This is a genomic window from Microbacterium sp. (genome assembly GCF_026393345.1).
Classification (GTDB): domain Bacteria; phylum Actinomycetota; class Actinomycetes; order Actinomycetales; family Microbacteriaceae; genus Microbacterium.
The window spans coordinates 56112-100310 of sequence record NZ_JAPLAI010000036.1 but is presented as its reverse complement, the minus strand read 5'-3'; the positions used below and the strand labels follow the sequence as shown (position 1 = coordinate 100310).

Below are 44199 nucleotides of genomic sequence, written 5' to 3'. Positions count from 1 at the left end.
CGTCTGGTCGTCCCAGTAGATGAAGAAGCGCGGGTCCGGCAGGCCGATCTGCTGCACGATGTCGCGGTGGATGAACATGCCCTCGAAGCAGCCCGAGTTCATCTCCTTGAAGCCGGACGCATCGAATCCGGAGGGGGCGAACGGGATCGGGATGCCCATGCGGTCGGCGATCCGGTACTGCCAGTAAAACTCGCTGCCGTCGAAGTCGTATCTGCGGCCCTGGATGCTCTTGAACCGCGGCGCCCACGCGCCCATGCGGGCGAGACCGTCGGGGAGCACCTCGACGTCGTCGTCCATGAGCCAGATCCATGTGGAGCCGAGCTCGTACGCCGTGCGCATACCCTCGCTGAATCCGCCGGATCCGCCGGTGTTCGTCTCGAGCCGCCGGTAGACCAGCTCGGTGCCGAGCCGCTCCCGATAGGACTCGACGAGGTCGGTGGTGTCGTCGGTGGAGGCGTTGTCGATGATGACGACGTGGCCCGGCTTCGGATCCATTCGCTCGATCGACGCCAGCAACCGGGTCAGCAGCGCCGAGCGGTTGTAGGTGACGACGGCGATCGTCGCCGAAGCGGGATCGAATTCGGTCTGAGTCGGCACGTCGAGACGTTCGGATGCGGCGGCCATAGCGCCCCGATCCTACCCTGCGGACCCAGGACCTCCCTGAACGCCACTGGCCGGCAGCTCCGGCACGACCGGTCCGCGCTCGTACACCCGTTCCCGCCAGGAGCGGGAGAGGCCCGCCCGCGTGGCACACAGCACGAGCATGAACCAGCCGAAGGAATGCAGCGTGAAGCTCTCGAACATCGAGTCCACGAGGAGGGTGATGAGCACCAGCGGCGTCCAGGTGTAGACGACGGCCCGGCGCTCGCTCGCATCCAGCCAGGAGCGCACCAGGGCGAACCCGCAGAGGAAGACGAACAGCAGGAGTCCCAGCCATCCCAGCTGCAACAGCACGTCGAAGTACGCGTTCAGCGCAGAGGCGTGGTCCTGACGCAGCGCCACATCGATTCCGAGGAACGGGAACTCGGTGGTCGCCCAGGGGCCGTACCACCCCCACCCCTGCACGGGGTAGGCGCGCACGTAGTCGAGGATCGTGCTCCACAGCGTCGCCCGGCTGGAGAAGTCCGAGCCGGCGCCGAGGAAGGCGATGACCGCACCGCGGGACACATAGAGCACGGCGAGCGCGAGGAGGAGCGCGGCGCCCAGCGTCCACTGCAGGACGGCACGCCCTGCGGGTTCCGCCCGCCGGACGAGCGTGAGGGCGGATGCGGCGACGGCGACGACCACGCCGATCACCAGCACCGTCGGGGAGTCGGACAGCACGGCGAGGACGCCGGCGAGCACGACCGAGAACACCGACAGTCCCGGGCGCACGGAGGTGGTGCGCCATTCGACGAGGAAGGTGACGAGGGCGATCACCGCGACAAAGCCCAGCGCGTTGCGCGTGCCGAAGATGCCCTGCACCGGTCCCAAGTCGGCGATCGCGCCTTGGACGCCGAGGAGCGGGAGCGGCGTGTCCCACAGGATGCCCGAGAGGATCTCCAGGCCGAGCGAGATCGACAGCAGCCACCGCATGACGTCGCCGAGGGTGCGGGCGGTCTGCAGCGTGTCGCGGACGTGCGCGACCGCGACAGCGAGGAGGGCGAACGCGGCCGTTCCGATCCAGCCGATCAGGGTCTTCGGCTGGTCCCGCGTCCAGAACACGCTGACGAGCGCCCACGCGAGGAAGATCAGGAGCGACGTCGGGGCGAGCCGCAGCACCGACAGCTCCCGTCGCCGGGCGACGAGCATCGCCACCGCGGCGAGACACAGGCCGGCGATGATCGTGACGTAGGTCACGTGGCTCGACAGTCGCTCGATCGCGAAGCCCGCGAAGGCCGCTCCGATCGCGGTCAGCGAGAACGCCCGGGCGAACGCGGCGGACCGCAGCAGATCGAGGACCGCCGGTTGCCAGCCACGCGGACGCCCGGCGTCTGTCATGGCGTGGTCACCGCGTCGCCGCGCTCGAGCGCCGCGGAGTGCTCGGCCGGCCCGACCCCGACCAGGGGTGCCTGGGTGACTTTCGTTCCCAGCGCCACCACGAGCATCCACCCCCACAGCAGGAGCGGGCCCGATTCGGAAAGGCCCTGCACGAGCAGCAGGGTCGCGACGAGCGTCGGCAGCAGCGTCAACGGCGAGTACGGCCGATCGGCGCGCAGGTCCCAGCGGGGCCGGTCGATGGCGAAGAACCAGGAGCGCCAGATGAAGGAGATGTAGATCCCGATGATGAGCGCCAGTCCGATGGCGCCGAGCTGCAGGAACACGTCGAGCCACATGTTGTGCGCCTGCTGCACCGTCTGCCCGTGGTCGATGATCCAGCCGTCGAAGGCGGGATCGGACGCCAGCCAGGGCGTCGAGAAGCCCCATCCGATGATCGGGTGCTCGCTCGCCCGCTCCAGCACCGCCGCCCAGATGCGTTCGCGCCCGGTGAGGTCGGCACTGCGTCCCAGCGCAGTGAAGATGGCGCCGCGACCGAACCAGATGACCGCGGCGGCGCCGAGGCCGACGACGGCGTAGAGGGCGTAGTACTTCGTGCGCCCGCCGGCATGTCGGACGGTGCGCATCAGCAGCACCGTGCCGAGGACGACGGCCACCGCGACCGCGGAGAGGTAGGCGGTCGCTGACCCGGCTCGGACGAGTAGGAACACGGCCAGCAGCATCCAGACGCCGAGGAGGACGCGGCGAGGTGCGCCGGCGGCGAGGCGGATGGCGAAGACGACCAGCGCCAGCACCGCGACCGCGGCCAGCAGGTTCGCGTTGCCGTAGATCCCCTGGATGCGCCCCCCGTCGAAGAGGTTGTTGCGCGACCAGTACACGATGGGGTCCATCGGGCCGTCCGGCAACTGGAAGCCGGGCAGCAGAGGCCCCCGCACGAACACCGAGACGATCACCTCGAACAGCAGCGACAGGCCGAGCGCCCATTTCAGCGCCGACGCGATCGCGCTGACGAGCTCGCGCCAGGTCAGCACCGCCGCCACGAACAGGCCCTGCAGGGTCGAGACCGCCAGCAGCACCCACGTCTGCGCGGTGGCCGTCGGCCATGCGGACCAGAGGAAGGACAGCGCCGCCCACAGCACATAGGCCAGCACGAACCAGGGGAGCCGTCGTGCGTTGAGTGGCGGGCGTACCGAGATCCAGACCGCGGTCGACACGAGTCCGCCCGCGATGAGTACGACACCGGCGCCGGTCGCACCGAGGGCGTTCACCCAGGCGACGCCGGTCAAGGCGAGGAACACCACGAATACGCACCAAGCGCGGAGCAACAGGTGCCGTGTCCGCTCCCGTTCCGGGGCGACCGGCACCGGCCATGCCGGATGTTTCGTGTGCACTGCCATGATGCCCACAGCGTATCCCGCGCGCACTTTAGGCTGGAGGTGTGCTGGCCCCGCTCGAGAACGACCCCCGCGACTACGCCTGGGGTTCGACCGCGCTCATCGCCGATCTGCAGGGTCGCCCGGCATCCGGGTCTCCCGAAGCCGAGGTCTGGTTCGGTGATCATCCCGGTTCCCCGGCCCGGCTCGGCGACGGCACCCGACTGGACGTGTGGCTCGGCGCGCAGGGGGCCGGCGCGCTCAGTTACCTGCTGAAACTCCTGGCCGCCGCATCCCCGCTGTCGATCCAGGTGCACCCGTCGAAAGAGCGTGCCGAGGCGGGCTTCGCTGCGGAGGACGCCGCCGGCGTGCCGCGCGACGCGCCGGAGCGTAACTACCGCGATGCCAACCACAAGCCCGAGATCATCGTCGCCGTCAGTGAGCGATTCGAGGCACTCGCCGGGCTCCGCGACGTCGCGGCCACGCGGCGGATGCTCGACCTGCTGCCGCAGACTCCCGGAGTTCGGGAACTCGACCGGATGCTGTCGGGCGCGGATGCCACGGCCGCCCTCCGCGACACGCTCGCCTGGCTGCTGTCCGGTCATGCGCAGGCCGTGGTCGCCGATGTCATCGCCGCGCTGGACGCGGTGACGGACCCGGACGGGTTCGCCGCCGAACTCGCCGCGGTTCGCCGCATCGCGACCGCGTATCCCGGGGACCCCGGTGTCGTGGTCGCCCTGCTGATGAACCTCGTCGTGCTCGCCCGCGGGGAGGCGCTCTACGCGCCCGCGGGGGTGCTGCACGCGTACCTCGATGGACTCGGCGTGGAACTCATGGCCGCCAGCGACAATGTCCTCCGCGGCGGTCTCACCCCGAAGCACATCGACGTCGACGAGCTCCTGCGCGTGGTCGACACCCGTCCGAGCGACCCGCCTCGCATCGCCCCGGAGGCCGTCGCGGACGGAATCGACGTCTTCCGTCCGGATGTTCCGGACTTCGAACTGTGGCGCGTGCGTGTCGCGGACGGCGTCGCCCGCACTCTGCCCCTCCACGGACCCGCCATCGCGCTCGCCGTTTCGGGTGCGCTCCACGTGACCGGAGCCTCGGGTCAGGCGGTCGACCTGACGCCCGGACGTGCGGCGTTCGCGTCGGCCGACGAGGCCGAGCTGACCGTCACGGGGACCGGCGACCTGTTCGTCGCGCTGCCCGGACACTGACCCGCATCCTTCGCCCGAAAGGCGACACGCCGTCGACACGCCGTGAAAGTTAAACGCTCGGTTGAGGCTTTACGATGTGCGACTTGACCCGAGCGAATGACACCTGTGTAATTTACCCAGCGCGCATCAGCGAGCGGCGAGCAGGTGGGAGAGCGAAATGACGGGAGCAGGCTACCGTGCGGGCGTTCCCGACAATTGGTTCGTCGATCCCGTCTTCCTTGGCGTCCCGGGTGTTCGACGTCCCGAGCCGGTCGACGAGGCGAACCCCCCCGCGTGGCAGAGCGACGCGCTGCGTGCCCAGACCGACCCGGAGGCCTTCTTCCCCGAAAAGGGCGGCTCCACCCGCGATGCCAAGCGCATCTGCACCACCTGCGACGTCCGCGGCGAGTGCCTTGACTACGCGCTGCAGAACGATGAGCGGTTCGGCATCTGGGGCGGCCTGAGCGAGCGCGAGCGCCGCAAGCTCAAGCGCCGCGCCAGCTGATCCGCGGCCGACGCGTGTATCGGCGTTTGCGGCGCGTTCGCCCGAGGCGCGGCATCCGCTCCGCCTAGGCTGACTGCGCCATGCCCGCCCGTGTTCATGCCCTCCTCGTCGTGCGTCCCGACGGTCGCAAAACCGCCGCCGCGCACCTGGAGCGAACCCTCGCTGCCCTCACGGCGCAGAGCCGCCCGGTCGATTCGCTGACCCTGGTGCTGTGCGGCGCCGACCGCGCCGTGACGGAGCTCGCCGCCGCATCCGGCGCCGAAGGCGTCGTCACCGCTTCCGCCGGCACGTCCGCCGCCGCCGCGCTGCGACTGGCCTCGTCGCGACTGAACGGCGACCTGGTGTGGTTGCTCGCCCAGGACACCGCTCCCGAACCCACCGCGCTGGCCGCACTGACCGATGCCCTCGAACTCGCGCCCTCGGTCGCGGTGGCAGCTCCCAAACTCGTCGAGTGGGACGACCGCTCCCAGATCGTCTCGATGGGCGTGACGATGACCCGGCTCGGCCGCACCGTAGGTCTCTCCGACGGCGAGTTCGACCAGGGCCAGCACGACGTCGACACGGATGTGCTGGGCGCCGATGTGCGCGGCCTCCTCGTGCGGGCAGCGCTCTGGCAGCAACTCGACGGCATCGACCCCGCGCTGCAGGGCGCCGACGAGGGCCTCGACCTCGGCGTCCGCGCACACCTGGCCGGCCACCGGATGAGCGTGGTGCCCGCGGCCGTCATCGCGACGGCGGGCGACGGCGTTGCCGCCCTCCCCGCACCGACCACCCGCCGCCGCCGCCGTCGCATCGCCTATGCGAGCCGTCTCGCGCAGCTGCACCGGCGCTTCGCCTATGCCCCCGCGGCCGCGGTGCCGCTACACTGGCTGTCGCTCATCGTGCTGGCCCTGTGGCGTGCGGCCGCACTGCTGGTTGCGAAGCAGCCCGCCCGCGTCCTCCCCGAATGGGGGGCCTCCATCGTCGCGTTCTGGCGCTGGGGGGCGATCGCTCGGTCGCGACGCCTGATCCGCCGCACCCGCACCGTCACCTGGGCGCAGGTCGCACCGCTCCGCATCAGCCGGGTGCAGCTGCGGCAGCGACTCGACAGCGATGGAGACGTGGATGCTGCATCCCGCCCCGTCCGTGAGGAGCTCCGGTTCTTCACCGGGGGCGCCGCCTGGATCGTGCTGGCGGCCATCGTCCTCTCCCTCGGCGCGTTCCCGCTCCTCCTGGCCTGGCCCGTGGTCGGCGGGGGAGCCCTCGCCCCGCTGTCGGCGACCCTCGGTCAGCTCTGGGCGCAGGCCGGATTCGGAGCCCGCGCGGTCGGGCTCGCAGAGGTCGGCCCCGCCGATCCGTTCGCCGCCCTCGTCGCGGTCATCGGCAGTCTCTCGCCCCTCGAGCCGTCCCGCGCGCTCGTCTACCTCTGGCTCGCCGCCACGCCGCTCGCCGTCATCGGCGGCTGGTTCGCCGCGACCCGGGTCACCAGCCGCTCCCTGCTGCGCAACACCGCCGCCGTGTTGTGGGCGCTCGCCCCGACCTTCTGGGCCTCGCTCATCGACGGGCGCCCCACCGCTGTCATCGCCCACCTTCTGCTGCCGTGGTTGTTCTACGCCGGCGCGGTCGCGCACCGGTCCTGGGCGGCGGCGGGTGCCGCATCCCTGCTTCTCGTCGGCGTGCTCGCCTGCTCACCCTCGCTCGCGCCCGCGCTCATCGTGCTGTGGGCACTCGCGGTGATGCTCACCGTCGTCGCACGCGGCGGCGCGGGTTCCGGACACATCGTCTGGACCGGCGTCCCCGCGATTGCGCTGTTCGCCCCGCTCGTCTGGGCGCAGCTCCACAACGGCACCGTGTGGGGACTGCTCGCCGACCCCGGCCCGAGCGTCGCGACCGGTACGACCGCGGACGCGGCGGGGCGCCTCGCGCTCACCGCCGGGTTCCCGACGACCTCTTACGGCGGCTGGGATGCGGTGCTGGCTGACCTCGGTGCGCAGTGGCAGCTCGCCCTGCCGGGCTGGACCGCGGCGGTGCTAATCGTCCCGGTGCTGCTGGCAGCGCTGCTGTCCCTGCTCACGCCGCGCTGGATGGTTGCGGCCATCCTCCTCGTGGTCACCCTCCTCGGGCTCGGCACGGCGTTCGCGGTGGTCGGGATCGAGGTCGCGCACTCCGTCTCGGCCGACCCCGTCGCCATCTGGCCCGGTGCGGCATTGAGTCTCGCGTGGCTCGGCGTCGTCGCCGCCGCGACCATCGCTCTCGACGCGGGGTTCCTGCCGCGGCAGCGGCGCCTGCGCGGTATGGCGGTGGTCGTCCTGGTGCTGTGCACCACCGCGGCCGTCGCCCCGGCCGTCACGGCGACCCTGCGCGACCAGTCCGTGTTGCAGAACGGCCCGACCTCCACGCTGCCCGCCTATGTCGCCGCGCAGGGTCGCGGGGACAGCTCGGTGGGCACGCTCGTCATCACCCCGCGCAGTGACGGTTCCGTCGCCGCACGAGTGGTGTGGGGTGGGAGCGACACGCTCAGCGGGCCGTCGACCCTGCTGTCGACCCGGACCACGCCCTCGGCAGCGGATGCGGATCTGGCCCAGCTCGTCGCCGACCTGGTGAACCCGACGTCGCAGGACGCCGTCGACCGCCTCGCCGCCGACGGCGTGCGGTTCGTGGTCGTCGCCGGCTCCGAGGCGGAGAGCGACCAGGCGCGTGCCCTCCGGCTCCTCGCCGAGACGTCGCTCGACGCGCGCGACGACCTCGAGGGCGTCGGTGAGACCCCGAAGGGCGCGCTGTGGCGCGTTGCCGCCGAGGTCTCCGAACGCGCCTCGGTCTCCGCCGCGATGCAGAGCCTGGGTCACCTGGTCGTCATCGTCCAACTCGTCATCATCGCGATGGCGCTGCTGCTGTCGGTCCCGACTGCCATGTCGCGGCGTCAGGCGCGCCGCACATCGCGAATCGTGGGCCCGCGCCCCCGTGAGGAGGAGCGATGATCCTGAGCTGGGCGGCCACCAGCACGCGCCTCGTCGTCGGGGCGGCCGTGGCCGCTGCGGTGGTGCTCGCCGTGGCCCTCGGCGTCGCGGCCCCGTGGCCGACCCTCGTCACCCGACCCGGCGCCGTCGAGGCCACCCCCGCTGCGGCGGACACCGTCGCCGCCTGCGCCGGGGGCCTCCTGGCCCTCGGCCGTAACCCGGCGAACGCATCCGAGCTCGCCCTCGCCGCCCCCCAGGCCGTCGTACAGGTCTCCGACGACGAGGTGAGCACGTCGACCCTGTCGACCTCTCCGGCGGTCGTCGGCGACACCGGTGCGGCGGTGTTCGACGCCGAGCCGGTCGACGGCCGCCGTGCCGATATCGCCGCCTCCGGGTCGGCCACGGTCGACGCCGCCGACCTGCGCGGGTTCGCGGCGTCCGCGTGCCGCGCCCCGCTGCTGGAGTCGTGGCTCGTGGGCGGCGCCACCACCACCGGCAGCAGCGACGTGATCCTGCTCGCCAACCCCGGTGAAGTCCCGGCCACGGTCGACCTCACGGTGTACGGCGTGGGCGGCCCCGCGACGCCGCCCGGCGCCGACGGGATCGTCGTGGCACCCGGTACGCAGAAGGTCGTGCCGCTGGCTGCGGTCGGTGTCGGCGAGGAGGCGCCCGTCGTCCGGGTCACCGCCTCCGGCGCGCCGGTGTCCGCCGTACTCCAGTCGAGCCTCACCCGCACCCTGCTGGCGGGGGGAGTCGACCAGACCGGCGCCATCGCGGCCGCCTCCGACCGGGTCGTCATCCCCGGCATCACCGTCACCGACACGGCGGTCGCCGCCGCCGAAGCGGGCGCCACCACGCGGGTGCGGTTGCTGTCCGCGCAGGCCGACACGACGGCGACCGTGGCGGTCACCGCCGTGGGGGGCGCACGGGTGTCCACCCAGGAGGTGCCGCTCGTCGCCGGCGTTCCGTCCGAGGCTGGGCTCAGTGGGCTCCCGGCGGGCGCCTACGTCGTCACCGTCACGGCGGACGCCCCGGTCGTGGCCGCTGCCTGGCAGACGACGGGGTTCGGCGAGGGCGCGGACTTCGCCTGGTATGCGGCGACGCCCGAAGTCTCCGGCGATGCGACCTTCGCCGTGCCGGAGGGCCCGTCGCCGACGCTCGTGATCACGGCGGGCGAGGATGCGACGGACGTGGAGCTCACCCCCCTGGGCGGGGGCGACACGGTCCGTCTCACGGTGGGAGCGGACTCCTCCACGACGGTGACGGTGACCCCGGGTGAGGGGTACCGGTTGTCGGCCGGCGCGGTCGTCCACGCCGTCGTCACCTACGCCGGCGCGGGCGCGCTCGCCGGTGTACCGGTGTGGCCGACGGATGCAGCCGCATCCGTCGTCACCGTGTACCCCTGAGCCGCGCCGGTCAGAAGAACCGGAATCGCTCCGGTCCGAGATCCCACGGATCGCGGTCGAGGTACTCCGCCGCCGCGCGGAACACGCAGCTCTCGATCATCATGCGGCGGTGCATCTCGTCGTTACGGTGCAGATGGCTGAGCCGCTCGATCGGCAGCCGGTACAGCACGATCCGCTTCTCCTCCGAGAACACCGTCCAGCGCGGGATGCCGTCCGCGTCGGCGGCGGGAGGCATGTCGGCGATCTCGAAGCGCACCTCGCGCAGGTCCGCCCATGCGCCCCGCAAGAACTCTGCGGCGCTGCTCACGGCCAGGTCGAACCGGTCGACGCGGGTCTCCAGCGGCGGCAGCGGCGGACGCACCACGGCACTGCGGCCCTCGCGGCCGTGGCGGCCATGACGGGACGGACGCGCCGGGGGCGTGCTCGTCCTGCTCCTGCGCCGCATCATGTGCCCATCCTAGGCGCGCACGCGTCCCGGCCGGCGGGGTGCGGCGCGGCGCCGCGGCGGGCGGGTCGGGCCCGGTTAGGGTCGGGGAGATGGCTGAGAGACTGTGCTCGAAGGTGGCGTGTGCGCGCGAAGCCGTGGCCACCCTGACCTACGACTATGGCGACCAGATGGCCGCCATCGGTCCCCTCGGCCGCGCCGCCGACCCCCACGCGCACGACCTCTGCGCGATCCACACCGACCGGCTGTCGGTGCCGAAGGGCTGGGTCATCGTGCGGCACGAGACCCTCCGCGTCTGAGACGCACCGGGTCTGAGACGCACCGGGTCAGCGCACCAGAGCCGCCGCCCGGGCATCGCGCGCCTGTACCGCGGCGTATTCGCGGGCGAACCGCACCGCGGCCACACCGCGGATGAACAGCTCGGGGTCGGTCGTCGGCAGCGGGGACACGAACGGCGCCGCCTCCACGGCCAGGGATGCGGCGAGTCGCTGCCGCGCCGCCGGTTCCAGCTGCTCACCCTGCCGGACGAACACACCGAGGCGCCGGGCGAGCGGGTCTGGGAGCGCGGCGACATCGGCCACCTCCGCCCAGCCCATGAGCGAGGGCGGCACCTGCGGCATCACCGCCGGGAGCCGAGCCGCACGGGTGCGTTCGGCGTACGTCCCGGCGACGAGGTCGCCCAGCCGCTGCCCGCGCACCGTGAAGACTCCCACGAGGGCGGCGACCACGCCGGCGGTGAGCCAGATCTCCAGCACCCCCACGAGGGCACGGATGAAGGCGTGGCGGAACCCCGCTGCGCCACCGTCGATCCGGACCACACGGCCGCCGACTGCGAGCTTGCCGAGGCTCCGCCCCCGCGTCGTCGTCTCCACCAGGGTGGGCACGACGACGGTGACCACCACGATCATCGCGATCACGAGGATCGGGAGCACGGCCTCATCCACACTCCCGTTGCCGGCGAGCCAGAGCATGGCGAGCGCGAAGAGGACGAGGATCGCCGTCGACACCGCGACATCGATGACGGCGCCCACGGCGCGCAGCAGGAACCCGACCGGCTGCACGTCCAGCGCGACGGCCTCACCGGTGAGGATCTCATCCTGCGCGATGACCGTCGTCTCGGCGCCGTCCAGAGCCATGGCTAGAGTCAAGCACATGGACGTCGACGCCCTCACGGCCGCCCACCGCGGAGAGTGGGAGCGGTTGGACGAGCTCACCCGGATGCGACGGCGCACCGGCCCCGAGGCGGATGAGCTCGTGCGCCGCTATCGAGCGGCAGCCGCCGACCTCGCCGACATCAAGACCACCGCCGGGCGCAGCATCCCCGGCGATCAGCTGTCGCTGCTGCTCTCGCGTGCCCGTCTCGTGTTGACCGGTGCCTCGCGCGACCCACTGCGCGGTGTGCCGCGCTTCTTCGTGCGTCAGCTGCCTGCAGCCCTTTACCGGCTGCGGTGGACCACCCTCGCGATCGCCCTGGTCTTCACCGGGATCGCGACGCTGGTGGGCGTGTGGATCGCGGGGGATCCGGCGACGGTCGCGGCGCTCGGGTCCGAGGCGGACCTTCGCGCCTACGCCGAAGACAGCTTCACGTCGTACTACAGCGAGAATCCCGCCGCGGTGTTCGCGGGGACGGTGTGGACGAACAACGCATGGATCGCCGCGCAGTGCATCATGTTCGGGATCACCGGGGTGTGGCCGGTCTACGTCATCGTGCAGAACGCGGTGGGACTCGGCACCGCCGCGGCCGTCATGGCGAGCTTCGATCGGCTGGACGTGTTCTTCGCCTTCATCCTGCCGCACGGACTGCTGGAGCTCGCCTGCGTCTTCGTCGCGGCGGCCGCGGGACTCCACATTTTCTGGGCCTGGGTGGCTCCGGGCCGCCGGCCGCGGACCGAGGCACTCGCCGCCGCCGGCCGGTCGCTCGCCACCGTCGTCATCGGGCTGGCGGTCGCGCTCGCCCTCTCCGGCATCGTGGAGGGGTTCGTGACGCCGCAGCCCTGGCCCTGGCCGGTCAAGCTCGCCCTCGGTGCGGCCGCCCTCGGCGTCTTCCTCACCTACATGCTGGCACTCGGCCGACGGGCCGCGCGCGCGGGGGAGACCGGCGATCTCGACGAGGACGAGACCGGAACCCCCCTGCTCGTCGCCGGCTGAGGTCTCTCCCCATCCGCCGAGACTTCACGTATGTCCCGCTTCGCGGTCGAATACGGGACATACGAGAAGTCTCGCGCGGGACTAGTTTTGATTAGATCAAAATAAGGAGTAGGCTCGGGGGCATGACGGAGACGATCGGGGCGAGCGAGGCGGATGCCGCCATCCGCGGCGCGGGCCTGCGTGTCACCGCCACGCGACGTGCCGTCTACGACTCCCTCCGGCAGAGCCCCCACTCGCGTGCGGACCAGGTCTTCGACCGTGTCCGCGACGACCTCGAGGCGCCCAGCATGCAGTCCGTGTACAACGCACTCGGCGACTTCGTCGACGCGGGTCTGGTGCGACGCATCGAACCCGCAGGTCACCCCGGCCTGTACGAGATGCGGGTCGACGACAACCATCACCACCTCGTGTGCAGCGAATGCGGGCGGGTGCAGGACGTGGACTGCGTCGTCGGCGAGGCGCCCTGCCTGCAGCCGTCCGACACGCACGGCTACCGCATCCATACCGCCGAGGTGACGTTCTGGGGCGTTTGCGCCGACTGCGCGGGCGCCGCCTGACTTTTCCGCTTCTCCGACCCGAACCACTCATGAATGGAAGGACCCCATGACTGACAAAGAGAACGTCGTCCCCGAGATCGGCGAGGACCCGACGGGAATCGACCAGGCGGTCACCCCGATCGACACCCCGTTCGACGAGCGGGCCGATGGTGAGGACCGTCCGCGGTCCAATGAGGATGCGGCCGGCACCTGCCCCGTGATCCACGGCGGCGCCGAGCGCCCCGCCGCCCCCACCTGGACCGGTGCACAGCCGCACCCGACGGTGGGCTCGGCCAACCGCGTGTGGTGGCCCAACCAGCTGAACCTCAAGGTCCTCGCGAAGAACCCGGCCGTCGCCAACCCGCTCGGTGACGACTTCGATTACCGCGCTGCGTTCGAGGCGCTCGACCTCGCCGCGGTGAAGAAGGACATCGAAGAGGTGATGACCACCTCGCAGGACTGGTGGCCCGCTGACTTCGGGCACTACGGCCCGTTCATGATCCGCATGGCCTGGCACAGCGCCGGCACCTACCGCGCGACCGACGGTCGCGGCGGCGGTGGCGCGGGCATGCAGCGCTTCGCCCCGCTGAACAGCTGGCCCGACAACGTGAACCTGGACAAGGCCCGCCGCCTGCTCTGGCCGGTCAAGAAGAAGTACGGCCAGAACCTGTCCTGGGCCGACCTCATGATCCTCGCCGGCAACGTCGCGCTCGAGTCGATGGGGTTCAACACCTTCGGCTTCGGCGGCGGCCGCCCCGACGTCTGGGAGCCGGACGACGACGTGTACTGGGGTCCCGAGACCACCTGGCTCGGCGACGAGCGCTACTCCGGCGACCGCAAGCTCGAGCGTCCCCTCGCCGCCGTGCAGATGGGCCTCATCTACGTCAACCCGGAGGGCCCCAACGGCAACCCGGACCCGCTGGCCTCGGCCCGCGACATCCGCGAGACCTTCGGCCGTATGGGCATGAACGACGAGGAGACCGTCGCGCTGATCGCCGGTGGCCACACCTTCGGCAAGACCCACGGCGCCGCCCCCGACACCAACCTCGAGGACAACCCCGAGGCGGCGGGCCTGGAGCGTCAGGGCCTCGGCTGGAAGAATAACTTCGGCACCGGCCACGGGGATGACACCATCACCTCGGGCCTCGAGGTCACCTGGACCTACCACCCCACGCGGTGGGACAACGAGTTCTTCCACATCCTGTACGCGTACGAGTGGGAGCTCATGCGGAGCCCCGGCGGCGGACACCAGTGGCGTCCGATCAACGGCATGGGCGCGGACATGGTGCCCCTCGCGCACTCCGACGGCCGCCGCGAGCCTCGGATGCTCACGAGCGACGTCGCGCTGCGCATGGACCCGGAGTACGACAAGATCTCGCGTCGCTTCAAGGACGACCCGATCGCTTTCGGTGACGCGTTCGCCCGCGCCTGGTTCAAGCTGACCCACCGCGACATGGGCCCCATCGCCCGGTACCTCGGCCCCGAGGTCCCCACCGAGGAGCTCATCTGGCAGGATCCGGTGCCCGCCGTCGAGCACGTGCTCATCGACGAGGCCGACGCCGAGACCCTGAAGGCCGCCGTCCTCGAGACCGGTCTCACGGTGTCGCAGCTGGTCGGCACGACGTGGGCCGCCGCCTCCACCTTCCGTGGCAGCGACAAGCGCGGTGGCATCAACGGTGCCCGCATCCGTCTCGCCCCGCAGAAGGACTGGGAGGCGAACAACCCGGCCCAGCTGGGCACGGTCCTCGCCGCTCTGGAGGGAGTGCAGGCCGCGTTCAACGAAGGTCGCACCGACGGCAAGCGGGTCTCCCTGGCAGACCTCCTCGTCCTCGCGGGCAACGCGGCGGTCGAGAAGGCGGCGAAGGATGCCGGCGTGGAGATCGTGCTGCCGTTCCGTCCGGGCCGCACCGACGCCTCGCAGGAGCAGACCGATGTCGAGTCGTTCTCGTACCTGGAGCCGGTGGCCGACGGGTTCCGCAACTACTATTCGCGCAACGCCGTGCTGCCGCAGGAGCACTCGATCATCGACAAGGCGAACCTGCTGACCCTCAGCGCGCCGGAGATGACCGTGCTCGTCGGTGGCCTCCGCGTCCTCGGTGCGAACTGGGACGACTCGGACTACGGCGTGTTCACCGACCGCAAGGGCGTGCTGACGAACGACTTCTTCGTCAACCTGCTCGAGCTCGGCAACACCTGGAAGCCGCTCGACCCGGGCTCGCAGGCGTTCTCCGGCACGAAGGACGGCTCCGGCGAGCCGGTGGGCGTGGGAACGCGCGTCGACCTGCTGTTCGCGTCCAACTCGGAGCTGCGCGCCCTCGCCGAGGTGTATGCCAGCGATGACGCCGCGGAGAAGTTCGTGCGCGACTTCGCCCGTGCCTGGGTGAAGGTCACCGAGCTCGACCGCTTCGACCTGAAGTAACCGGATGCGGCGACGCGCCGCATCCGCCGCACGACGGCCCGTCCCTCTCGCGAGGGGCGGGCCGTCGTCGTGGTGTGTCCTCGCCGACCCACGATGATCGCGAGGCTGCCCCGGCCGCGGCCTTCGGGTGGCACGTGGGGCGGCTTCGCGTGGTGGGATGCCGCCGGAACTGCCACCCAAACGCCCGCGCGCAGCCGGGATGCCGATGGAATTGCCACCCGAAGACGCGAACCGGGACGCGGGTCAGAGCAGGCCGCGGGCCTTCAGCGCCAGATAGTGGTCGGCCACGCGCGGCGGGAGGGCCTCCACATCGTCGGTGACGGCGACCGCGCCGGCGCGGCCGATCGCGGCGGCAACGGCCTCCGCATCCTGCCGGCTGCGTTCCGCCGCCGCGGCAGCGTACGCGTCCTCGGTCGAGCGGCGGTCCGCCCGCCGAGGGCCGGAGCGGGCGCGGGCGGATGCGGTGTCGTCCGCCGTCGCGCTCGCCACGAGCACGCGGGTGCGCGCGGTCAGCGGGGCGAGCGCGGCGAGGAAGCTGCGGGACGAGTCCGGGTCATCCTGCGCGGTGAGGAGCACCACGAGCGCGGGCCGGGTGGTGAGCCGTCGCACCTGTGACACCACGGCGTCCCACCCGGTGTCGATCAGCTGCGGTTCCACGGGTGCCAGGGCCTCCACCATCGCCGGGAGCAGCGCCGTGCCGTCGATGCCGCTGACCCGCCCGCGGACCACCCGGTCCATCAGCAGCAGATGCACGTGGTCGCCCGCCGCCGAGGCGACGGCGCCGAGGAGAAGTGCCGCCTCCATGGCCGCATCCAGTCGCACGCCGTCGCCGACCCGCGCGGCGCTCGTCCGCCCGGTGTCGACGACGATCACCACCTGCCGGTCGCGCTCGGGCCGCCAGGTGCGCAGCATCGTCGTTCCGGCGCGGGCGGTGGCGCGCCAGTCGATCGCGCGCACATCGTCACCGCGGACATACTCCCGCAGACTGTCGAACTCCGTCCCCGGACCCCGCATCTGCACGCTCGTCGACCCGTCGAGCTCCCGGAGGCGAGCGAGCCGCGACGGCAGATGCCGCCGCGAGGTGAACGGCGGAAGCACCCGGATGCTGCCCGGAGCGGCCCGCACGGATTGCCGTCCGGCGACGCCGAGCGGGCCCAGGGAGCGTACGACGATGAACCCGCTTCGCAGCTCGCCGCGCCGGCGGGGCCGCAGCGGCACGACGACCTCGCGGCGCTCGCCGGATGGAACCGTCACCGGCAGCCGCCGGGTCGGCGCCCCGGCGGTGGGCTGCCAGGCGTCGCGCACGAGACCGCGGAGGAGGCGCGGGCCGTCGTTGCGAAGGAGCAGCGACGTCGTCACGTCCTCGTCCCGCCTGGCGCGCGCCGGACCCCGCCGTTCGACGTGCAGCCGTCGCGGATCGGCGGCCGCCGCGGCATCGCCGATCGTCAGCGCCAGGCACAGCACCGCCCACCCGGCCGCGGTCAGCCATGGGTCGACCCCCGCCGCGGTGAGCAGCACCACGGGCACGACGCCGAGGGCGACGAGGAGGGGGAGCCGGCCGGTGACGTACATCGTCAGCGGGGGACGGGGGTCTGGCGCACCACGGCGGTGAGGATGCCGTCGCCGCTCACGCCCTCGATGAGTCCCTCCGGGCGCACCCGGATGCGGTGGCGCCAGGTCGGCACGAGCATCGTCTGCACGTGATCGGGGGTGATGGCGGGGTAGCCGCCCAACCAGGCCCAGGCCTTCGCCGCCGCGAGCAGCGCGGTCGCCGCGCGGGGACTCGCCCCGAGCTGCACGGACGGCGCCTCCCGGGTCGCGCGGGCGAGATCGACGACGTACGCGAGCACGTCGTCGGTGACCGCGACGGATGCGGCGGCGGCCTGGGCGGCGCGAATGGTCTCCGCATCCGCGACCGGCTGCAGGGCGTCCAGCACCCGCGGGTCGAAGCCGTCGGCGTGACGGCGCAGCACCGCGATCTCCGCGTCGCGGCCGGGCACGTCGACCGTGAGCTTCAGCAGGAACCGGTCCAGCTGCGCTTCGGGCAGGTCGTACGTGCCCTCGTGCTCGATCGGGTTCTGCGTCGCCGCGACGAGGAACGGCGTCGGGAGCGGCCGGGTGACCCCGTCGGCGGAGACCTGACGCTCCTCCATCGCCTCCAGCAGCGCGGACTGCGTCTTCGGCGGCGTGCGGTTGATCTCGTCGGCCAGGAGCACCTGGGTGAACACGGGGCCCTCACGGAACTCGAACCCGGCCGCGGAGGCGTCGTACACCAGCGACCCGGTCACATCGCCCGGCATGAGGTCGGGGGTGAACTGCAGTCGACGGGTCTCCAGGCCCAGGGTGCGGCTGAACGCGCGCACGAGCAGCGTCTTCGCCACCCCGGGCACGCCCTCCAGCAGCACATGGCCGCGGGCGAGGAGTGCCACCAGCAGCCCGGTCACGACGCCGTCCTGACCGATCACGGCCTTACCGATCTCGAGGCGCACCCGGTGCATCACCTCGCGCAGCTCGTCGGGGGATTCGGTCATGACTCTCCTTCCAGGGCGGCGGCCAGCGCCGCTTCCAGTTCGTCCAGGGCTGCGGCAAGCTGCGCGAGCTCGCGGTCTCCGCCGGGCGGGGGGCCCGCCAGGGCGGCGAGCACCGACATTTCGTCGCGCTGCAGGCGGGTCGCCAGGCGCGCGGCGACGAGGTCGACCGGCGCCCCCACGAGAGCGAGCCGGCGAGCCAGCCGGCGGTGCGCGCCCGAGCGCAGCAGTACCCCGGCATGCGCGGCGTCCCGCGAGCGGGCGTACAGCAGCGCCCGGCCCCGGGTGGTCTCGCCCGCCCGGACGCTGACCGGCAGCCGCTCGGTCACGAGCGGGCCGAACCGCCGCCCCCGCCAGAGAGCCGCGGCCGCCGCGGCCGAGACGAGCAGCAGGATGGCGGGCGTCACCCACGCCGGTGTGAGTTCACCGAGGCTGGCCGCGTCACCCGGCTCGGCATCCGCGAGGGAGGGGACGAACCACACCACGTGATCGTTCCGACCCAGCAGGTTCAGGCCGAGGGCGGCGTTGCCGTCCGCCGTGAGCTGCGCGTTCGGGAACAGGAGGGTGCCGTCCAGGAGCGCGACGCGACCCCCGTCGCGCTCGCGGAGCAGGAGCCCGAACCCGTCATCGACCGGGTAGCAGGCGGTGCTCGCCGTTCCTGCCGTGAACAGGGCGCCCACCGCAACGGCGCCGGCGCGCTCCGCCGCCGCCAGCGCGCAGTCCGCGGGGACGGGCTCGGTGGAGCCGAATCCCGCGGTCTCGGCACCGAAGAGCACCCGGGCGTCGCGGGCTCCGGGCTCGACGAAGACCACGTCGTCGCCACGATCCGCGAGCCGGTCCACCTGATCATCCGACAGGGGCGCGGTATCGCCGACGACGAGGGTGCCGCCGACGGCCTCCGCGTCGGTGAGCGAGCGCACCACGGACACCTCGACGCCGTGGGCTGTCAGCGTCCGCGCGAGCGCCCGCGCCCCATCCGGGCCCGCGGAGTCCTGATCGAGCGGCGCGCGTTGCGTCCATTCCCCGAACCCGGCGAGGACGCCGCCCACGGTCCCCACGCCGAGGAGGACGACGATCACGAGCATCCACGCTCCTGCGCGCCGCAGTCGTGGTCGTGGTCGTGTGCCGACGGTGGTCATCGTGGTTCCGCGGTGGCGACCGTCGCGAGCGCGAGGTCCTCGTCGAGCGTGCGCACCAGCCGGTACGCCGCCGCCGTGCCGGGTCGGCGGAGATAGCGCACGTCGTCGAACGCGGATGCGGCCTCTTCCAGGCGGACGGCCGCGACGGGGAACACCTCACCCGCGCGGCGGGCGAATCCGTGCACGGTGGCTCCCGGCGGTGTCTCGACGGCGCCGCGGTCGGCGAGGGAGCGCGCGAGCGCCCGCATCCGGTCGGCGATGGCCGCCTCCCACCGCCCGGCGTCCGCGTGTGCCTCGGCGTCCCGGCGCAAGGCTGCGGCGTCAGGGCCTTCCGTCGCGCCGAACAGAGTGTCCGGCCCCTCCGCGTACCGGTGGGGAAGGCGGGGCCTACCCCACACGAGGAGGGCGACGACGATGACCGCCACCAGGACGACGACGGCGACGATCGCGAGCGTGGATCCCCAGCCGTCCCCGGATCCGCCCTGGAACAGGCGCCCGATCGCCTCGCCGATGGCGCGGGCGATCCGGTCGACGGGCGTCGGCTCGGCCTGCGCGTACGCGGGATCGGACAGCTCCTGCTCGACCCAGCGGCGGGCCTGGTCAGCGTCCGGGGTGAGCGGATCGACGTCGGTCACACGGACCCGCCCGGGGGAGCCCAACGGGTCGGCTCCGGCGGAGCGACATCTCCGGCCGGCGGCGCGGGAGCGGGCGGGGCGGGCGGCGTGGGCACGACCGCCGTGGGCGCCGGGGGTGCCGGCCAGGAGGGCGCGGCGGTCGGCGCGCGGTCGTGGCCGATGTGCCAGGAGTACGGGTCCGCAGCCCCCGCGCCGGCCTGGCGCTGCTCGACGTACGACGAGAGATCGAGGTCCAGCCCTTCCTTCCGCATCCGGGCATCCACGTACAGCAGGGTGGTCGCCGTGGCGAGCACGATGACGGCGACCGCTTGCACCAGCAGGGTCACGGCCTGCGCCAGCACCGAGCCGCCGAGCGCCGCGATCACGGTGGCGACATCGGGGTCGCCGGTCGGGGCGAGCACCGCGGGAAGGATGCTGCTCAGCAGCGAGAACGGCACCGAGACGACCTGCGCGATGACCGAGAACGCCGCCTGCACGATGACGATGACACCCAGCGCGGCCCAGAACCGCCCCCGCACCAGGCGCCAGGATCGTGCGATCGCCCCGAACACGGTCGCGTGCTCGAGCACGAGAACGGCGGGCACGAGGCACAGTTTGGTCGACAGCCACAGCGAGAGCGGGATCAGCGCCAGCGCGGCCAGGAGCGTGAGGACAACGGCGACGCCGATGCCGAGCGGGCCGCTCAGCGAGAAGCCGATGAGGGCGATCCCGCCACCCACGACGCCCAGCACCACCAGCACCGCGAGGGTCGTCAGCAGGGTGTAACCCAGCAGCCGCCAGATGGCGGGCCGCACCCGCTGCCACAGCGCGCGAAGGCCCAGCTTCTCGGCGACCACGCCGTGCGCCACATCGGCGACGACCACGCCCTGCACCACCACGGTCAGCGCGGTCGCGGCGATCGTGAACACGAGTCCGACGATGATCGTGATCGCCACCGACCCGGCGAGCACGGTCTCATAGTCGTCGCTGCCGACGGGGACGGTCGCAAGACGGGAGAACGCCGCCCACGACACCCCGCCGGTCGCGAGGATCAGGATGAGGAAGGCCACGGCCTGCACGGTCACCCCGAATCCGAGGAGCACCCGCGGATTCCGTCGCAGCGACGCGAACGAGCGGCCGAGAATCGTGCCGAACGGCAGCGGATGCAGCGGGACGATGCCCGGCCGCGGCGCCGGGGTCCAGGACGGGTACGCGGTCACGGCTGCCTCCTCGAGGACTCGTCGGCTCGCGTCTATCGTGGCACACCGCCCCCGCGGGACCCGTGGTCTACGCTGTGTCAGGGGTGCCGCCGGTGTTCCTCACCCGGGGACGCGGCGCACGGACGCAAAGGAAGACGCGTTACATGACATCACGAATCCTCGTGGTCGACGACGACACAGCGCTCGCCGAGATGATCGGCATCGTGCTGGAAGCCGAAGGGTTCGAGGCGGTGTTCTGCGCCGACGGCGACGCCGCCCTGGAGGCGTTCCGCACCGGCCGTCCCGACCTCATCCTGCTCGACCTCATGCTCCCCGGCATGGACGGCATCGAGATCTGCACCCGCATCCGCGCGGAATCCGGTATCCCGATCATCATGCTCACCGCGCGCACCGACACGGCCGACGTCGTCCGGGGGCTCGAATCCGGTGCCGACGACTACATCGTGAAGCCCTTCAATCCGAAGGAGCTCGTCGCCCGCATCCGCACCCGGCTGCGTCCGGCGCCGACCGATCCGGGCGAGAACCTGCGCATCGGAGACCTCACCGTCGACGTGCTGGCCCATGAGGTGCGTCGGGGCGACCAGCCGATCGCGCTGACCCCGCTCGAGTTCGAGCTGCTGGTCGCTCTCGCCTCCAAGCCGCAGCAGGTGTTCTCGCGGGAGATGCTGCTGGAACAGGTGTGGGGCTATCACTACAAGGCCGACACGCGGCTCGTCAACGTGCACGTGCAGCGACTGCGCGCCAAGGTCGAGCCCGACCCGGACAACCCGCGGATCGTGACGACGGTGCGGGGCGTGGGCTACCGCGCCGGCGCCGTGGTGTGACCGATGACGTCGGCCCTGCGCCGTCGTGCCGCCTTCATCCGGTGGCTGCGCTCCTGGCGGCGGTGGCCGGAACAGGTCGCCCGGCTGTGGCTGCGCTCGCTCCGCTTCCGCACCGTCGTGGTGACGGTGGTCTGCTCGAGCCTCGCGATCCTCGTCGCGTGGGTCTGGATGGCGCTCGCCATCCAGAACGACCTGTTCCAGTCGCGGCGGACGGAAGCGCTCGATGACGCCGCGCGCGCCACGGCCGCCGCGCAGGAGACCCTCGACTCGTCGGTGCAGACCGACACCGCGCAGGTGCGCAACGTCTTCACGAGCGTCGCCTCGACCCTCAACCGACTCTCCAGCTCCGACCGCATCGCCATGCTCCGGGTGGATTCGAGCCCGTCCGCGAACGCTCCCGTGCCGTTCGCGCTCGGCGGCGACTGGGACCGTGAGGTCTCCGACGAGCTCCGCACCAAGGTAGCGAGCGCGGCCGACCTGCAGTGGTGGCAGTCGATCGAGCTGACCGACGACCGGGGGGCGCGCGTCCCCGGCATCGTGGTCGGCCAGCAGGTGACCGTGCCCGGCGTCGGCGCCTACGAGCTGTACATCGCCTACGACCTGGGCGCGGCGGCGCAGACGCTCGGCTTCGTGCAGGGGACGCTCTGGTTCGTGGGGATCGCGCTGATCCTCATCATCGGGGCGATCTCCTGGATCGTGGTGCGCTCCATCACCGCGCCCATCGGGCAGGCCGCGCTCACCAGCGCCCAGCTCGCCGCCGGGCGGCTCGACGTGCGCGTCGACATCCACGGTGACGACGAGCTCGCGATCCTCGGGCGATCGTTCAACGCGATGGCCGACAGCATCCAGACCCAGATCAAGGAACTGGCGGACCTGTCGCTCGTGCAGCAGCGATTCGTCTCCGACGTCTCGCACGAGTTGCGCACCCCGCTGACCACGATCCGGCTGGCTGCGGACGTCATCAACGACCACCGCGCGGAGCTCAACCCGGTCGCCGGCCGCGCCGCGGAACTGCTGTACGCCCAGGTGCAGCGGTTCGAGGTGCTGCTGACCGACCTGCTCGAGATCAGCCGCTACGACGCCGGCTCCGTGCAGCTGGAGATCGAACCGACCAGCCTCGCCCATCTCGCCGAGGACGTCGTCGCGTCCATGCAGGAGCTGGCCGCGCAGCACGGCATCGAGGTGCGGGTCGTCGCGCCCGGGGGATATTCCCCGGTCGACATGGACCCGCGTCGCGTGCGCCGGGTGGTGCGCAACCTGCTCGGCAACGCCATCGAACATGGGGAGGGACGGCCCGTGGTCGTCACGGTCGACAGCGATCAGGATGCGGTCGCCCTGGGCGTGCGGGACTTCGGCCTCGGCATGCGTGAGGAGGACACCGAGCGGGTGTTCGACCGGTTCTGGCGGGCCGACCCGTCCCGGAAGCGCACGATCGGTGGCACCGGGCTCGGCCTCTCGATCGCGCTCGGCGATGCCCGGCTGCACGGCGGCACGCTGAGCGTGTGGTCGGCCCCGGGTCGCGGCAGCAACTTCGTGCTCACCCTGCCGCGCCGTGCCGGCTCGACGACCCTGGTCCCGCCCGTGCCGGTAGACCCGGGGGACGCGGCGACCGAAGACCTGGGCATGACCCAGCCCATCGGCGTGCCCGATCGTGACGGCGCGCGCACCGACACCGGGGGGCGCGCATGAAGCGGCTGATGCGAGTCATCGCCCTGAGTGCGGTGCTGTGCGCGCTCGCAGGCTGCGCGGGGCTTCCCACCAGCGGGCCGGTGCAGGCCGGCCGCACCGCGGCGGCAGACGCCGATCAGCCCTCACTCGACTTCCGCCCGGACGGTCCGCAACCGGGAGCGTCGCCACAGCAGATCGTCGACGGCTTCATCACGGCCGCATCCAGCCCCGAGGACGGGTGGGCGATCGCCCAGATGTTCCTCTCGCCGGACTTCCGCTCGGACTGGGCGCCGCAGGCGGGCGTCATCGTGGACGCCTTCGCGGAGCGGGAGTACGCCGCCAGCGACGACGGGACCTCGGTGGTGCTGACGACCACCCCGGTCGGCACGGTCGACGCGGCCGGCACCTACAGCCTCACCGAGGGTGGCGAGACCCCGCTGGGGTACCGCCTCGCCCAGCAGGACGACGGTCAGTGGCGCATCACGGAAGCCCCCGCCGGCCTCGTCATGGACGAGGACCTCTTCAACAGCGTGTTCCACTCGTACCGCCTGATGTACTTCGACCCGACGTGGAACTACCTCGTCCCCGACGTGCGCTGGTTCCCGACCCTGAACGCGGCGGGCCGGATCGCCTCCGCGCTCGTGAACGGCGCGCCGGTCGAGTGGCTCGCCGACTCGGTCGTCACCGCGTTCCCAGAGACCGTGGACCTCATCCCGGCCGTGCCGGTCAGCGGCGCCGGGGTCGCGCAGGCCGAGCTGAGCGAACAAGCACTGGCGGTGGACGACCTCACACTCGATCGGATGCAGACGCAGCTGTCGGCGAGCCTCAGCACCGCCGGGGTGACCACGGTGGAGCTGCTGGTGGACGGCACCATGTTGGAGGCGCAGCGCCTCACGACCGTGTCCACCAAGGTGGATGCGCGCGCGCTCGTGCTCACGCCCGACGGGTTCGGTTTCCTGGTTTCCGGGGAGCTCACCGAGATCCCCGGACTGTCGGAGGCGATCGAGCAGCTCGCCCCGGTGGCGGTTCAGACCGCGCCAGACCTGGCCTCCGCCGCGGTCCGGCTCCCCGACGGGACCGTCGCCCGCGTGCTGTCCGACGGCACGGTCACCGTGGTCGATCGCCGTGCCGGCCTGCTCGATCCGACGATCGATCCCACCGGGGCGGTCTGGAGCGTTCCGTCGGGCGCTCCCGGCGACGTGCAGGTCGCCACGGCCGACGGGGATGTGCTCACACTCGGCGGGGCTTGGTCGGGGGCCGCGCGCATCTCGTCGATGCAGATCTCCCGTGACGGCACGCGCATGGCGGCCGTTCTCGCGTTCGGGGGTCGCTCCGTCCTCGCGGTCGCGGGGGTCGCCCGTGACGCGCGCGGCACCCCCAGCGGGTTGAGCGACCCGCAGGTGCTGGCGGTCCTCCCCGGCGACGGGGACGACGTGGGCTGGCTCGACGACGCCGTGCTCGGCGCGGTCGTCTCCGGCCCCGACCCGGTGTACACGGAGGTGCCCATCGGTGGCGCGGCCGACGTGCTCAGCGCGCCGGCCGGCGCGGCGTGGCTCGCGGGGTCGAACGTGGTCGGCAGCGCTCGCGTGCTCGCCACCGACGGGTCGCTGTACGTGCGCCGATCGTCCACCTGGGTGCAGGTCTCGTCCGAGGTGTCGGTGCTGGCGGTGCAGCAGGGCAGTACGGACTGATCTCTCCTCCCCAGCATCCGGTCTCCCCACCCTCGTCCCCGGAGGCATCGCCCCCCGCCGCGTCGCCATCCTGGGGTGCCACGATCCGAGGATGGCGAGGGGGTACGAGGCGTTGCAGGAGGTGCTGGCACTCCTGCTCCCGGTCGAGTGCGCCGGATGCGGGGAGCCGGGGCCGCCGCTCTGCCGCCGCTGCGAGACCCAGCTGCAGCCGCACCCCGTGACGCGGACGCTCCCGTGCGGGATGCGGGTGACGAGCGCGTTGTGGTTTGAGCAGGTGCCCGCCCGGGTGCTGCGCGAGCTGAAACAGGACGGTCGCACGGGCCTCGCGCGGGCGCTGGGGGAGGCGCTCGCCGCGGCCGTCGTCGCGGCCGGCATCGTCGGGCCCGTCCACTTCGTCCCGGTGCCCAGCTCGCGTGCCGCGTTCCGCCGGCGCGGCTACCACGTCGGGGAACTGCTGATGCGCCGCGCGCGCCTGCCGGTGACACGGCTGCTGCGGCCCGTCCGCGCCACGGTCGACCAGCGTGGGCTCGGCCGCGTGGCGCGTGCCGGGAACGTCCGCGACAGCCTTGCCGCGCCCCCCGTACCCGGGGTCAGGGTCGTCCTCGTCGACGACGTGGTCACCACCGGCGCCACCCTGTCCGAGGCCTACCGGGCCCTGCGCGCGGCGGGCGCGGAGGTCGTGTGCGCCGTCACGGTCGCCGCCACCCCGCGCCGGGCCGACACCGGTGGTGCGCGCGCGTCATAGCCTGTTCCGTCACGAAACGCATCCCCCCGTGACAGTTCGATCGGCGCGGGTTACGGTGGGGTCACCAAGGCGACATGGTCCGCCCTTGACCGGGTGGACCGGAACAAGGAGGTCAAGGATGGAAACCAGCATCGTCGGCGTGGGCGTCGGTATCACCGAACGTTTCCGCACCGTGGTCGAGGAGAAGTCCACCCGCATCGAGAACATCGCGCCACGCGCGGAACGGCTCGATGTGAAGGTCACCCACCGCGCCTATCACAACGGGCACCAGGAGGATTCCACGGTCGAGCTGACGCTCACCGGCAAGGGGATTCCCATCGTCCGCGCCGAGGCGGTGGACGGGGACAAGTTCACCGCTCTCGATCTCGCCGTCGACAAGCTGTGCGAGCAGATCCGTCGCGCGAAGCAGAAGCGCGTCGATGCCCGCAACCATCCCCGGGGCGCCCACTACGCCAAGGGCACCGGTGAGCTCACCGGCATCGATGTGCAGCCGGCATCCGTCGAGGTGTTGGCGGCCGTCGCCACCGGCGAGATCCCGGTGGTCGCCGCCGCCGAGGAAGAGCAGGACTACACCCCGGTCGTCATCCGCACGAAGGACTTCGGTGCGGAGTGGATGACCGTCGAGGAGGCCGTCGACCGGATGGAGCTGGTCGGCCACGACTTCTTCCTGTTCATCGACGCCCGCACCGACCACCCGAGCGTGGTCTACCGGCGCAAGGGCTGGGACTACGGCGTCATCTCCCTCACCACCCAGGCACAGCCGAACGCACTGGCTTCCTGAGCCGAACAGACAGAGGGGGGATGCCGCGTCTCACGGCATCCCCCCTCTGTCATCGCATCGGGGGTCGAGGTTCAGTCGAACATGTCGCCGAGCAGCCCGCCGAGGAGGGCGCCGCCGATGAGCCCGCCCATGATGTCGCCGCCGCCCATTCCGCCCCGGCGGCCGCCGTAGCCGCCGCCCCAGCCGTCATCGCGGGGCGGGCGGGAGGAGTCGATGTCGCGCTGCGCCAGGCGCAGGGCCTCGCTCGCCAGTTCGCTCGCCCGGCGGGCGAGGGGGAGCGCCTCTTCCCGTGAGTCATCGACCGGCGGGAGCTGGTCGATATCGGCCCGCACCCGCTGCGCCTCCGCCAGGCGCGTTCGCGCGTCGGCGCCGATCCAGCCGCGATGACCGTCGATGAGGCTTCGCGCGACGGCGATCTGCCGGTCGGCGTCGTCGACGGCATGGCGCACGAGCTGCACGCTCGGCAGTGGCCGCTCCGCCCGGGCGCGGGCCTTGGCCACGACCGCGTCCAGTGCGGTGTTCGCTTCGCGGAGGCGTGAGAGCTCCGCGAACGGGTCGTTCTTGCTGCCGGCGGGGGCGAGGGAGGCGAGCGCCTCCTCCAGGCGTACGGCGGCCGCGGTCACCTCGGGGGACGCCGGCACGTCGCGGACCGCGACGAGGTCGCCGCGGGAGTCCGCGATGACGTCGGCGAGCGTCGATTCGGCGCGTAGCGCCTCGATCTCGAAGTCTTCCACCGCGTCGAGCATGTTCTCCGCCCGGCGTACCGACTCCGTCGCCGCCTCCAGGGCGAGATTCGCCTCTTCGGCCCGCCCCGCCGCGCGTCGACGCTCGGACACGTCGGCGCTGTGCTCCGCGAAGCCCAGCACCTGCTCGGCTTCGTCCGGGTTGCTCGACACCTGGCGCAGCGCACTGTCGGCGTACCGGACGGCGAGGCGTTCGACGATGTCGCGTGCCGTAGGGATCCGCTCCCGCAGCCGCTGCGCATCCCGGCGAACGCCCGCCAGAACCTCGGGCGCGCGCCGGATGCGGGCGATCTGATCTGCCAGCGCGGAGGTGCGGTCGTCGAGCAGCTCCTCCGCCCACTCGCACAACTGCACGATGCGGGCGTTACGGGTGCGCAGCTCCTCCGGGGTGTCGGGGATCTCGTCGTGGTTCAGCTGGTGCAGGTGGAAGGCTTCGGCCAGGTGGGTGCGGACGGCGATCAGCGCCTCGCGGACGTCCCTCGTCGCCTTCTCGCCCAGCTCCGCCTCGGCGAAGGCCAACTCCTGCGTCGTGGTGCGGATCCGTTCGTCCGCGGCGACGAGGCTCTGCTGCGCGCGCCGAGCCAGGTCCGCATCCTGCGCATCGACCTGCGCTTGCTGCTCGCGTTTGCGTTTGCCCCACAGTCCAGCCATGCAACGATCCTAGGCGTGTCGGGCTGGGCGGGGACCCGTCAGGCGACCCGCGTCGGACGCCCGCGGCGCGGCCGCGACGGAGCCAGCGGCACAGCCTCGGCCGGATGCTGCCGGAGCATGCGCTCTGCCGCATCCAGCCAGTCCCGCCGCGCCTGCACCGCCGTCGCGACCGCCGCGTGCGCGAGCTCGCGTGCGAGTCGCTCGGACCCCACCGGGTCGCCGTCGTCGCCGGGCGGCGGGGGAGTGTGCGTAGCGGCGCGTTCGGCGGCGATCACGGCCCCGGTATCGGTGCCGGGCAGGGTGGCGGCGAGGGCGACCTTCGCCGCCAGTTCGTCGAGGTCGAGGTCGGGCGACGCGGTGGCGAACCAGCGGGTGGTCTCCGATCGGCCGGCGTCGGTGACGGCGTAATAGACGTGTCCCTGCGCATCGGTTTCGCCGGTCTCCACGAGTCCGTCCCGTTCCAGCCGCTCCAGGGTGTTGTAGATCTGCCCCACGTTGAGCGTGCGCGCGGCTCCCGTGCGCCGGGCGTACTCGGCCCGCAACTGGTAGCCGTAGCAGGGACCGAGGGTGAGGATCGCGCACAGGCTCTGGCGGACCGACATGCGTCTCCTTCGGGATACCGGGTATATGTCTTCCGAGCATAGCTACGGGGCCCGACGGGGAGAACGGCTCGCTGGCAGCGAACGCGGGCCGCATCCAGGTCACTTCATGGTCACAGGTGGATAACATGGGGCGGTGTGCCTGCTGTGCCGGGTGCGCGCCGGCGTGCCCGCGCCGACCGATGGATGGAGATCCCCTGTGGCCAACCCCCTCGAGAAACTGCTCCGCGCCGGTGAAGGACGGCTTCTGCGCCGCCTGCAGCAGATCGTGAAGGCCGTCAACGCCCTCGAAGACGAGTACGCCGCCCTCACGGACGACGAGCTGCGCGGCGAGACCGCGGAGTTGCGTGCGCGGTACACCGCGGGGGAGAGCCTCGATCAGCTGCTGCCGGAGGCCTTCGCCGCCGTCCGCGAAGCCGCCAAGCGCACGCTCGGTCAGCGTCCCTACGACGTGCAGATCATGGGCGGCGCGGCCCTCCACATGGGCAACATCGCCGAGATGAAGACCGGTGAGGGCAAGACCCTGACCGCGACGTTCGCCGCGTACCTCAACGCGATCGCGGGCGAGGGCGTGCACGTGATCACGGTGAACGACTTCCTCGCCGGTTACCAGTCCGAGCTCATGGGCCGTGTGTACCGTGCCCTCGGCATGACGACTGGCACCATCGTGTCCGGGCAGACCCCGCAGGTGCGCCGCACCCAGTACGAGGCCGACATCACCTACGGCACCAACAACGAGTTCGGGTTCGACTACCTGCGCGACAACATGGCCTGGCGGAAGGAAGACCTCGTCCAGCGCGGTCACTTCTACGCCATCGTCGACGAGGTCGACTCGATCCTCATCGACGAGGCGCGCACACCCCTCATCATCTCCGGCCCGTCGTCGGGTGAGGCGAACCGCTGGTTCACCGAGTTCGCGAAGATCGTCCGGACGCTCGAGGCGGGCGTCGACTACGAGGTCGACGAGAAGAAGCGCACCATCGGCGTGCTAGAGCCCGGCATCGAGAAGATCGAGGACTACCTCGGCATCGACAACCTCTACGAGTCCGCCAACACGCCCCTCATCTCGTTCCTGAACAACTCGATCAAGGCGCTGGCCCTGTTCAAGCGCGACAGCGACTACGTCGTCATGAACGACGAGGTCATGATCGTCGATGAGCACACCGGCCGCATCCTGGTCGGACGCCGCTACAACGAGGGCATCCACCAGGCGATCGAGGCGAAGGAGGGCGTGCCGGTCAAGGCGGAGAACCAGACCCTCGCGACCGTCACCCTGCAGAACTACTTCCGGCTCTACGACAAGCTCTCCGGCATGACCGGTACCGCCGAGACCGAGGCGGCCGAGTTCATGTCGACCTACAAGCTCGGCGTCGTGCCGATCCCGACGAACCGTCCGATGATCCGCAAGGACCAGTCCGACCTCGTCTACAAGAACGAGCAGGCCAAGTTCGAGCAGGTCGTCGAGGACATCGCCGCCCGTCACGAGGCCGGGCAGCCCGTGCTGGTCGGTACCGTCAGCGTCGAGAAGAGCGAGTACCTCTCGCGGCTGCTGGCCAAGAAGGGCGTCAAGCACGAGGTGCTGAACGCGAAGAACCACGCCCGCGAGGCCGAGATCGTCGCGCGCGCCGGGCGACTGGGCGCCGTGACCGTCGCGACCAACATGGCCGGCCGTGGCACTGACATCATGCTCGGCGGCAACGCCGAGTTCCTCGCCGTGCAGGAGATGAAGGCGAAGGGGCTCGACCCCGAGGAGACCCCCGAGGAGTACGAAGCCGAGTGGGAGACCGTCTACGAGAAGGTGCGTGAGACGGTCGCCGCCGAAGCGGAGAAGGTCGTCGCGACCGGTGGGCTGTACGTGCTCGGCACCGAGCGCCACGAGTCCCGCCGCATCGACAACCAGCTGCGTGGTCGTTCCGGACGCCAGGGCGACCCCGGCGAGAGCAGGTTCTACCTGTCTCTGACGGACGACCTGATGCGGCTGTTCCAGTCGGGCGCGGCTGAGGCGATCCTCGCGCGGACGAATTTCCCCGATGATGTCGCGATCGAGTCGGGCATGGTCAGCCGCGCCATCAAGAGCGCGCAGTCGCAGGTCGAGGCGCGCAACGCCGAGATGCGCAAGAACGTGCTGAAGTACGACGACGTGCTCAACCGGCAGCGCGAAGCGATCTACACCGACCGCCGCCACATCCTGCAGGGCGACGACATCGCCGACCGGGTCCAGCACTTCATCGAAGACGCCATCGATGCGATCGTGTCCGAGAAGACCGGCAGCGGGCACACCGAGAGCTGGGACTTCGACGCGCTGTGGGCGGAGCTGAAGACGGTGTACCCCGTCGGCGTCACGATCGACGAGGTCGTCGCCGAGGCGGGCGAGAAGGGCCGGGTCACCTCCGCGGGCCTCAAGCGCGAGCTGCAGAGCGACGCGAAGATCGCCTACGCCAAGCGTGAGGAGCAGCTCGGCTCCGAGGCGATGCGCGAGCTCGAGCGGCGCGTGGTGCTGCAGGTGCTCGACCGTCGCTGGCGCGATCACCTCTACGAGATGGACTACCTCAAGGACGGCATCGGCCTGCGGGCGATGGCGCAGCGCGATCCGCTCATCGAGTACCAGCGCGAGGGCTACGAGATGTTCCAGGCCATGATGGGACAGATCAAGGAGGAGGCCGTCGGGTTCCTCTTCAACCTCGAGGTCGAGGTGCGCCGTCAGGGCGAGACCGGCACCGAGGTCGAGGCCAAGGGGCTCGCGGCGCCCACCGTCGAGGTGCAGAAGCTCGAGTACTCGGCACCCACCGAGGACGGCGACGTCGAGGTGCGCAACGACCGCGGACAGGTGCAGAAGGCGGCCACCGGCCGCGCGAAGCAGGCGGCCGCCCCGCTCGTCCCGCAGCAGCCCGCTGCCGAGGCGCCGCGAGGCAGCTTCGGGCAGAAGACCGGCCCGGCCGCATCCGCCCCCGCCGCTCCCCAGAACCGCGCCCAGCGCCGCGCGAAGAAGAAGTAACCCCGCGAGTCGGCATCTGGGCCCCGAGACCCTGGGTCATACCCACGGTTTCGGGGCCCAGAACCGATCTCGCGGTCAGGGGTGCAGCGCTAGGCCGTGCCCCAGTCGTAGGACTGCTTGCGCAGCTCCAGGTACACGAACGTCTCGGAGGACAGCACCCCCGGCAGGGTGCGGATGCGGGTGTTCAGCAGCTCGAGCAGATCGGCATCGGACGCGCACACCACCTCGGCCAGGATGTCGAAACTGCCGGCGGTGAGAACGAGGTAGTCCACCGCCTCGATCCGCTCCAGTTCCGTCGCGACCGTGCGGACGTCGCCCGAGACCCGGATGCCGACCATCGCCTGGCGGTGGAAGCCGAGCTGCAGCGGGTCAGTCACCGCGACCACCTGCATCACGCTGGACTCCGTGAGCCGCTGCACGCGCTGGCGGACCGCCGCCTCGCTGAGCCCGACGGCCTTGCCGATCTCGGCGTAGGAACGACGGCCGTTGGCCTGCAGCTGTTCGATGATGCGCTTGGACGTGTCGTCGAGCGAGCCGCGTACCGGCACGGCACCTCCTGGGGGTGGGAACGGATGCGGCCACGCTACTTCGGATCCCGTGCCTTCGGCAGGGCTGGACAGATCTATCCGTGTGAATTCCTTGTTTCATACGACGGATCCCGTGGCGTCCGGCAGGAGCGCTGTGTCAGGATCGGGGTCACCTGGCCCGACCGATTCCTCCCCGAGGAGAACCCGATGCCCCGAGGACCCCTTCCCGCCGACCCGGCCGTGCGGGCGCTCATCGCGCAGGCACGCGCAGCCCAGCTCACGCGGCGGTCCTTCGTCGCCGGCGCCGGGCTGTCGATGGCCGCCTTCCTGGCCGCCTGCTCTGGACGCGTCGGCGGGGGAGCCGCCGCATCCGCCTCCGCCGCCGAGGACCTCTCCGCCAGCTCCAAGACGCTCACCTGGGCGAACTGGTCGTTCTACCTCGACGAGGACGACGACGGCAACCATCCCACGCTGGACGCCTTCGAGGAGCAGTCCGGTCTGACCGTGACCTACGACGTCGCGATCGATGACAACAACACCTACTTCGCGAAGGTGCGCGACCAGCTCGCGCTCGGCCAGGACATCGGCGCGGACACCGTCTGTCTCACGGACTGGATGGCCGGCATCTGGATCTCGTCCGGCTACACGCAGGCGCTCGACAAGGCGAAGATGCCGAACGCGACGGCGAACCTCGTCCCGAGCCTGCAGAACCCCGGCTTCGACCCAGGGCGCGCCCACTCGCTGCCGTGGCAGTCCGGGTTCGCGGGCCTCGCGTGGAACAAGGAGAAGCTCCCGAACGGCCTGGCCTCGCTGGAGGATCTCTGGAACCCCGAGCTCAAGGGACGGGTGGGCGTGCTGAGCGAGATGCGCGACACGATCGGTCTCATCATGCTGAGCCAGGGCGTCGACATCTCCGGTGACGGGTGGGGGGATGCTGAATTCGCCAATGCGCTTGATGTGTTCGCCCAGCAGGTCTCGGACGGGCAGATCCGCAACATCAAGGGCAACTCCTACGCCGACGACCTCAAGAACGAGGACACGCTCGCCGCGATCGTGTGGTCCGGCGACATCGCCGCCATCAACGCCGAGGTCGGCGACAAGTTCGGCTTCGCGCTGCCCGATTCCGGCGGCACGCTGTGGAGCGACAACTTCCTCATCCCGATCGGGTCGAGCCAGAAGTCCAACGTCGAACAGCTGATCGACTACTACTACCAGCCCGAGGTCGCCGCCGAGGTGGCCGCGTGGGTGAACTACATCACCCCGGTCGCCGGTGCGCAGGACGCGATGGCCGAGGTCGACCCGGAGATGGTCGACAACCAGCTCATCTTCCCCGACGCGGACACGCTCTCGCTGGCGCACATCTTCCGTGAGCTCAGCAACGAGGAGCAGCAGCGCTACAACAGCGACTTCGAAGCCGTCGGGCTCGGCGCGTGAGCGTGACCGCACAGGGCTTCGGTGCGGCAGGCGCCGACCTGGAACTGCGGCGCATCCGCAAGACCTTCCCCGGCTTCACAGCGATCGAGGACCTCGATCTCGTGATCCCGGCCGGGTCGTTCTTCGCCCTGCTGGGCCCGTCCGGATGCGGCAAGACCACGACGCTCCGCCTGGTGGCAGGGCTCGAGCAGCCCACTGCGGGACAGGTGCTCCTCGGGGGCACCGACGTGACCGGTCTCGCCCCGCACAAGCGGCCCGTCAACACCGTGTTCCAAAGCTATGCGCTGTTCCCGCACATGACGGTGCTGGACAACGTGCTGTTCGGGCTCAAGCGGCGCCGCGTGACGGATGCGGCCGCCAAGGCGCACGAGGTGCTCCGCCTGGTCGAACTCGACCACGTGGCGGGACGGCGCCCGTCGCAGCTCTCCGGCGGCCAACAGCAGCGGGTGGCGCTCGCCCGAGCGATCGTGAACCGGCCGGCGCTCCTGCTGCTGGACGAACCGCTCGGCGCACTGGACCTGAAGCTCCGCCGCCAGATGCAGCTCGAACTGAAATCGATCCAGAACGAGGTCGGCCTCACCTTCCTGCACGTCACGCATGACCAGGAGGAGGCCATGACGATGGCCGACACGGTCGCGGTGATGAACCGCGGCCGGATCGAGCAGCTGGGAAGCCCGCAGGAGCTCTACGAGCGTCCGCGCACCGGGTTCGTCGCCACCTTCCTCGGCCAGTCGAACCTGCTCCCGGCCACGGTCGAGTCCGAGGCGGGAGGCCTGCTCACCGCCCGCACCGCCGGCGGTGTCGTCGCGGTCCCGGTGGATCGTGCCGTGGCCCGCAGCGGCAGGATCACCGTGGGCGTCCGACCGGAGAAGCTGATGCTCCACGCCACGGAGCCGGCACGCGACGGCGACCAGAACGTGCTCGGCCCGGGCCGTGTCGTCGACGCGTCGTTCACCGGCGTCAGTACCCAGTACCTCGTCGACGTGCCCGGCGTCGGCACGATCGCGGTGTTCTCGCAGAACCTCGTGTTCGGTGCGGTTTTCGCGGAGGGTGCGGAGGTGTGGGTCTCCTGGCACCGCGAGCACACGTTCGGACTGGATGCGGACGCCCGCGATGCCGCCGTCGACGAGCTGGACGTCACCGCGGACACCGCGACGATCGCCGCCGGCACCGCGGGCGAGGCGGCGTAACCGTGGCGCTGACCGTCCTCGCGCCGGCCGGCACCGCTTCGAGCACGGCGCCCGATCGCCGTCGTGGCGGGGTCATCGCGCTCGCCCTGCTGGCCCCCGGCCTGGCGTACCTTGCGCTGTTCTTCCTCGTTCCGTTCGTGTCGCTCCTGCTCACCTCGTTCGGGGTCAACGTGCCGGAGCAGTACGGCGTCTTCGACTACGGCTTCCAGTGGCAGAACTACGTCGACGTCATCGCGCAGTACTGGCCGCAGTTCCTGCGCTCGTTCTGGTTCGCGCTGCTCGCCACCGTCTTCGCCCTGCTGGTGAGCTACCCGATCGCCTACCTCATCGGCGTGCGACTGCGAGAGCACCTGTTGGTGCGGAACCTGCTGCTGGTGCTGGTGATCGCCCCCTTCTTCATCTCCTTCCTGTTGCGGACGCTGGCGTGGAAGCAGATCCTCTCCGACGAAGGCCCGGTGGTGTCCGCGCTGCAGATCCTCGGCCTGATGGGTCCACAGGGGCACATCACCGGCACCGCGTTCGCCGTGGTGTTCGGTCTGACCTACAACTTCATCCCGTTCATGACGCTGCCCCTGTTCTCCTCGCTCGACCGCTTGGACAAGCGCCTCCTCGAGGCGGGGAGCGACCTGTACGCGAGCCCCCGGCAGACGTTCATGCGGGTGACGCTGCCGCTGTCTGTTCCGGGCATCGTGTCCGGGACGCTGCTGACCTTCATCCCCGCCGCAGGTGACTACGTGAACGCGAGCCAGGCGTTCCTCGGCAGTTCGTCGACCGCCATGATCGGCAACGTCATCCAGTCGAAATTCCTCATCACCGTGAACTATCCGCAGGCCGCCGCGCTCAGCATCCTGCTGATGGCAGTCATCGTCGTGATCGTGAGCCTCTACGTCCGCCGCTCGGGAACGGACGACCTGCTGTGACCACGACCCCCGCCACCGCCCCGTTCGCGGCGCCTACCCCGGCCCGTCGCCGCATCGGCCTCGGTCGCTGGCTGCTGCCGGCGTATGTCGTGGTCGCGTTCGTGCTGCTGCTCATCCCGATCGTGTACACGTTCGTGTTCTCGTTCAACGCCGCCAAGCGCTCCAACATCACCTGGAACGGCTTCACCCTCGCCAACTGGCTCAGCGTCTGCGAGCAGCCCGAGGTGTGCGTCGCGTTCGGGAACAGCCTCATCGTCGGCGGGACGTCGACGCTCATCGCCACCGTGCTCGGCACCATGATCGCGATCGCCCTGGTGCGCTACCGCTTCCGGGCGCGGTCAGCGATCAGCCTGCTGCTGTTCCTGCCGATGGCGACACCCGAGGTCGTGATCGGTGCGGGCCTGGCCGCGCAGTTCCTCACCGCCGGGATCGCCAAAGGCCTCGTGACCATCATCATCGCCCACACCATGTTCTGCCTGAGCTTCGTCGTGGTCACCGTGCGGGCGCGCGTGCTGTCGCTGGACCCGGCGCTGGAGGAGGCCGGTCGCGACCTGTACGGCTCACCGAACCAGGTCTTCTGGCGGGTGACGTTCCCGCTGCTCCTGCCCGGCATCATCGCGGCGGCGCTGCTCGCCTTCAGCCTGAGCTTCGACGACTTCATCATCACGTACTTCACGTCCGGCACGGTGCAGACCTTTCCGGTCTACGTGTACGTCGCGGCGCAGCGCGGCATCCCGCCGCAGGCGAACGTCATCGCCTCCGCGGTGTTCCTGCTCGCGCTCGTCGGGGTGCTCATCTTCCAGGTGGTCGCCGCCACCCGCGCCAAGCGCCGCCGCAGCTGAGCGCCCCGCACCCGCGAGACTGCATCGGGGCGCCGAGACTGCGGGGTAACCCCGCTGGTTCGGCGCTCAGAAGCAGTCTCGGGGTCAGGGAACGAGGCCACGGGCGGGCGATTGGCTCCGTGCGGCGGGGATATCCTGATCCGATGAGCCCGCTGCGCCCCCTCGACCAGTCACGCAAGCTGAAGGACGTCCTCTACGAGATCCGTGGCGAGGCACTGGCAGAGGCCGACCGGCTCGAGGCCGAAGGCCACACGATCCTGAAACTCAACACCGGCAACCCGGCGGTGTTCGGATTCGAGGCGCCGTACCAGATCGTCCGCGACATGATCGAGGCCGTCCCCTCCGCACACGGCTACAGCGACAGCAAGGGCATCATGTCCGCCCGCCGCGCCGTGGTGTACCGCTACGAACAGGTGCCCGGATTCCCCGCGTTCACCCCCGACGACGTGTTCCTCGGCAACGGGGTGTCGGAGCTGATCACCATGACGATGCAGGCACTCCTCGACGAGGGCGACGAGGTCCTCATCCCCGCCCCGGACTACCCGCTGTGGACCGCGATGACCAGCCTCGGCGGCGGCACCCCGGTGCACTACGTCTGCGACGAGCAGAACGAGTGGCAGCCCGACATCGAGGACATCCGCGCCAAGATCACCGAGCGCACCAAGGCCATCGTCGTCATCAACCCCAACAACCCCACCGGCGCGGTCTACACCCGCGAGCTGCTGCAGCAGATCGTCGACCTCGCGCGCGAGCACTCGCTGCTGCTGCTGTCGGACGAGATCTACGACCGCATCCTCTTCGACGACGCCGAGCACATCCCGCTCGCCACCCTTGCGCCCGATCTGCTGTGCCTCACCTTCAACGGTCTGTCCAAGACCTACCGCGTCGCCGGCTACCGGTCGGGATGGCTCGTGATCACCGGGCCCAAGGATCACGCATCCGGGTTCCTCGAGGGGATCACGCTGCTCGCCTCCACGCGCCTGTGCCCCAACGTCCCCGCCCAGCACGCGGTGCAGGCGGCGTTGTCCGGGGTGCAGTCGATCGACGCGCTCATCGCCCCGACCGGCCGGCTGCACGAGCAGCGGGATGCGGCGTGGGAGGGCCTCGAATCCATCCCTGGCGTCAGCTGCGTGAAGCCCCGTGGTGCGCTGTACGCGTTCCCGCGGCTCGATCCCGAGGTCCACGAGATCCACGACGACCAGAAGCTGGTGCGCGACCTGCTCGTCTCGGAGCACATCCTGCTGGTGCCCGGGACCGGGTTCAACTGGCCCACGCCGGACCACCTCCGCGTCGTCACCCTGCCCGAGGCCCGGGTGCTCAGCGAGGCCATCGAACGGATGGGCAACTTCCTCGCGTCCTACCGCCAGTAGGCGGGCGGGGGCTCCCGCGGTAGTTCTCCGACAATCATCGGTCAAGCTGTTCCGCTCCAGCACGCCGCGGGCGTAGCATCCGCCGCATGGTGATCGAACTCAACGAACCCGCCCTGCGCCAGGCGCGCGCGCTCGTCCGCGACGGGAAGGTCGTCCGCGATGAGCGGGACGACTGGTCGGAGGCCGCCCCGACACCCGATGAGGAGAACCACTTCATCGAGCGGGAGGGCTGGACCGCGTACGCGCACTGGCACCTGGGCGTCGACAGAGACGAGAACCCGGAGACGAAGAAGGCGTACTCGTTCCCGTACGGCGACTTCCGCCGCGTGCACCGCTCCGGGGTCATCGCGGCGGAGAGCCGGGCGGGACAGTACGACCACGACGACGTCGAAGCGGCGCTGAAGGCGTTGCTCGAGCTGATCGACGAGGGGGCCTGACGTGGCGACGGAGGAGATGCGCACCGTCGACTACCTCGTGGTGGGTAGCGGCGTCGCGGGCCTCAGCGCGGCCATCGCCGGCCGCCGAGCCGGGATGGACGTCCTCGTGGTCGAGAGCGAGGACACCTGGGGCGGTACGACGGCGCTCTCCGGCGGCGGGCTGTGGATGCCGAACAACCCGGTGATGAAGGCGGCAGGCGTCGACGACTCGGTCGACGCCGCGCTGGAATACCTCGACGCCACGGTGGGGGACGTGGGGCCCTGGACCAGCCCGGAACGCAAGCGCGCGTTCGTGGAGGGGATCCCGGAGTACATGACCGCGCTCGCCGACGAGGGCGTGCGCTGGGTGATGGCGACGGACTACCCCGACTACTACCCGGATCTGCCGAGCGGCCGCATCGGCCGCGCGGTCGAGGTGGAGCCGTTCGACATGCGGCGCCTCGGGGCGTGGCGGAAGCACGTGAAAGTCAGCATCCCGGCCCCGGTGATGACCGATGACGTGTGGCTGCTCTCCCGCGCCTGGTCGTCGGTGAGCGGGTTCCTCCGCGGCGCCCGGTTCGTCTTCCGGGCACTCGGTGGGCTCGCCCGCGGCCGGCTGCTCTACGGCATGGGCGGCGCGCTCGCATCCTCGCTGCTGTACGTGGTGCTCCGCGGCGGCACCCCGGTGTGGCTGCGGTCGCCGATGCGACGACTCCTCGTCGAGGACGGACGGGTCGTCGGCGCCGTCGTCACCCGGCACGGGCGGGACGTGCGCATCACGGCACGCCGCGGCGTCATGCTCGCCGCCGGCGGGTTCGCGCAGAACCGGGAGTGGCGGCTGAAGTACCAGGGGGTCGAGGGCTGGTCGAGCGCTCCGCTCGGGCAGCAGGGCGACGGGATCGCCGCGGGTGCGGCCGTCGGCGGTGCGCTGGGGATGATGGAGGACTCGTGGTGGGGCGCCACGGCGCAGACCACGGACGGCAGTCATCAGCACGGCTTCATCCTCAACGAGCGTTCCGACCCGTGGAGCATCGTGGTCGACCAGTCGGGACGCCGCTACCTCAACGAGTCGGAGTCATACATCGACTTCGGCCATCACATGCTTGAGCGTGATCGCACCGTCCCCGCCATCCCGTCGTGGCTCGTCATGGACCACCGGCACCGGATGCGGTTCCTCAACTCCACCCTGATGATCCCCGGTGCGGTGGCGAAGCTGACCGAGAAGGGCGAGCTCGTGCGCGCCGAGACCCTGCCGGAGCTGGCAGCGGCCATGGGCGTCGACCGGGACGCGTTCCTCGCCGAGGTGACCCGCTTCAACGGCTTCGCACGCCGCGGCAAGGACGATGACTTCGGGCGCGGCGACACCGCCTATGACCGGTACTACAGCTCACCGCTGGCCCGTCCGAACCCCAACCTCGGCGCGATCGAGCAGGGGCCGTTCACCGCCCTGAAGATCTACCCCGGCGACCTCAACACGAAGGGCGGCCTCGTCACCGACGAGCACGCCCGAGTGCTGCGGGACGACGGCAGCGTCATCCCGGGCCTCTACGCGGCGGGGAACAACGCCGCCAGTGTCATGGGCCACACCTACCCGGGTCCCGGCAGCACGATCGGCCCCGCGGGTGTCTTCGGGTTCCGCGGTGCCCAGCATGCCGCCATGGAGGAGCCGGCCGCGGGGTGACCCGCATCCCCGCCTTCGGGTGGCGGATGCGGCGGCTTCAGCGTGCGTGATCCGGTCGAGAGTGCCCCCTAAGCGGTGACGCGGATGTGGGCGCGTGCTTCGGGTGGCAGGTGCGGCGGGATCGGGAGTCCGCATCCCGCCGACAGTGCCCCCTGAAGGGGGCGAGGCACCTCAGAGCAGGGCGAGGGAGGTGGCGCGCCAGCGGTGGTCGATGCCCTCGAGGCGGATCGCGATGGCCCGGGTGCGAGCGGGGCCGGCGACGACCACGACCGCTTCGACGACGCCATCGGCAGGACTGGAATGGTGAACGCTGAGGATCGAGTGCACCGGCCGGGCGGCGGGGACGCCGCGCGCGCTGCGGGCACGGATCGCCAGATTCACTCGGGTGAGCAGGCCGCGGTACGCCTCCTCGGTGAGCCAGCGGGCGAGCTGATCGAGGTCGCGGACGCCGGCGAGGGACTCGAGCACGCCCGCGGTGAGGTTGCGCAGCAGCGGGACGGGGTCCGGCAGCTCTGCCGAGGACGTGGGCTGCGGCGCGAAGAAATCCGCGGACGCGGTCCGTCGTGACGGTCGGGGCGTCGATGCGACGCCCGCCTGGAGGTGTGCCATGGCTGCCTCACTCGGTGGGGGATGGTGAGTGTGCTCAGTAGAGCACGCACGACGAACCCGGTGAGCGATTGTGGAAAACTTCTCATCTGGACTCTCGGTCTGGCCTAATGTCGCCCCGTGCGCTGGGAACGGCTGTTCGAGGACCTGCAGGACCAATTCGCGTCCGAGTGGGAGGCCGAGCGTGCCGCTCTCGACACCGAGGCAGAACGCCTGCGCCTGGCGCGGCTCGCGTTGCGCGCGCGACTGGGCGCACTGACGGCCCGGCCGGCCGCCGCCGTGGTCGTCGATCTCGCCGGATCCGCGACCGTGCGCGGGGCGCTGACCGCGGTGGGCGAGGACTGGCTCGGTATCGACATCGACGCCGGCGGTGCGGGGATCCTGCGGACGGATGCGGTGCTGGGACTCCGGCTGGAGCACACAGACCTGCTGCGCAGTGCCCGAGAGATCCCCACGGCGCCCCGTTCATTGGCGGAGCGGATGACCCTGGGGTTCGTGCTGCGCGACCTCGCCCGTCGGCGGGACGAGGTGAGCGTGCACCGGGTCGACGGTTCGGTGCTCACCGGCACGATCGACCGGGCGGGCGCGGATCACTTCGACATCGCACTGCACGATCCGGGTGTGCCGCGGCGCGCCGCCGACGTCGCGGGTTTCCGGATGGTGCCATTCAGCGCGACCGCCTGGGTGCGCGTCCACGATCGCGCAGACCGGGTCTGATCAGTCGGGGTTCCGGACCGGCCCCTGCCCCCACAGCTCCGGAAAGCTCGCCGCGTTGGACTGGCGCCACAGCGCCATCCGGCGGGCCTCCTCGGTCTGGTCGTCAAGGTATTCGACGACGCTGGCCTCCTCGATGCGCCACTGCGCGGGGGAGCCCAGGCGTGCACCGCGCAACCGTCCGTCGAGCACCAGCGCGAGCACCTCATCGACCGACAGGCCGAGCGCCTCGGCGACCTCGGCGGGAGCGATGTGGCGCCCCGCGAACGGGCTCGACTCGGGCATGATCCAATTATCGACCGCCGGGGCCCCCGCTCCGGCCCACCCCGACGGACGTTGTGGATAACATCCGACGCGCGGCGGCGAGCTCGGCGACCATGGTCCGCATGACCACCGTCCCGCCCCGGCCCCGCGCCCGTTCGGTGTGGATCGACCCCCGTTTCCTCGTGGGCATCCTCATCGTCGTCGCCTCGATCGCCGGGGTATGGTTCGTGGTCGCGACCGCTCGCCAGACCGCGCCCGTCCTCGTCGCCGCCCGAACGCTCGTGGCGGGGGAGACCGTGGCGTCCGGCGACGTGCGGGTCACCGAGGTCGCCCTGGGCGACCTCGCGCTGCGATACGCCGCCCCGGGCAGCCTCGCGGAGGGTGCCGTCGCGGTGCGAACGGTCCCCGCGGGCGAGCTCGTCCCCACCGATGCCCATGCCGCGCAGACGACGACGGTCGTCGTCCCCTCGGGCACGGCGGTCCCCGCATCGGTCGCCCCGGGGAGCCGGGTGGAGGTGTGGGTCGCCCCGCGGGTGGCGGAGGGTGAGTTCGAGAGCCCCCGCATCCTCGTCGCCGACGCGACGGTCGCTCGTCTCGTCGAGGACGACGCCCTCGTCTCCGGAACGGGGACGGCGCTCGAACTCATCGTTCCCCGGGCGGATGTGGCCGACCTCCTCGCCGCACTCTCCGGCGATGCGCTGCTGTCGGTCGTCCCCGCGACGGGTGGGACACCGTGACGACGGTGCTGATCGTGCTGCCGGAGCCGCAGGCGTCGGCGGTGGCGGCCGAGCTGGCGGTGCGGGGGGTCGCGGTGCGCACCGCCCCCGAGCAGGAACCGCTCCCGCCGCTCGGCGGCACCGACCTGCTCGTCGTCCGGGCGACACGTCGTCTGCTGGCTCCTGCCGTCGTCGCGGCGGCCGATCAGGCCGGCACCCGCCTCGTCCCGGTGGGGGCGGATGCGGGAGCCCGGCGCCTGGCGGCCTCGCTCGGCCTCGGCGAGCCGCTGCCCCCATCGTCGTCGGCGCGTCGCCTCGCCGACCGCATCCTCCGATGGCAGCCGCATCCCTCGACGGGGGACCAGCGTCGACCGGCGACGATCGCGGTCTGGGGCTCGCACGGGGCACCGGGACGCACCACCCTGGCCGTGGAACTCGCCGTCGAACTCGCCCGATCACACGGGCACACCGCGCTCGTCGACGCGGACGCCCACGCCCCCGCCATCGCCTTATCTCTCGGTCTCCCCGATGAGGGGCCGGGCCTGCCGGCGGCGTGCCGTCAGCTGGAGCTCGGTGGCCTCGACACCGCGGAGCTCGCTCGCATCAGCGTGCCGCTCGGCATGCCCGGTCGCGACGTCGACGTCCTCGTCGGGATCAACCGTCCCGGTCGGTGGCCGGAGCTTTCGGCGCGACGGGTCACCGGGGCGCTCGCCGCCTGCCAGGCGTGGGCGCCGGTGACGGTCGTCGATGTCGCGGCGTCGCTGGAGCGGGATGAGGAGATCGTGTCCGACCTCGTCGACGGACCCCGCCGGAACGCCGCCACGCTCGCCGCACTGGGAGCGGCGGATCGTGTCGTGGCCGTCCTCACCGCGGACCCGGTCGGTGTCGCCCGCTTCATCCGGGCACAGGCGGAGCTTCGCGCCGTCATCGGTGCGGCGGAGATCACCGTGGTGGTGAACCGCCTCCGCTCGGGCGCGGTGGGGGTCGACCCGCGCGGCCAGATCCGCCGCGCCCTGGAGCGGTACGCGGGCGTCACCGAGGTGTGGTTCGTGCCGGAGGACGCGCGGGGCGCGGATGCCGGTCGACTCGCTGCGCGACCGGTCGCCGAGGCCGCACCTCGCTCACCGCTCGTCGCGGCGGTGCGCCGCCTCGCCACGGAGGGGATCCTGCCCCCGGCGCCGGCCGGGGTACCGGCACGTCGACGCCCGGTCGCGGTGGGCGCCCGGTAGCGCGCCCCCGCCCGCGCGACCCTCGGCGGGCCGGCGCGGACCGTCCCTTAGGCTGGGTCCGTGTCGACGCTCTCGGACCTCGTGTACGCCCAGGGATTCTCCGATCCCGCGGATGTGGAGTGGCTCCACCGGCTGGCCGCTGACGGTCAGCTGCTGGCGGACCTCGCGTTCGCCGACATCGTGATCTGGGTGCCGACCCCCGACGACTCGTTCATCGCCGTGGCGCACACCCGCCCGGGCGGCGCGGCCACTCTCTTCTACCGCGACATCGTCAGCGATCGGGTACGGCCGCAGTGGCGCGCTCAGGTGCGGGAGGCCTTCCACAGCGGCCGGATCGTCGACTCCGCGTCGCCGGACTGGTTCGAGGAGACCCCGACCCGGGTGCGCGCGGTGCCGATCGTGCGCGAACCCGCCCGCGGTGACACCCCCGCGCGGGTGCTCGGCGTCCTCACCCGGCACACCAATCTCGGTGAGGCACGCACGCCGTCTCGCCAGCAGATCACCTTCAACGACTGCGCCGACGACATGTTCGGCATGGTCGCCTCCGGGGAATTCCCGGATCTGTCCGCGCCGACTGCCCCCCGCCGCGGGGCGCCGCGCGCCTCCGACGGCCTCATCCGGCTGGATGTGGACGGGATCACCACGTTCGCCAGCCCCAATGCGCTGTCGGCCTTCAACCGCATGGGGTTCGACGACGAACTCGAGGGGGAGCCGCTGGTCGAGGTGATCACCCAGATCCTGCCGGAGAAGCGTCAGTTCGACGAGTCCCTGCCGGTGGTGGCGAGCGGGCGGGCACCGTGGCGGACGGATGTGGAGGCTCGCGGGGTCACGGTGTCGCTGCGCGCGATCCCGCTTCGCGACCACGGCACCCGGATCGGCGCGATCGTGCTGTGCCGTGATGTGACGGAACTCCGCCACCGCGACCAGGAGCTCATCACCAAGGATGCGACCATCCGCGAGATCCATCACCGGGTGAAGAACAACCTGCAGACGGTGGCGTCGCTGCTGCGCATCCAGGCCCGCCGTACCCACTCCGACGAGGCGCGGGACGCGCTGACACACGCCACCCGGCGCGTCGCGGCGATCGCGGTGGTCCACGACACGCTCTCCGAGGGTCTCACCCAGAACGTGGATTTCGACGAGGTCTTCTC

The 44199-nt window shown here is 71.4% G+C and carries 40 protein-coding genes (1 of these 40 cut by a window edge); 25 read left to right on the top strand and 15 right to left on the bottom strand.

All coding sequences use genetic code 11. The features are described from left to right. The 3 genes from NT132_RS05720 to NT132_RS05710 form a co-directional block, all read right to left on the bottom strand. A partial coding sequence (locus tag NT132_RS05720; protein WP_297786144.1) for a glycosyltransferase occupies positions 1 to 624 on the bottom strand: 624 nt, incomplete at its 3' end. A gap of 12 nt (positions 625 to 636) precedes the next feature. Further along, entirely contained in the window at positions 637 to 1980 is a 1344-nt protein-coding gene (locus NT132_RS05715) for an O-antigen ligase family protein (protein ID WP_297786143.1), read from the bottom strand. After that, entirely contained in the window at positions 1977 to 3374 is a 1398-nt protein-coding gene (locus NT132_RS05710) for an O-antigen ligase family protein (protein WP_297786141.1), read from the bottom strand. Before NT132_RS05710 ends, NT132_RS05715 begins: the two co-directional genes overlap by 4 nt. A gap of 41 nt (positions 3375 to 3415) precedes the next feature. On the opposite strand from NT132_RS05710, the gene manA reads away from it, so the two are divergent. From manA to NT132_RS05690, 4 genes are all read left to right on the top strand, one after another. Beyond that, complete coding sequence (gene manA / locus NT132_RS05705) at positions 3416 to 4567, top strand: mannose-6-phosphate isomerase, class I (protein ID WP_297786137.1); 1152 nt, start codon at positions 3416 to 3418, stop codon at positions 4565 to 4567. Positions 4568 to 4724: 157 nt separating this feature from the next. Beyond that, a complete protein-coding gene (locus tag NT132_RS05700) occupies positions 4725 to 5051 on the top strand; it encodes a WhiB family transcriptional regulator (protein WP_297786132.1) in 327 nt (108 codons plus the stop codon). Between the two features lie 80 nt (positions 5052 to 5131). Beyond that, on the top strand, positions 5132 to 8008 hold the full coding sequence (locus tag NT132_RS05695; RefSeq protein ID WP_297786129.1) for a glycosyltransferase: 2877 nt from the start codon (positions 5132 to 5134) through the stop codon (positions 8006 to 8008). Beyond that, positions 8005 to 9393, top strand: coding sequence for a DUF5719 family protein (locus NT132_RS05690; RefSeq protein WP_297786125.1), 1389 nt, complete (start codon positions 8005 to 8007; stop codon positions 9391 to 9393). Before NT132_RS05695 ends, NT132_RS05690 begins: the two co-directional genes overlap by 4 nt. Before the next feature lie 10 nt (positions 9394 to 9403). On the opposite strand, the gene NT132_RS05685 is transcribed toward NT132_RS05690, so the two are convergent. Next, a complete protein-coding gene (locus NT132_RS05685) occupies positions 9404 to 9841 on the bottom strand; it encodes a metallopeptidase family protein (protein ID WP_297786122.1) in 438 nt (145 codons plus the stop codon). Positions 9842 to 9930: 89 nt separating this feature from the next. Between NT132_RS05685 and NT132_RS05680 the strand changes: the two genes are divergently transcribed. Next, a complete protein-coding gene (locus NT132_RS05680) occupies positions 9931 to 10137 on the top strand; it encodes a DUF3499 family protein (RefSeq protein WP_297786118.1) in 207 nt (68 codons plus the stop codon). Positions 10138 to 10164: 27 nt separating this feature from the next. On the opposite strand, the gene NT132_RS05675 is transcribed toward NT132_RS05680, so the two are convergent. Continuing rightward, positions 10165 to 10974, bottom strand: a complete 810-nt coding sequence (locus tag NT132_RS05675; RefSeq protein WP_297786115.1) for an RDD family protein — start codon at positions 10972 to 10974, stop codon at positions 10165 to 10167. Positions 10975 to 10990: 16 nt separating this feature from the next. Here NT132_RS05675 and NT132_RS05670 point away from each other — a divergent pair, with 16 nt between their 5' ends. The 3 genes from NT132_RS05670 to katG all read left to right on the top strand — a co-directional run bounded on the left by NT132_RS05670 (position 10991) and on the right by katG (position 14941). Beyond that, positions 10991 to 11986: a stage II sporulation protein M gene (locus NT132_RS05670; protein WP_297786112.1), complete on the top strand. Its 996-nt coding sequence runs from the start codon at positions 10991 to 10993 to the stop codon at positions 11984 to 11986. A 122-nt stretch (positions 11987 to 12108) separates the two neighbouring features. Next, positions 12109 to 12543 carry a Fur family transcriptional regulator gene (locus NT132_RS05665; protein WP_297786109.1) on the top strand — a complete coding sequence of 145 codons (435 nt, stop codon included), beginning with the start codon at positions 12109 to 12111 and terminating at the stop codon, positions 12541 to 12543. A gap of 46 nt (positions 12544 to 12589) precedes the next feature. Further along, positions 12590 to 14941, top strand: a complete 2352-nt coding sequence (gene katG, locus NT132_RS05660; RefSeq protein WP_297786106.1) for a catalase/peroxidase HPI — start codon at positions 12590 to 12592, stop codon at positions 14939 to 14941. A 243-nt stretch (positions 14942 to 15184) separates the two neighbouring features. On the opposite strand, the gene NT132_RS05655 is transcribed toward katG, so the two are convergent. Genes NT132_RS05655 through NT132_RS05635 form a run of 5 tightly spaced genes read right to left on the bottom strand, consistent with a single transcriptional unit; the run spans position 15185 to position 20442 of the window. Continuing rightward, positions 15185 to 16513 carry a DUF58 domain-containing protein gene (locus NT132_RS05655; protein ID WP_297786103.1) on the bottom strand — a complete coding sequence of 443 codons (1329 nt, stop codon included), beginning with the start codon at positions 16511 to 16513 and terminating at the stop codon, positions 15185 to 15187. A 2-nt stretch (positions 16514 to 16515) separates the two neighbouring features. After that, positions 16516 to 17472, bottom strand: coding sequence for an AAA family ATPase (locus NT132_RS05650; protein WP_297786100.1), 957 nt, complete (start codon positions 17470 to 17472; stop codon positions 16516 to 16518). Beyond that, entirely contained in the window at positions 17469 to 18554 is a 1086-nt protein-coding gene (locus tag NT132_RS05645; RefSeq protein ID WP_297786097.1) for a DUF4350 domain-containing protein, read from the bottom strand. Before NT132_RS05645 ends, NT132_RS05650 begins: the two co-directional genes overlap by 4 nt. A 50-nt stretch (positions 18555 to 18604) precedes the next feature. Beyond that, positions 18605 to 19243 carry a DUF4129 domain-containing protein gene (locus tag NT132_RS05640; RefSeq protein ID WP_297786094.1) on the bottom strand — a complete coding sequence of 213 codons (639 nt, stop codon included), beginning with the start codon at positions 19241 to 19243 and terminating at the stop codon, positions 18605 to 18607. After that, positions 19240 to 20442, bottom strand: coding sequence for a hypothetical protein (locus tag NT132_RS05635; protein ID WP_297786091.1), 1203 nt, complete (start codon positions 20440 to 20442; stop codon positions 19240 to 19242). The genes NT132_RS05640 and NT132_RS05635 overlap by 4 nt, the downstream gene beginning before the upstream one ends. Positions 20443 to 20585: 143 nt before the next feature. Between NT132_RS05635 and mtrA the strand changes: the two genes are divergently transcribed. From mtrA to raiA, 5 genes are all read left to right on the top strand, one after another. Then, on the top strand, positions 20586 to 21266 hold the full coding sequence (gene mtrA, locus NT132_RS05630; RefSeq protein ID WP_297786087.1) for an MtrAB system response regulator MtrA: 681 nt from the start codon (positions 20586 to 20588) through the stop codon (positions 21264 to 21266). Between the two features lie 3 nt (positions 21267 to 21269). After that, positions 21270 to 22955, top strand: coding sequence for an MtrAB system histidine kinase MtrB (gene mtrB / locus NT132_RS05625; protein ID WP_297786084.1), 1686 nt, complete (start codon positions 21270 to 21272; stop codon positions 22953 to 22955). A gap of 8 nt (positions 22956 to 22963) precedes the next feature. Further along, positions 22964 to 24625 carry an LpqB family beta-propeller domain-containing protein gene (locus NT132_RS05620; protein ID WP_297786081.1) on the top strand — a complete coding sequence of 554 codons (1662 nt, stop codon included), beginning with the start codon at positions 22964 to 22966 and terminating at the stop codon, positions 24623 to 24625. Positions 24626 to 24716: 91 nt separating this feature from the next. Beyond that, entirely contained in the window at positions 24717 to 25370 is a 654-nt protein-coding gene (locus tag NT132_RS05615) for a ComF family protein (protein WP_297786078.1), read from the top strand. Between the two features lie 118 nt (positions 25371 to 25488). Further along, positions 25489 to 26151, top strand: coding sequence for a ribosome-associated translation inhibitor RaiA (gene raiA / locus NT132_RS05610; protein WP_297786075.1), 663 nt, complete (start codon positions 25489 to 25491; stop codon positions 26149 to 26151). A gap of 71 nt (positions 26152 to 26222) precedes the next feature. On the opposite strand, the gene NT132_RS05605 is transcribed toward raiA, so the two are convergent. Together NT132_RS05605 and NT132_RS05600 are read right to left on the bottom strand one after the other, a co-directional pair. Further along, a complete protein-coding gene (locus tag NT132_RS05605; protein ID WP_297786072.1) occupies positions 26223 to 27545 on the bottom strand; it encodes a hypothetical protein in 1323 nt (440 codons plus the stop codon). A gap of 38 nt (positions 27546 to 27583) precedes the next feature. Next, the gene (locus NT132_RS05600; RefSeq protein ID WP_297786069.1) at positions 27584 to 28147 is read right to left on the bottom strand and encodes a PadR family transcriptional regulator; all 564 of its coding nucleotides are present in this window, start codon (positions 28145 to 28147) and stop codon (positions 27584 to 27586) included. Positions 28148 to 28343: 196 nt separating this feature from the next. Between NT132_RS05600 and secA the strand changes: the two genes are divergently transcribed. Further along, positions 28344 to 31139, top strand: a complete 2796-nt coding sequence (gene secA / locus NT132_RS05595) for a preprotein translocase subunit SecA (RefSeq protein WP_297786066.1) — start codon at positions 28344 to 28346, stop codon at positions 31137 to 31139. 89 nt (positions 31140 to 31228) lie between these two features. Here the strand turns inward: secA and NT132_RS05590 are convergent, their stop codons facing one another. Further along, complete coding sequence (locus NT132_RS05590) at positions 31229 to 31687, bottom strand: Lrp/AsnC family transcriptional regulator (protein ID WP_297786063.1); 459 nt, start codon at positions 31685 to 31687, stop codon at positions 31229 to 31231. A gap of 186 nt (positions 31688 to 31873) precedes the next feature. Between NT132_RS05590 and NT132_RS05585 the strand changes: the two genes are divergently transcribed. The 7 genes from NT132_RS05585 (at position 31874) to NT132_RS05555 (ending at position 39519) form a co-directional block, all read left to right on the top strand. Then, positions 31874 to 33100 carry a spermidine/putrescine ABC transporter substrate-binding protein gene (locus tag NT132_RS05585; protein WP_297786060.1) on the top strand — a complete coding sequence of 409 codons (1227 nt, stop codon included), beginning with the start codon at positions 31874 to 31876 and terminating at the stop codon, positions 33098 to 33100. After that, the gene (locus tag NT132_RS05580; RefSeq protein WP_297786057.1) at positions 33097 to 34290 is read left to right on the top strand and encodes an ABC transporter ATP-binding protein; all 1194 of its coding nucleotides are present in this window, start codon (positions 33097 to 33099) and stop codon (positions 34288 to 34290) included. The genes NT132_RS05585 and NT132_RS05580 overlap by 4 nt, the downstream gene beginning before the upstream one ends. 2 nt (positions 34291 to 34292) lie before the next feature. After that, the gene (locus tag NT132_RS05575; RefSeq protein WP_297786055.1) at positions 34293 to 35210 is read left to right on the top strand and encodes an ABC transporter permease; all 918 of its coding nucleotides are present in this window, start codon (positions 34293 to 34295) and stop codon (positions 35208 to 35210) included. A 53-nt stretch (positions 35211 to 35263) separates the two neighbouring features. After that, the gene (locus NT132_RS05570; protein WP_297786155.1) at positions 35264 to 36052 is read left to right on the top strand and encodes an ABC transporter permease; all 789 of its coding nucleotides are present in this window, start codon (positions 35264 to 35266) and stop codon (positions 36050 to 36052) included. Between the two features lie 143 nt (positions 36053 to 36195). Further along, on the top strand, positions 36196 to 37422 hold the full coding sequence (locus NT132_RS05565) for a pyridoxal phosphate-dependent aminotransferase (RefSeq protein WP_297786052.1): 1227 nt from the start codon (positions 36196 to 36198) through the stop codon (positions 37420 to 37422). Positions 37423 to 37508: 86 nt separating this feature from the next. Then, positions 37509 to 37859, top strand: a complete 351-nt coding sequence (locus NT132_RS05560) for a hypothetical protein (RefSeq protein WP_297786049.1) — start codon at positions 37509 to 37511, stop codon at positions 37857 to 37859. A gap of 1 nt (position 37860) precedes the next feature. Beyond that, positions 37861 to 39519 (top strand): FAD-dependent oxidoreductase, encoded by a 1659-nt coding sequence (locus NT132_RS05555; protein WP_297786046.1) that lies wholly within the window; start codon positions 37861 to 37863, stop codon positions 39517 to 39519. Between the two features lie 171 nt (positions 39520 to 39690). On the opposite strand, the gene NT132_RS05550 is transcribed toward NT132_RS05555, so the two are convergent. Then, positions 39691 to 40128 (bottom strand): Rv3235 family protein, encoded by a 438-nt coding sequence (locus NT132_RS05550; RefSeq protein WP_297786043.1) that lies wholly within the window; start codon positions 40126 to 40128, stop codon positions 39691 to 39693. A gap of 117 nt (positions 40129 to 40245) precedes the next feature. Here NT132_RS05550 and NT132_RS05545 point away from each other — a divergent pair, with 117 nt between their 5' ends. Continuing rightward, positions 40246 to 40842, top strand: a complete 597-nt coding sequence (locus NT132_RS05545) for a hypothetical protein (RefSeq protein ID WP_297786040.1) — start codon at positions 40246 to 40248, stop codon at positions 40840 to 40842. Here the strand turns inward: NT132_RS05545 and NT132_RS05540 are convergent, their stop codons facing one another. Then, positions 40843 to 41124, bottom strand: a complete 282-nt coding sequence (locus NT132_RS05540) for a helix-turn-helix domain-containing protein (protein ID WP_297786037.1) — start codon at positions 41122 to 41124, stop codon at positions 40843 to 40845. 101 nt (positions 41125 to 41225) lie between these two features. Between NT132_RS05540 and NT132_RS05535 the strand changes: the two genes are divergently transcribed. The 3 genes in view from NT132_RS05535 to NT132_RS05525 are tightly spaced (at most 60 nt apart) and all read left to right on the top strand, a layout consistent with a single transcriptional unit that may run on beyond the window. Further along, positions 41226 to 41840, top strand: a complete 615-nt coding sequence (locus NT132_RS05535; RefSeq protein WP_297786034.1) for an SAF domain-containing protein — start codon at positions 41226 to 41228, stop codon at positions 41838 to 41840. Then, positions 41837 to 43048, top strand: coding sequence for a hypothetical protein (locus NT132_RS05530; RefSeq protein ID WP_297786031.1), 1212 nt, complete (start codon positions 41837 to 41839; stop codon positions 43046 to 43048). The genes NT132_RS05535 and NT132_RS05530 overlap by 4 nt, the downstream gene beginning before the upstream one ends. Positions 43049 to 43108: 60 nt before the next feature. Then, positions 43109 to 44199: the 5' portion of a sensor histidine kinase gene (locus NT132_RS05525; protein WP_297786028.1), read on the top strand. It continues 403 nt past the right edge of the window; the window shows 1091 of its 1494 coding nt (coding positions 1–1091); its start codon is at positions 43109 to 43111; the stop codon falls past the right edge of the window.

Excerpts from the sequence above, each read along its gene's own strand:
- NT132_RS05715 (WP_297786143.1), bottom strand. The coding sequence starts at position 1,980 with ATGACAGACGCCGGGCGTCCGCGTGGCTGGCAACCGGCGGTCCTCGAT.
- NT132_RS05710 (WP_297786141.1), bottom strand. The coding sequence starts at position 3,374 with ATGGCAGTGCACACGAAACATCCGGCATGGCCGGTGCCGGTCGCCCCG.
- NT132_RS05700 (WP_297786132.1), top strand. The coding sequence starts at position 4,725 with ATGACGGGAGCAGGCTACCGTGCGGGCGTTCCCGACAATTGGTTCGTC.
- NT132_RS05695 (WP_297786129.1), top strand. The coding sequence starts at position 5,132 with ATGCCCGCCCGTGTTCATGCCCTCCTCGTCGTGCGTCCCGACGGTCGC.
- NT132_RS05690 (WP_297786125.1), top strand. The coding sequence starts at position 8,005 with ATGATCCTGAGCTGGGCGGCCACCAGCACGCGCCTCGTCGTCGGGGCG.
- NT132_RS05685 (WP_297786122.1), bottom strand. The coding sequence starts at position 9,841 with ATGATGCGGCGCAGGAGCAGGACGAGCACGCCCCCGGCGCGTCCGTCC.
- NT132_RS05680 (WP_297786118.1), top strand. The coding sequence starts at position 9,931 with ATGGCTGAGAGACTGTGCTCGAAGGTGGCGTGTGCGCGCGAAGCCGTG.
- NT132_RS05675 (WP_297786115.1), bottom strand. The coding sequence starts at position 10,974 with ATGGCTCTGGACGGCGCCGAGACGACGGTCATCGCGCAGGATGAGATC.
- NT132_RS05670 (WP_297786112.1), top strand. The coding sequence starts at position 10,991 with ATGGACGTCGACGCCCTCACGGCCGCCCACCGCGGAGAGTGGGAGCGG.
- NT132_RS05665 (WP_297786109.1), top strand. The coding sequence starts at position 12,109 with ATGACGGAGACGATCGGGGCGAGCGAGGCGGATGCCGCCATCCGCGGC.
- katG (WP_297786106.1), top strand. The coding sequence starts at position 12,590 with ATGACTGACAAAGAGAACGTCGTCCCCGAGATCGGCGAGGACCCGACG.
- NT132_RS05655 (WP_297786103.1), bottom strand. The coding sequence starts at position 16,513 with ATGTACGTCACCGGCCGGCTCCCCCTCCTCGTCGCCCTCGGCGTCGTG.
- NT132_RS05650 (WP_297786100.1), bottom strand. The coding sequence starts at position 17,472 with ATGACCGAATCCCCCGACGAGCTGCGCGAGGTGATGCACCGGGTGCGC.
- NT132_RS05645 (WP_297786097.1), bottom strand. The coding sequence starts at position 18,554 with ATGCTCGTGATCGTCGTCCTCCTCGGCGTGGGGACCGTGGGCGGCGTC.
- mtrA (WP_297786087.1), top strand. The coding sequence starts at position 20,586 with ATGACATCACGAATCCTCGTGGTCGACGACGACACAGCGCTCGCCGAG.
- mtrB (WP_297786084.1), top strand. The coding sequence starts at position 21,270 with ATGACGTCGGCCCTGCGCCGTCGTGCCGCCTTCATCCGGTGGCTGCGC.
- NT132_RS05620 (WP_297786081.1), top strand. The coding sequence starts at position 22,964 with ATGCGAGTCATCGCCCTGAGTGCGGTGCTGTGCGCGCTCGCAGGCTGC.
- NT132_RS05615 (WP_297786078.1), top strand. The coding sequence starts at position 24,717 with ATGGCGAGGGGGTACGAGGCGTTGCAGGAGGTGCTGGCACTCCTGCTC.
- raiA (WP_297786075.1), top strand. The coding sequence starts at position 25,489 with ATGGAAACCAGCATCGTCGGCGTGGGCGTCGGTATCACCGAACGTTTC.
- NT132_RS05605 (WP_297786072.1), bottom strand. The coding sequence starts at position 27,545 with ATGGCTGGACTGTGGGGCAAACGCAAACGCGAGCAGCAAGCGCAGGTC.
- NT132_RS05600 (WP_297786069.1), bottom strand. The coding sequence starts at position 28,147 with ATGTCGGTCCGCCAGAGCCTGTGCGCGATCCTCACCCTCGGTCCCTGC.
- NT132_RS05585 (WP_297786060.1), top strand. The coding sequence starts at position 31,874 with ATGCCCCGAGGACCCCTTCCCGCCGACCCGGCCGTGCGGGCGCTCATC.
- NT132_RS05565 (WP_297786052.1), top strand. The coding sequence starts at position 36,196 with ATGAGCCCGCTGCGCCCCCTCGACCAGTCACGCAAGCTGAAGGACGTC.
- NT132_RS05560 (WP_297786049.1), top strand. The coding sequence starts at position 37,509 with ATGGTGATCGAACTCAACGAACCCGCCCTGCGCCAGGCGCGCGCGCTC.
- NT132_RS05550 (WP_297786043.1), bottom strand. The coding sequence starts at position 40,128 with ATGGCACACCTCCAGGCGGGCGTCGCATCGACGCCCCGACCGTCACGA.
- NT132_RS05540 (WP_297786037.1), bottom strand. The coding sequence starts at position 41,124 with ATGCCCGAGTCGAGCCCGTTCGCGGGGCGCCACATCGCTCCCGCCGAG.
- NT132_RS05535 (WP_297786034.1), top strand. The coding sequence starts at position 41,226 with ATGACCACCGTCCCGCCCCGGCCCCGCGCCCGTTCGGTGTGGATCGAC.